Source organism: Pseudomonas schmalbachii (genome assembly GCF_017589465.1).
Lineage (GTDB): Bacteria > Pseudomonadota > Gammaproteobacteria > Pseudomonadales > Pseudomonadaceae > Pseudomonas > Pseudomonas schmalbachii.
Genome location: NZ_JAELYA010000008.1, coordinates 115,344 through 173,014, shown reverse-complemented (window position 1 = coordinate 173,014; position 57,671 = coordinate 115,344). Strand labels below are relative to the sequence as shown.

The 57,671-nt window shown below is 59.8% G+C and carries 38 protein-coding genes and 3 pseudogenes (1 of these 41 only partly in view); 18 read left to right on the top strand and 23 right to left on the bottom strand.

Annotated features, from left to right (window positions below; translation table 11 throughout):
- Positions 1 to 85: 85 nt before the first annotated feature.
- Positions 86 to 1,615 (top strand): Fic family protein, encoded by a 1,530-nt coding sequence (locus JFY56_RS19695; RefSeq protein WP_208315746.1) that lies wholly within the window; start codon positions 86 to 88, stop codon positions 1,613 to 1,615.
- 170 nt (positions 1,616 to 1,785) lie between these two features.
- On the opposite strand, the gene JFY56_RS19690 is transcribed toward JFY56_RS19695, so the two are convergent.
- The 11 genes from JFY56_RS19690 to JFY56_RS19640 form a co-directional block, all read right to left on the bottom strand.
- Positions 1,786 to 8,121, bottom strand: coding sequence for a DEAD/DEAH box helicase (locus JFY56_RS19690; protein ID WP_208315745.1), 6,336 nt, complete (start codon positions 8,119 to 8,121; stop codon positions 1,786 to 1,788).
- Positions 8,114 to 11,449: an STY4851/ECs_5259 family protein gene (locus tag JFY56_RS19685; RefSeq protein WP_208315744.1), complete on the bottom strand. Its 3,336-nt coding sequence runs from the start codon at positions 11,447 to 11,449 to the stop codon at positions 8,114 to 8,116. The genes JFY56_RS19690 and JFY56_RS19685 overlap by 8 nt, the downstream gene beginning before the upstream one ends.
- Before the next feature lie 51 nt (positions 11,450 to 11,500).
- On the bottom strand, positions 11,501 to 11,836 hold the full coding sequence (locus JFY56_RS19680) for a hypothetical protein (RefSeq protein ID WP_208315743.1): 336 nt from the start codon (positions 11,834 to 11,836) through the stop codon (positions 11,501 to 11,503).
- Positions 11,837 to 11,844: 8 nt separating this feature from the next.
- Positions 11,845 to 12,801, bottom strand: a complete 957-nt coding sequence (locus tag JFY56_RS19675; protein ID WP_236032894.1) for a 5'-nucleotidase — start codon at positions 12,799 to 12,801, stop codon at positions 11,845 to 11,847.
- A gap of 56 nt (positions 12,802 to 12,857) precedes the next feature.
- Positions 12,858 to 13,796: a hypothetical protein gene (locus JFY56_RS19670; protein WP_208315741.1), complete on the bottom strand. Its 939-nt coding sequence runs from the start codon at positions 13,794 to 13,796 to the stop codon at positions 12,858 to 12,860.
- Positions 13,793 to 14,551, bottom strand: coding sequence for a hypothetical protein (locus tag JFY56_RS19665; protein ID WP_208315740.1), 759 nt, complete (start codon positions 14,549 to 14,551; stop codon positions 13,793 to 13,795). Before JFY56_RS19665 ends, JFY56_RS19670 begins: the two co-directional genes overlap by 4 nt.
- Positions 14,552 to 14,735: 184 nt before the next feature.
- Positions 14,736 to 15,872, bottom strand: a complete 1,137-nt coding sequence (locus tag JFY56_RS19660; protein WP_208315739.1) for a restriction endonuclease subunit S — start codon at positions 15,870 to 15,872, stop codon at positions 14,736 to 14,738.
- Entirely contained in the window at positions 15,869 to 17,452 is a 1,584-nt protein-coding gene (locus JFY56_RS19655; protein ID WP_208315738.1) for a type I restriction-modification system subunit M, read from the bottom strand. Before JFY56_RS19655 ends, JFY56_RS19660 begins: the two co-directional genes overlap by 4 nt.
- A gap of 32 nt (positions 17,453 to 17,484) precedes the next feature.
- Positions 17,485 to 19,614: a DNA recombination protein RmuC gene (rmuC, locus tag JFY56_RS19650; protein WP_236032886.1), complete on the bottom strand. Its 2,130-nt coding sequence runs from the start codon at positions 19,612 to 19,614 to the stop codon at positions 17,485 to 17,487.
- Between the two features lie 8 nt (positions 19,615 to 19,622).
- Positions 19,623 to 23,003, bottom strand: coding sequence for a type I restriction endonuclease subunit R (locus tag JFY56_RS19645; RefSeq protein ID WP_208315737.1), 3,381 nt, complete (start codon positions 23,001 to 23,003; stop codon positions 19,623 to 19,625).
- Between the two features lie 50 nt (positions 23,004 to 23,053).
- The gene (locus JFY56_RS19640; protein WP_208315736.1) at positions 23,054 to 24,535 is read right to left on the bottom strand and encodes a sigma 54-interacting transcriptional regulator; all 1,482 of its coding nucleotides are present in this window, start codon (positions 24,533 to 24,535) and stop codon (positions 23,054 to 23,056) included.
- A 505-nt stretch (positions 24,536 to 25,040) separates the two neighbouring features.
- Between JFY56_RS19640 and JFY56_RS19635 the strand changes: the two genes are divergently transcribed.
- Genes JFY56_RS19635 through JFY56_RS19625 form a run of 3 tightly spaced genes read left to right on the top strand, consistent with a single transcriptional unit; the run spans position 25,041 to position 31,487 of the window.
- Positions 25,041 to 26,081 carry a restriction endonuclease-related protein gene (locus tag JFY56_RS19635; RefSeq protein WP_208315735.1) on the top strand — a complete coding sequence of 347 codons (1,041 nt, stop codon included), beginning with the start codon at positions 25,041 to 25,043 and terminating at the stop codon, positions 26,079 to 26,081.
- Positions 26,065 to 29,139: a hypothetical protein gene (locus JFY56_RS19630; RefSeq protein WP_208315734.1), complete on the top strand. Its 3,075-nt coding sequence runs from the start codon at positions 26,065 to 26,067 to the stop codon at positions 29,137 to 29,139. Before JFY56_RS19635 ends, JFY56_RS19630 begins: the two co-directional genes overlap by 17 nt.
- A complete protein-coding gene (locus JFY56_RS19625; RefSeq protein ID WP_208315733.1) occupies positions 29,136 to 31,487 on the top strand; it encodes an RNaseH domain-containing protein in 2,352 nt (783 codons plus the stop codon). Before JFY56_RS19630 ends, JFY56_RS19625 begins: the two co-directional genes overlap by 4 nt.
- A gap of 230 nt (positions 31,488 to 31,717) precedes the next feature.
- On the opposite strand, the gene JFY56_RS19620 is transcribed toward JFY56_RS19625, so the two are convergent.
- The 4 genes from JFY56_RS19620 to JFY56_RS19605 are packed head-to-tail and all read right to left on the bottom strand — an operon-like array spanning position 31,718 to position 38,448.
- Positions 31,718 to 32,944, bottom strand: coding sequence for a Wadjet anti-phage system protein JetD domain-containing protein (locus JFY56_RS19620; protein ID WP_236032884.1), 1,227 nt, complete (start codon positions 32,942 to 32,944; stop codon positions 31,718 to 31,720).
- Positions 32,895 to 36,200 carry an ATP-binding protein gene (locus JFY56_RS19615; RefSeq protein WP_208315732.1) on the bottom strand — a complete coding sequence of 1,102 codons (3,306 nt, stop codon included), beginning with the start codon at positions 36,198 to 36,200 and terminating at the stop codon, positions 32,895 to 32,897. Before JFY56_RS19615 ends, JFY56_RS19620 begins: the two co-directional genes overlap by 50 nt.
- Positions 36,197 to 36,946, bottom strand: a complete 750-nt coding sequence (locus JFY56_RS19610) for a DUF4194 domain-containing protein (protein ID WP_176450455.1) — start codon at positions 36,944 to 36,946, stop codon at positions 36,197 to 36,199. The genes JFY56_RS19615 and JFY56_RS19610 overlap by 4 nt, the downstream gene beginning before the upstream one ends.
- 2 nt (positions 36,947 to 36,948) lie before the next feature.
- Positions 36,949 to 38,448, bottom strand: a complete 1,500-nt coding sequence (locus tag JFY56_RS19605; protein ID WP_208315731.1) for a DUF3375 domain-containing protein — start codon at positions 38,446 to 38,448, stop codon at positions 36,949 to 36,951.
- Positions 38,449 to 39,095: 647 nt separating this feature from the next.
- On the opposite strand from JFY56_RS19605, the gene JFY56_RS19600 reads away from it, so the two are divergent.
- The 4 genes from JFY56_RS19600 to JFY56_RS19585 all read left to right on the top strand — a co-directional run bounded on the left by JFY56_RS19600 (position 39,096) and on the right by JFY56_RS19585 (position 41,919).
- Positions 39,096 to 39,341 carry an AbrB/MazE/SpoVT family DNA-binding domain-containing protein gene (locus tag JFY56_RS19600; RefSeq protein WP_208315730.1) on the top strand — a complete coding sequence of 82 codons (246 nt, stop codon included), beginning with the start codon at positions 39,096 to 39,098 and terminating at the stop codon, positions 39,339 to 39,341.
- 895 nt (positions 39,342 to 40,236) lie between these two features.
- Positions 40,237 to 41,175, top strand: a complete 939-nt coding sequence (locus JFY56_RS19595; protein WP_208315729.1) for an SDH family Clp fold serine proteinase — start codon at positions 40,237 to 40,239, stop codon at positions 41,173 to 41,175.
- 24 nt (positions 41,176 to 41,199) lie between these two features.
- Positions 41,200 to 41,394 (top strand): hypothetical protein, encoded by a 195-nt coding sequence (locus JFY56_RS19590; RefSeq protein WP_208315728.1) that lies wholly within the window; start codon positions 41,200 to 41,202, stop codon positions 41,392 to 41,394.
- A gap of 102 nt (positions 41,395 to 41,496) precedes the next feature.
- Entirely contained in the window at positions 41,497 to 41,919 is a 423-nt protein-coding gene (locus JFY56_RS19585) for a hypothetical protein (RefSeq protein WP_208315727.1), read from the top strand.
- A gap of 25 nt (positions 41,920 to 41,944) precedes the next feature.
- Here JFY56_RS19585 and JFY56_RS24455 read toward each other — a convergent pair.
- Positions 41,945 to 42,445, bottom strand: a pseudogene (locus JFY56_RS24455) (ATP-binding protein); the annotation flags it as partial.
- 8 nt (positions 42,446 to 42,453) lie between these two features.
- Between JFY56_RS24455 and JFY56_RS24545 the strand changes: the two are divergent.
- The 3 genes and pseudogenes from JFY56_RS24545 to JFY56_RS19575 all read left to right on the top strand — a co-directional run bounded on the left by JFY56_RS24545 (position 42,454) and on the right by JFY56_RS19575 (position 43,202).
- Positions 42,454 to 42,582 carry a hypothetical protein gene (locus tag JFY56_RS24545; RefSeq protein ID WP_268968883.1) on the top strand — a complete coding sequence of 43 codons (129 nt, stop codon included), beginning with the start codon at positions 42,454 to 42,456 and terminating at the stop codon, positions 42,580 to 42,582.
- Positions 42,579 to 42,894, top strand: a pseudogene (locus JFY56_RS19580) (type II toxin-antitoxin system RelE/ParE family toxin). Before JFY56_RS24545 ends, JFY56_RS19580 begins: the two are co-directional and overlap by 4 nt.
- A gap of 2 nt (positions 42,895 to 42,896) precedes the next feature.
- Positions 42,897 to 43,202 (top strand): helix-turn-helix domain-containing protein, encoded by a 306-nt coding sequence (locus JFY56_RS19575; protein WP_208315924.1) that lies wholly within the window; start codon positions 42,897 to 42,899, stop codon positions 43,200 to 43,202.
- Positions 43,203 to 43,262: 60 nt separating this feature from the next.
- Here JFY56_RS19575 and JFY56_RS19570 read toward each other — a convergent pair whose 3' ends face one another.
- The 6 genes and pseudogenes from JFY56_RS19570 to JFY56_RS19545 all read right to left on the bottom strand — a co-directional run bounded on the left by JFY56_RS19570 (position 43,263) and on the right by JFY56_RS19545 (position 49,985).
- Complete coding sequence (locus JFY56_RS19570; RefSeq protein ID WP_208315726.1) at positions 43,263 to 44,462, bottom strand: 3-oxoadipyl-CoA thiolase; 1,200 nt, start codon at positions 44,460 to 44,462, stop codon at positions 43,263 to 43,265.
- A gap of 4 nt (positions 44,463 to 44,466) precedes the next feature.
- Positions 44,467 to 45,981 (bottom strand): 3-hydroxyacyl-CoA dehydrogenase, encoded by a 1,515-nt coding sequence (locus JFY56_RS19565; protein WP_208315725.1) that lies wholly within the window; start codon positions 45,979 to 45,981, stop codon positions 44,467 to 44,469.
- Positions 45,982 to 45,994: 13 nt separating this feature from the next.
- A complete protein-coding gene (locus tag JFY56_RS19560) occupies positions 45,995 to 47,137 on the bottom strand; it encodes an acyl-CoA dehydrogenase family protein (protein ID WP_208315724.1) in 1,143 nt (380 codons plus the stop codon).
- A gap of 10 nt (positions 47,138 to 47,147) precedes the next feature.
- Positions 47,148 to 48,344, bottom strand: coding sequence for an acyl-CoA dehydrogenase family protein (locus JFY56_RS19555; RefSeq protein WP_208315723.1), 1,197 nt, complete (start codon positions 48,342 to 48,344; stop codon positions 47,148 to 47,150).
- Positions 48,345 to 48,375: 31 nt separating this feature from the next.
- Positions 48,376 to 49,212, bottom strand: a pseudogene (locus JFY56_RS19550) (enoyl-CoA hydratase/isomerase family protein); the annotation flags it as partial.
- The gene (locus JFY56_RS19545; RefSeq protein WP_208315721.1) at positions 49,209 to 49,985 is read right to left on the bottom strand and encodes an enoyl-CoA hydratase; all 777 of its coding nucleotides are present in this window, start codon (positions 49,983 to 49,985) and stop codon (positions 49,209 to 49,211) included. The pseudogene JFY56_RS19550 and the gene JFY56_RS19545, both read right to left, overlap by 4 nt.
- Positions 49,986 to 50,226: 241 nt before the next feature.
- On the opposite strand from JFY56_RS19545, the gene JFY56_RS19540 reads away from it, so the two are divergent.
- The 6 genes from JFY56_RS19540 (at position 50,227) to JFY56_RS19515 (ending at position 57,058) form a co-directional block, all read left to right on the top strand.
- Entirely contained in the window at positions 50,227 to 51,816 is a 1,590-nt protein-coding gene (locus JFY56_RS19540; protein WP_208315720.1) for an AMP-binding protein, read from the top strand.
- A 31-nt stretch (positions 51,817 to 51,847) separates the two neighbouring features.
- Positions 51,848 to 52,615: an SDR family NAD(P)-dependent oxidoreductase gene (locus JFY56_RS19535; RefSeq protein WP_208315719.1), complete on the top strand. Its 768-nt coding sequence runs from the start codon at positions 51,848 to 51,850 to the stop codon at positions 52,613 to 52,615.
- Between the two features lie 15 nt (positions 52,616 to 52,630).
- Positions 52,631 to 53,413, top strand: a complete 783-nt coding sequence (badI, locus tag JFY56_RS19530; protein ID WP_208315718.1) for a 2-ketocyclohexanecarboxyl-CoA hydrolase — start codon at positions 52,631 to 52,633, stop codon at positions 53,411 to 53,413.
- A gap of 54 nt (positions 53,414 to 53,467) precedes the next feature.
- A complete protein-coding gene (aliB, locus tag JFY56_RS19525) occupies positions 53,468 to 54,607 on the top strand; it encodes a cyclohexanecarboxyl-CoA dehydrogenase (protein ID WP_208315717.1) in 1,140 nt (379 codons plus the stop codon).
- Between the two features lie 68 nt (positions 54,608 to 54,675).
- On the top strand, positions 54,676 to 55,158 hold the full coding sequence (locus tag JFY56_RS19520; RefSeq protein WP_208315716.1) for a MarR family winged helix-turn-helix transcriptional regulator: 483 nt from the start codon (positions 54,676 to 54,678) through the stop codon (positions 55,156 to 55,158).
- A gap of 622 nt (positions 55,159 to 55,780) precedes the next feature.
- Positions 55,781 to 57,058, top strand: a complete 1,278-nt coding sequence (locus JFY56_RS19515) for an OprD family porin (RefSeq protein ID WP_208315715.1) — start codon at positions 55,781 to 55,783, stop codon at positions 57,056 to 57,058.
- Positions 57,059 to 57,108: 50 nt separating this feature from the next.
- Here the strand turns inward: JFY56_RS19515 and JFY56_RS19510 are convergent, their stop codons facing one another.
- Positions 57,109 to 57,309: an ATP-binding protein gene (locus JFY56_RS19510; RefSeq protein ID WP_208315714.1), complete on the bottom strand. Its 201-nt coding sequence runs from the start codon at positions 57,307 to 57,309 to the stop codon at positions 57,109 to 57,111.
- A gap of 244 nt (positions 57,310 to 57,553) precedes the next feature.
- On the opposite strand from JFY56_RS19510, the gene JFY56_RS19505 reads away from it, so the two are divergent.
- Positions 57,554 to 57,671 carry the start of a CBS domain-containing protein gene (locus tag JFY56_RS19505; protein ID WP_208315713.1) on the top strand. Its footprint extends 317 nt past the window's final position, so only the first 118 of its 435 coding nucleotides appear in the window; the start codon lies at positions 57,554 to 57,556; the stop codon falls past the right edge of the window.

Sequence of the window (57,671 nt, the reverse complement as noted above, 5' to 3'; positions counted from 1 at the left end):
ATGACGGTAAAATTTTGTCTATCCACATCCAGATTTTTCAAATAATGTTTGTCCGGTTCAAAAAATCTTTAGCCAGGAGCACAGAATGGAGAGCCCATTTGTCGGCTATGCCTTTCTGGTCAAAACCCTAAAGCTGAAAGTCTTCCCGATTCAGCGTCCTGCAGTGATCAGGCCCGTTACACGGATTGAGCCGTTGGGCCGCGAACTCGCCGTACCCCAGCGTCTCGCCCCACCACCAGGCGACTGTTGTGCTCATGTCCTGTTCGCCCTGAAACATGAGGGGGTCAACCTGGGCGTGCTGGCCCAGGCATTGCCACAGATCCCTGCCGCCACCATGCTGGCAGAGCTTCGCAAGGCTCCAAGCGGCGCCTATATCCGCAAGGCCTGCTTCCTCTGGGAGGCCTTCAGCGGAACCCGGCTGCCCCATGATGAGAGTCCAAAAGGCGCAGCAACCCTGCTGTTCGACCCGGACCGCTACATCACTGGCCCTGCGCGGCGCGATACCCGCTGGCGGGTGGATTTCAACGGCCTGGGCACACTCCATTACTGCGCTACGGTCGAACGGACACCCGAGATCGAGGCGCTGCTGGCACTGGACATTCTCGGCAAGTCACGTGAGTTCATCGGCTCGCTGCCCGCGGGAATGATGGACAGGGCCCTGAGCTGGGCCTACCTCCACGAAACCCACAACTCCTTCGCCATCGAACGTGAAGCCCCCAGCGCTGACAAGGCCGAGCGCTTCGTCCAGTTGCTGCGGCAGGCCCATGAGCGCCAGCCGCTGACCGAGGACTACCTGGTCTCGCTGCAGAACAGCACGATCAGCAATCCCTTCGATCGGGCTGTCGCCTTCCGCCACGAACAGAATCACCTGAACAACGGCCTGCGCGGCGCTGCGGGCGTGACCTATGTTCCTCCACCTCCCGAGCTATGCCGAGACCTGATGGAAGAACTGATGCAGTTCGCCAACGAAGCGCCCATGCAGATCGATCCGCTGGTCGCCGCCGGTATCATCTCGTTCGGTTTCGTCTTCCTGCACCCGTTCATGGATGGCAACGGCCGCCTGTCCCGGTTCCTGATTCATCAAGCGCTATGCCGAAGCGGTGCCATGAGCCATGGCCTGCTGCTGCCCGTCTCTGTAGCGATGAAGCGCGAGGAACAGCGCTATCTCGAAGCACTGCAAAGCTTCTCGCGCCCTGCTCGCGAGTTCTGGCGGGTATTGTGGCTCGATGCGAACAACCTGAGCTTCGAATTCACTGGGAATGAGGGGATCTATCGCTACTGGGATGCTACGGCGTGCGCGGCTTTCACCCTGGAGATGGCCAGGCAGGCGCTGGAAGTCGAACTGCATGAAGAAACCGAGTTTCTCCAAGCCTACGACCAGATATTCAAGGCCGTCGACGTACGCTACGACGTCCGCGGCAGTGACCTGGCGCAACTGGTGATGATGTGCCTGAGTAACAACGGCATCGTCTCGCGCAATCGCCGCAAACAGTTCCAGTACAGCGTCCCCAAAGAGGTGTTCGACTTCATTGAGGAGCGCGCACGGGAAGTATTGACTGAGCAGGCAGCTAAGAAGACACCTTCTGAAAACTCCCCCCACTTGAACTCAGGCTAATGTCCAAGATATCGATTAGAGATGGCTCGACCGCCCAAGACACAGAGCTCTCTTCGTTCAGCAACCATCTGGCCAGTTCCTACCAGACGTGGCTGTTCAGGCGAATAAATCTAGGCAGCAAGCCTACCTCCTCACCGTAAACTAGCTGCCATCCTAAAATAATATTTTTATCAGGCCTTTAGCTCCACCAGCACGTCCGTCGCCCACTTCTGCTCAGAGTTCTGTATCCGTGCGGTTTCAACCACTCTGGCCATGTGCATGAGTTGATCCTGAGCAGCCAGATCAAAGTCAAACCACATGTCGCTATGCGAGCTAAAGCGAACCTGCCAATAGGCCACCCCCTGGTCGAACCGGACCTTCAGCGTCCTGCCGTCTTCAAACTCAAGCTCCAACCTACGGTGATGAGGGATTTCGCGATTCGACGACTCCACAATCAGTTCAACTTGATGCCCAACCATTGCCGACAGCCAATTGCGTGAAAAGAACTCGAAATCGTCCTGATTGGCCCAGTCATCGAAGGCTTTACGACCTTGCAGCCGACCTGATTTGAATAGCGTCTTCACCTGCGCAACCGCATCCGCAGAAATGCGGCTCTTCAGATCTCTTAGAACTGCACCCAGAATCGTAACTACCGCGGGGTTCTGAATGTAACGATCTGAGTAAGTCAGCCTGTTGATCTTCGCAGTCGAAATCACGTCAGCAACTTGCTGATCTCTAGCGCCAAGCAGCTCCCAGAAACGCTCACCGAATTGCAGCAGCGACCCATTGAGTTCCTCGTGGATTGATATGTCGGCGATCGCTACCTTGCCGAAGGAGTCGCTCGTTGCACTGGAAAGATCCATTGCCTGCCAGCCAAGCTCCGGCTGACTTTTCGAGAGTACGACTAGCTCATCGCTTTGATGCCAGCTGCTGCCTGGAACAGTTGCCACGAGGCTGCGCGAGGCCAACGTCACAACCTCGTCCCCTATAAAGGCTTGGGCAACGAGATGCTCACCCGGCTTAGTAATCGCATTCCCGACGTTTACTCCAAGGTCCGACAGGCGCTGGAGATCCTGCACAAGAACCCCATCAGTGATACCTGCCGGGACGAGCAGATCAACAATCAGCTCATCGGCTAGAACATAGGTCTGGATAGCCTTACGGAACTGTGGAGCAAGAAGATCCCACTCCGCCATATCACCAGAGGTCACCAGAGTAATTCTCTCGGCCCCCTCATTGATCAACCGGCGCAGAACGCTCTCAATGCTGCCAGGCGCATACTGGCCATCGGCAAAGGAGAGTTTGTTTTCGGCGGTCAAACCCACGTGATGAATGAAGTCTGGGCCCAGCCAGTCGAGCGCTGCCTTACGATCCAGCTTGTCGTGGTCATGCCGTGTTTGGGAGTCCAACAGGCACTCACTACAGCCAGTTTCACAATGCTTGCAATCGAGCTTCTTCACCATCCCCCGCAGCAGCTCCTCGACATGCAGCGGCGCGCTAGTGGCAAAACCTGCGCCACCGCTGATTACATCGAAAAGCTGAAGGACGCGAATGGACTGTCCACTTGGCAGTTTGCTTGGCCGAGTTGCATAACCCAATTCGGAAGCAGATACGCCCAGTATCTCGGCCAGCGCAGCCCGCAAAGCCACTGCTAGCGTCATGGCAATTGCACTTCCCTGCGCTGAGTCTGCAATGAACTCCCCGCGCACGGGATGGTGCAAGGTGAGTTCAAACACATCAGTAGTAGCTACAGCACCAAGGCTCACACTAGGAAGAATGCTCCCGCTACCCTGGCAGGGAAGGCGCTTGTTGTTCTGATCTTTGTCCTCTTTGGTCGGGCGCGGCGGATAGTGCTCGCCAGACGGTGACAGGTCTCGCGGGAACCCGCTATCCGGCTGCATGGACTCAGCTCGACCACAACTCATGCACAAGGCATAACCTGTTCCGTGCTCACCCGAGCTGTGGTGGAAGACCTTTCCATCCGCACCATAAGCCATTGCCCCAACCGCCGGGTTTGGCAATGGAGTCTTGTTGACGTTGACGAAAACCCAGGCGGTTTCAACTGGGATGAATTTCTGATGCTGGATGTCATTGGAGGCCGACTCATAAGCATCGGTGACAAAACCAGAGGGCTGCAGGACCTTGCGAAGGTTTTGGGGCTTGATGAGTGACTGGCAATCGACATTGCTGCAAGTCAGCTCATCGGTCTTTATCAACCCTTCCTCATAGTCCAGAGCGCCACAGACATCGCAACGCCACGCAATGTCCATTTTCTGCGCTTCTTTGCTATCAGCATTGAGGTTATGCCAGTGCAGGGAAACGCCGGCAGACCTGAACACCCGGCCATCCAGAACGATTTCTGCACCAGGAGCGTACTCGCGAATGGCAATCGACAGATTGCGTGAAGGCAGCCCCTTGTAGCGGGATACGTTGTCCTCGCGATCGTGCTTCAGCTTTTTCCCTGCGTCCTGCTCGCGGATGTAATCCTCAATCGTGAAGTTATCGAAGTTCACCACGTCGGTAGGGAAGCCATAACCAGGCAAGAAGGTACGCGCAGCAAGATCCCGCAACAGGTACTCATTGCAGTGGCGAGCCTTTTCAATCTGGAGACGCTTCAGATAGGGGCTGTTGGCTTTCGCGTGCTTCTCCTCAGAAAGTAAGAAGCGATAGCTCTTCAGCCAACGACTCTGCAGCGGCTTGATCGAGTCGATTGAACGACGGCGCAGCTGGGCCGGGTCCACACCGACCAAAGCTGTGCCTTTCACCAAGTCTTTGAGCGCGTCATCCAAATCGGAGACAACTTGCCCCAGCCGCTCAATGAATCGGTCACATTGTGAGAGACCGTGCTTATCGTCGTAGAACCACTGTGTATTCAGACTGGTTTTCTCAGTCTGAGTGGGCCCGACTACATTGCAGAGAAAGTCCGCCAACAGTAACGAGTTGATGTGCCGTTGTACGAGTCGCTCGGAGTTCAACGCCACCACTGGCGCAGGGATCCTGGTCTCGAACGGCCAACTCGGATTGGCGAAAACCTGTTGATCATGCGGGTTGTTCTTACAAAGCGTGTAGGTAATCGCCCTGGATTCTTTGCTTCGCCCCGCTCGACCGGCACGCTGCAGGTAGTTGGCCGGGTGCGGTGGCACATTGTTCATGACCACAGCGGAAATACCGCCAATATCTACGCCCATCTCCATGGTGGTGGAGCAGTTCAGAACGTTGAGCTGTCCCTTCTTGAACATCTCTTCATAGGAGCCAAGGCGTTCAGAAGACTGCTGGGCCGAGTGCTCCGCCGTACGGTAATAGAAGCCACCCTCCACTGCCCGATCATTGATGTCCGTCCACAGGTTCCGTGCTCTCAGATCACTAACAAGAGGATCATTCGCCACCAGGTTTCTAATTCGCGCCAGTCCCAGCGCATAGTCGTCCTGCGAACGATCAAACTCCCACAGGTTGGGTAGCCCAACCGGGCCTGCCTGATACCCCTTGCGTCGCTCTTCAGTCAACTGAGAGAAATCCAGGTGAGCAGGTAGGTAGGGCGTAAAGCCTTTGAAGGTGGTATCCAACAGCTTGTTGGTAACCGGACAGATGTAAGCCCGATCAACCAACGAGAACAGCATGTGCTCTCTGGGTAGGAAGTATCGGTTTTCGTCAGCCTTCAGCGCCGAGCCCGGTCTGGCCAACTGCAACCAGGCAGCCCTTAGCCAAGCATTGACCAGATCAACGTCGGCCGTGCTGGCCGGGTTCAGGCCAGCACCAAGCAACAACAGTTTGATCAGGCGTTGGGAATGGTTGCCATTGCGGATCTGAGGCCAGCGCTTGACCCGAATCTCATCTGCTTCTTTCGACTCGGGATTACGCAGACTCTTGGCGGAAAAGCGGCTGCCAATCCAACTCAACCACCCTTCATCGACCTGGATATAGCTGTTCTCCCTAACATGAAAGTCCAGCGCCACCTTTAGGAAGTCACGCCAATCATCGAGCGTCAGACCTTTCTGCTCCCAGTACGCCGGCACTTCCTGGACCTTATCCATACCAACGTATCCGACCTTCACCAGCCCTTGGGTTTCCAGGCTGTTCTGCCGTTTTGGGCGACGCATAAACTCGCGGAACAGCAACATCTCCGCCAGCTTGTAGGGGCCATCATTGTCCCTGAAGATCTCGGGCTTCTGATACTTGTTGTAAAGCAGCATCGAGCCTTTCAGGTCCGCCTTCTGCTTGAGCTCATTGGTGAGCTCCGGCCAGGCTAGAGAAACTAGCGTCGGCCTAACTTTCGTTCCAGTAGCTGAAGCTAGCATGGCCGTGAGCCGTGTAACTTTTTCCTCCGCGGCCCTGACTTCGTCCTTGATACCAGCGCTGCGGTATAGCTCTACTTCCGCTTTCGCTTTGGCGATGAATTGTTGCAAGACCGACGGATCGATGCTGCTGGAATCTGCCTGAGAGCTGGCCTGGCTCCGCTGGTGCCAGCTCAAAATCTCCACGACAAGTCCGCGCAACCTGCTGCGCTCCGCCTCCTGTTGCATACGTACAGCCATGCGCGCCGTGCCCTGACGGCTGTCCGTGAAGGTAATTAGCCGACGGCCTCTACCAGGCAGAGACTGCGGACCGTGTTCCGGCGTCTGATCTTCCTCTTGATAGTCTTGACAGTATTCAAGGACTGTCGGCACGGCATTGGCTACATAGAAGGGGCCGCCCAGCATTGCGCGGCGGAAAGGAGAATTCCCATGCAGTCCACTCGATCCACAGCTGTTACGGCTGCACTTGGCATCAAGATCTCTAACCCCAAGCCGTACCCGTTCAGCTGAAACAGATGCGAAGGAACCAGCGAACTTATCGACCTCAACGGGGATGTATGCGCTGCCGGCATTGTCGAACGAGCAAAGCACCAGCGGTGTCTTGGCTGAAAGTATCCCTGAGCCACCAGCCCCCGCATCCTCCTCAACAGGTGTTTCAGTCTGCAGGGAAAATTCATCGCCACCAGAGCTTTCCCACTGGACCAGCTTTCCGTTCTTATCCCGCGCCAGCAGATGCGGCTCATTGCAGTCATTGCAGAACGCCAACTCGAATACCGGGCTGCCACAGCTGCAGGTTTGCCTCTGATTGGCGTAGACATAACCAAAGGGCCAGTTTTGTTGCAGCGCCGTTCCGGACTTTGCTGAGCAGCACTTGTCGAAGCAGGCCCATAACCCGTGAGTAGTGCGCTGGAAGAAGTGCGCCCGCAGCTTCAGAAACGCTGGCTCACTGGCTGAAGGACGAGTGCCTGAACAGACATCCAACCAACGTAGTATTTCGTCCTGCGACAGTGACCACTCACCTTCCTGACGCATCTGGCTGACCATCTCGGTTAGCTTCAACGGCTTGGGGGTGGCCACCAGCAGATTTCTCAGTGCTCGGGCTTGCGGAGAATGGACCAGGGCCTCGTATCGATCCGGATGAACCTCTGGATCGTCCGCAATTACAGGCGGCATGGATTCGAGCGCTTCCAGAGGAACCAGCGTTTGTTGGCAAGGTGCAAGAGGAGGAATGACCCGGTTACCCCCCCAAACATCGATCTGCGTAACCGGCACCCCCGACAGATCCGAGAGAAACTGCTTCAACTGTCCTGCAGCGTCCTCGCCGGCAATGGTCGCCGAGGTCGCCACAAAGCGGACATCCTTAGGCGTCACGCCGAAGGCTGTCATCACCCGTCGCAGCTGCAGTGCCAATTCAGCCGCCTGGGACCCCACGTAAGTGTGAGCCTCGTCCAGAACAATCCAGCGCAGCGATTTCTGCTCTCTGGAGATTCTTACGATGGGCGCATCGACCTGGCGCACCATTATGTATTCGAGCATGGTGCCGTTGGTGACCAGAATGGGCGCCGGTTGCGTACGCATCAGCTCGCGCGACAGAATTTCGTTAGGCTTTTGGCTCTGCTCGCTGCGCACCTTCGCCTGCAACTCCGGTGTGTTGCCGTTGTACAGGCAATAGCGAATGCCGCCTCCAAAGCTCTGAGTCCAGGCACTCAAACGTTCGCGCTGCGAGTTGATCAGAGCGTTAAGTGGATACAGGAACAGCGCCCGAACTCCGACCAGCGGCTGACGACCTGCATCACGGTACTCGCGATAAAGATCCTCCAGCACCGCCACCATAAAGCATTCGGTCTTTCCCGAGCCGGTACCACTGGTGACGACCACTGAATACTTCTTCTCTAGCAACGAGCGCCAGCTGGCCAACTGGTGTGTGAAGGGTTTCCAGCTCGCGCCAAAGCGGTAACGCCCATTCGCCTTACCATCGAGAGAGGCCACGATCTCCTTGCTCAGCAACTGCTCCTTGTTCGTCAGTTGCTCCATGGTGAACGCCGACTCTTCCCAACCAAAGGTCTGCTCGAACAAGGGTGGCGCCAGGAATGCACCCTCTTTCCCGCACTCTGCGCGCATCAGACTTCCCAGGTGCTCACGCAAGCCCGGATCGGTAATGCTCAAGATACTCAAAGTGGACTCAGTGGTACGGGAAAGCGCCTGCTCGACTAGCCCAGAGAAATACTTATCCATTAACCGACTCTGCCTTCTGCATATCCATAACGCTGTTCAACAAGCAATATTGATAGATCGAGTTGAACCACTTCGAATCGAAATCGCGGACCTGGCGTAGGAAGAAAATCGCCTCGACGTCATCCTCAAATACATCCGCAAGCTGGGCTTTCCCACAGGCGACTGCAGCCGCGAACACTGGCAGATAGAGCACCGCCTTGCGGTAATCCATATCCGACGTGAAAGCAATGACCGAGGCACTCTGGTTGCTATACCAACGCTCCAGTCGCTTGCCGCCGAACTCTGGCCACTTGGCCTCACTGCGCTCACGGATCAACTCAAGGTACCAACCCTGCAGAACTCCCTTGAAGACTCCTAGGGGAACCTTGATCTCCGGGCCAACTGGCCGGCCTGCAAGGAACCGCTGCACACTCTGACCGTAGGCCGGAAAGGTCTCCCCCAAGCGCACAAGCATCCGCCCTATCAAAGCATCAACGGCGTCCTCAGCAACGCCCTTCACCTTGAGGAATGCGCTAAAGCGCTTGGTCGCCAGATGGATTTCGGCAACCGGCAGAAACTCCCAAAACAACGGAAACTCAGCCTCCAACCGGTCAAGAAACTTCGCCTCCATCTCAAACTTGAAAAGCGCCATTGCCAACGCGCGAGTGTGTCCTACCAGAGCCTTCCAGACCTCGAAGGTCGCCAGGGGCAAATAGCCGTAGGCCTCATACAAGGCCCGCAGAAACTGCCAGCCACTGTGCATTGGGTTGATCGCCATGGCATCCAGCACGGAGGTGAAGGAGCTGACCGGCGAAGCGTGATCGAAGGTCAACACTGCCTTTTGCAGGCTCTGAATCCCATCGATCTGCATCACAGGCTCCCAGCCTCCGGCAATAAACAGCGGCCGGAATGACACGGACGATCCCAATTTTGGCAACACCAGCCAGGGACCGTCCTTCTCAACCTGTTTCGGCAACTCGAAGTCGCCAGTGGGGACACCTTCACTGGTGCGTGAGTGCAAAACGATGGGGCTGCGCATGGGATCATGCAACAGCATCAACACCGGCTCGGGCATAGCAGCGGCAACATCGCGCAGGTTGGTCGCGTGTAGTATCTGGCGGTCGCAATCCAGTTCCATTTCCGTCACATACTTGCGGATGAGGTAAGAGGCATCCGGACCAACACCGAACACCCGCAACTCGACGACCTGATCAATACCCGACTGCAGCGAAAGCAAGTCGACAATTTGATCCCGAATACTGAAAAGACTGATTTCTAACGGTTTATCTGCAGCGATATAAGTCCAGCTGTAACAGGCGTTCTTGGCCGTATCGCCCCTAAGAGTCAGTTCAAGACCAAAGCGGGAGGGTGCGCCAGCCCGACCAAACAAATACAAGCGCGCTCCCAATAGATCGTCGACGCTGAGGTCGCGCTTCAGCCGTTTGCAACTGTCATCGAAGGCCAGACAACCCGAATGGGGAAACGGTAGATCAATCTCCACCGGATCAGCCAGCAAGCTGGGGGTAACAGAAAGGCGAACCTTGATCGGAGGAAAGGCTTTTGCCGAAAGCCTAAGCTCGGTATGCCCCTCATGCTTGACCTGCTGTACCTGCAGACAGTCGTCATCCACCTGAAGTAAACAACGCTGCCGGGTATACACCAGAATGCTGCCCTGTCCAGGCTTATCACCACTGCGCAGCTCCAGACGGAAATCTGCCGGCAAAATACCCAGCCTACGGCGCAGCAGGGTATCGCCAATGCGATTGCGCACCGATACATACTGCGCGCCGAGCATCTCCTGCAACAGACCGCTTCCCGGCTGCTTGCCGGCAACGTACAGATCACCACCCTGTTGTTGTAGCTCCCCAGCAGCGGTCGGCCACTGCACACGAGGCAAACCGACAAAGGTTAGAGCAGGCTTGGTCGGCCAGCCGATCTGGGCGCCAGCCAGTTCCAGCCCCAAGCCCATGCCAGCCGCATGTCCCGTGCGTATCCGGTAGAGTTCACCACTCTCAATCTGGACCTGCGCCTTGCCCTGAACCTTTACCGTATGCAGCGAAAAAGCTGGTGCCATATCGCTGAAGACGGCTTCCTCGCCCTCTGCAGCTATGCTCAACTTGCCACCGTCGGGCAGCACCAGCAGCAGCTCTTCACCAGCCGTATTGAATGAAGCCTGACCGCACAGCTGCCAGCGATCATTCACTGGCTCGAAACCCAACGGTACTTCGCCAAGGGCCACTGCACTGCCCTCTATCGGCTGGGTGGCGATCAGCATGCCACCAGCCATAGCCACCAGGCTCAGTTGGGCACTGCAATCCCGCCGCTTGCCGATCACCTCACGTAGACGCAGCCGGATATGGGCAACACCGTTGTCGACCACTGCGTAGCCGGGACCAAGCTCAGCAATCACCTGCCCATCTTCGACAATAGCCAGTTCAAAACGGGTAGTAGATGGCTGCGTAGTCAGACGAAACACTACCTCCCCTGGCATCGAGACCTGAACCTTGAGCACATCCGGCTGAGCTTCATGCCAAAAGTGTCGGCATGACCATCCAGTCGCATTCGGGCGTCGCTTTTTGCCCTCGATGGTCGCGCTCTTCAACAGACCATTGAGGAGTTCGCTGCCAGTCTCGTTATCCAATGGCAGAGGGAACAATTCACGCCACTTGGGGTTCAGCGCATCCAGGCGGGCGACAGGCTCATCCACCTGGGACAACCCATAATTCCGTACCAGAGCTACAAGCTCATCGACCATAAGCGCAATCAGTTCGACCGACGTACGCGAGGCAAACACCTGAGGAAGGCTTGCCTTCTCCAGTTGTTGCTCCACCTGCTGAAGGGTGTTGAACCCCAGCAAATGCCACTGGTCGTACTGCTTTAGCAAACGATCAAACAGCGACTGGAAGCGGCTACCTCCCTCTCGCAATACCTGAAAGGGCAAGCCGCCCTCGCTAAACAGAGACCCCAGAAAATCCCGATGACCTGCGTCGTAGAAATGAAGAGGACGCTTCCAGTATCCCTCCAGCCCTTTCGGAATGGCCTTGCTCAGTTCTCCGGGCGACAGGTTGAACCCCAGAGCTTTCCAGATCGGGTCCCAGGTCCAGGCATACTCACTGCGGTACTCGCGGCGATACCACTCCGAACCAAAAAGTACCAAACAGGCACAGGCTGCCGGGTCCTTTAACGCCGCATCAAAGCCCCCCAACTCACGGAGCAAATGCTGCAGCTCTCCGTACTCTTCGAGACTGCAGTGGTACGCATAGAGTCCGCGTTGATCAGGCGCTGAAAGCCCACGGCGCTGGAGAAAGCGACCCAGCCAGGACGAGTACTTGATTACGGAGTACGACATGAAAACCCTCCCTGATGGAATTACCCTTCCCAATCTCTATGAACACACACCTCAGGTCAGCGGAACCCAATCCCCCTCTCCGCAACCGGTGCGGATAGAGCTGATCATCCGCTCGACCGCCGCGCGCTCAACGTACTGTGGATTCCCGCCCCGGTAGCGGTCTTGAAAATAGCCCTGCCCACTGCAGGTCAGTCTGTAGCCTTCGGGCACTCGCTCGATTCGCCCTGCATTCAGGTGAGTCTGAAAGTTTTTCAGAAATCGCTTCAATGGAAACGGCTTGCCTTTATCCATTTCCGTGACCTCAAGAATGGCTGCCATGTATGTCCACAGCCGGCGTCCTGAAGGGGTCCTCGCCAGTTTGTAGAGCTGAGTAGTGTGATCAACCATGAAAGCTTTCACTCCACTGCACTGCTAATAGCTAAGCCAGACTTGGTTAGATATGGCACTTTGCCAGATGGCACTAAATTGGCTGCGGCCTCCAAGTGCACATCTTGGTCATCGAAAAAGATGTGCGGAGTGAAGGCGCTGAGCACTTTGGCTTTGCCGACGCCGCCCAGGAAAAAGGCCTCATCGACGCAGACGCCCCAGGCGCGCAGGGTATTGATGACTCGCATTTCAGAGGGCGAATTGCGGGCGGTGACAATAGCAATTCTGATCGGTGAGTCCTTGCCGCCAGTAGGCAGGCGCTCCTGCAAGCGGGCCAGTTTTATCAGCAGACTGGCGTAAGGGCCCTCCTCCATCGGCGTGTGCTGCAGCGCATCTTCCTGGGCCTTGAAGGCGTCCAGCCCCTGGGTTTTGTAAACCAGTTCACTGGCGTCGGAGAACAGCACCGCGTCACCGTCGAAGGCGATGCGCACCTGGCCCTCGGGGATTTGCGGGGCGTTGGCCGGTGGAGCTTTGAGGATAGCAGCGGCACATTGCCGGGAGTCGATGACCTTTTGTGCATCCTCCACATTGGTGGTCAGGAACAGGTCGACGTCGAAGGCATCCATGTAGTCGGCCACCGACTCGCCGCCAGTAAAGGCCGAGCGGGTAATCGCCAACAGGTCACGGCGAATAGTCTTGAGCACGCGGATGCCAGTGTCCGGGCTATTGCGCGACATCACCACCACCTCGACCAGTGGGGAGGTCTCGCCACCTTTCATATGCTGGTTGAGATCGAGCAACGCCTTAACCAGGTGATAACCGGTGCCCGGTGCCAGAGGCTCGTCCTCACGCTCCTGCATATATCGGCGGTAGTTGTCGATCACGCTTTCCGGATCGTCCTCCAAAGCGGCCTTGAACATCTGATCGGACTCGCTCATGTCGTACAGGGCCGTCGCGGAAATGCCCACCACCAGGGTTTTGCTCAAATCCAACGCCATCGCAAACGCTTCCCTTTATCCTCTGTATCGTCAGAACGGCTATTTCATGCCGCCAGAAAACGAATCTCCGAGACCTCTTCATTGAGCAACTCGGCCGCTTCTGGATGACTCGCGGCATACTCCAACAAGCCAAGCTGATAGTCGATGGCAGGGGCAGTTTGCTTGCGGAACTCCAGGAAGGACACGACGTTATCGCCCGCGTCCTGGGTCAATTGTTCGACCCACTCCTGATTGGCAGCAATGGCCTCGACAACCACGGTACTGATCTGCAGCCAGTCCGCCTGCAATTCTTGCAGCACCTTGATGGCGTACTTCTCACCCGCAGTGCGCTGCTGAACGTATGCCTGCATGAAGCCGAGATACATCATGCGTTGCTGCAGGTTTTTCAGCACATCGAGGGACTCAACGAAGCCTTTGTCAGTGGCTCCTGCCGCCGCCCGGTTCAACGTCAGCTTGGTGACCTCATACTGCTCGCGCAGATTGCCAACCTGATTTCTGAGCCCCTGCAGGTCACCCTGCTCGGCAGACTGGCGGACCGTCCAGAGCACGGAGCTGAAGCGTGCGCTGTCACGCAGCTCTTCCCGGACCTTGGCATCACGGGCCATTTCGATCAACACATCGAGCTTTTCCGACTGTTGATGCAGCTGCTCGGAAATGCCATTGAGCTTCCTGCAAACAATGGCAAAGCCGGCAACCGAAACAGCCAGATTCAGCCCTGACAGCACCAAGTTCGCATACTGCAGGTTTTGCAACACACCCAGGGACTCCTGCGCACCACTCAGCGCCTGCTGAAGCTTGGCAAGTTGCTCTGACGCCTGGCCTGCATCACCGGGGAATTGCAGATGGCCAACGATCTGCCCGCCCTGTGGGTTGCCTGCGGAATACCTGACGACACCACCCCAGACGGTATAAAGCCCAGACCGAATACCCTCAACGATCTCCGGTGCAGAGCTAAGCACTCTTGCAAGAATTTCAGCGCTCATAAACACGCCCTCAAACGGTTAGCAAAATCCTCGTGATCCGCAGCGACAAGGCCAGCGCGGATCCGCGCAATATGGACGACAATCGTGGTCAGCCCTTGCAGTTCTGGCCGCTTCTTGTTGCCGAATGCCCAAACACCTGCGCTGACAGCGCCAACCGCCGTCAGCGGCAGCGCCGCCAACATGCCCGCCGCAGCAACTGAGCCGACAGCCGCCACTGAACCCAACGCACCACTCAGCAGGCTGTCCCCGGCAGCCCCTAAACCCGACTTGCCCAGCGCCCCAAGCAAAGCAGTGAACGAGCTATTGAACCGCGCCCGGCCAAACCACGAATCACTGCTCGCCTGGCTTTCCGGCTCAGCCTGCTCAGCCAGTTTCTCAACCAGCTTTGCCAGCACCTTCTCCTCGATGGCGGAGGTGCTATCTGCCTTGCTGAACTCAACCTTCAGCTCACTGGCAACATCCCGCACAACCTCGTCGTAACTGACCGGCTCGCCTCGACGCAACAAGCTGGCAAGACTGACACTACCCAGCGCGCGAATCTCGAAAGCGATTTCATTGACCACCTTGTACAGCTCACCTTCCGCGTAGCTGTGGACGAGCCTCTGCCTCGCAGTGTCATCACCAAGTAAACGATCGTTCGCCTTATCCAGCAGAATGTCGGTGATGGCGACCAACTCATCCGGCGTCGCCAGCTGCAGCACTTCTTCCAGCGCTATATGCCTTCTGATTAGCGGCCGATTTTCACTATTGCTCATACATAGATCCCTTTCTGTTATGCATGATCTAAAAAGGTTGCAGTCCGCAGCGAAACAGCCTAGCCGACTCCCGGCAGAGCCAACTAGCCGGTCATGGCTTCGTCGATGGGAATGACGGTGGCGGCGCGGTAGCCTCGGAAATGGGTGAGCTTGGCGGACTTGAGGCACAAGGGGATTTCCTTATCTACAACTGACCAGCAAAGGCTTTTTGGCTCAATGAATTAAAGAAATCGCTAGACTCTTGAGTGGCAACCGCACTTCTTCCTCTGAGAATACCAACTGACTCGTAGAGCCTTACAAAATCCATTTGCTCAACCTCACTAGGGAGCGGAACAGGAAAACTCTTAACGATAGAGAGATTTAGATTAGGCTGCCCAGCCCCCTGCCCCAAGGATCGCAACGCCTCATATGACACCTGTAAATAAAAATACAGATAGCCCATCATTATCTTTGAAGACGGCCTTACTACTGCACAAGCTTGGTTGGTTGCAGCCTCCACCCCCAAAACACCAACCTTCCCCCGCGTTTTACCTTGCCCATACATTGCCATAACAATAGAACCAACAGGATTCAGCTTACAATTAGAGCTATGCAAGCCCTTATCCGTAATACACTCCTCTGTTTCACAGATAACATGGCCGTCCACTTCTGTTGTCTTAACCCAGGGAATATCCCCCTCGTAGTATTCGTCAACACCTCTAGATGGAGTTGCACCTGTCACAACCTCACAGAGCTCACCGATAGAAGTGATAACCAACCCCTTCGGATTGGTCACCGGGTCGCCGAACATGTCCAGAAACACGGCGCGGAGGAAGTCGTCGGCGAGCTGGATGGCTTGCTGGCGTTTGCGGCGGATGGTGTCGACCTTGCCGAGGATGGATGCAATGCGCTTTTGTTCTGGTAAGGGTGGGAGAGGAATTTCTAAGCGCTCAATCATTTCTTTACTGATGACAGTTTGCGCAGCCCCTTGAGACATAGCTCGAAGTCGCCCCGTCCAGCTCGACAGAAAATAATACATATAATCTTTATCGAGCTTTTCTTTATTCGCCCTTATAGCCGCCACAGATCGCCCTATAGCACAATCGGCGCCCTTATTGATTTTCCCACAGGTCGCCCCTACTACACATAGCAACACATCACTGGCCTTGGCGAACTTTAGGGGATTTGTCGTCCACTCACGTATAATTGGCCTTTCAACTCCGAACTCACCAGCTTTAACAAATGGGGTTCCCACTCCACTCTTATTGCAGTCTTCGCCAGGTGGAGCTTGTCCCATTATTGCTTCGGACAAATCCCCTAAATTTACGATAGGCCAATTCACAGCATTCCCTCCAGCTCATCCAGATCCGCCAGAATCTCCTGCTCCAGCCCTTTGAGCCTTTGCAAAATCATTTTCGGGTCTTCGTACTGTTCTTGCTGGTACATCACTTCCCTGTAGCGGTTGATGGAGAGGTCGTACTTATTGGCAGCGATATCTTCGGCTGGTACGACAAAGCTCTTTTTGCTCTTGTCGCCGAACACGGTATTGATGGTGCTGCCGCTGAGATTGCTCTCGACCATCTGCCGGTACTTATGCCATTGGGCGATTGCATCGGGCAGGTCGTTGCTGCCCTCGCCTTTTAATTCGGTGCGTTTGTCGTCCAGCGAGTAGCCGTCCGCCTGCAGGTCGTAGAACCACACACGCTCGGTGGTGCCACCCTTGGTGAAGATAAGGATGGCGGTGCTGACGCCGGCGTAGGGTTTGAATACGCCACTGGGCAGGCTGACGATGCCTTCCAGCTGGTTGTTGTCGAGCAGCTCCTGCCGCAGTTGCTGGTGGGCCTTGCTGGAGCCGAACAGCACGCCGTCCGGCACGATCACCGCTGCGCGGCCGCCGAGTTTGAGCGAGCGGAGGATATGGGCGACGAACAGCAGCTCGGTCTTCTTGGTTTTCACCAGACCGAGCACGTCGGGATTGGTGTTGGTCTCATCTAGGCTGCCTTTGAACGGCGGGTTGGCCAGCACTACGTCGAAGAAGTTCTGCTCCTGGCGCGGGTAGTGCTCCTTGATGGATTTGCTCAGGGAGTCCTGGTACCGGATGTTCGCGCCGTTCACGCCGTGCAGCATCATGTTCATGCTGGAGACGCGCAGCATGGTGGTGTCGAAGTCGAAGCCCCAGAACATCTGGGTACTGATGTGCTGGCGGTAGGGCTCCAGCAGGTCGCCGGTGAAATGCTGATTGCCGTCTTCATCGGTGAAGATGCCAGCCTCACTGGAATGCACGCGGTTGAGGTATTCCATGGTGCGGGCGAGAAAGCCCGCTGTGCCGCAAGCCGGGTCACAAATTACGTCCGTAGGCTGCGGTGCTATCAGCTCGATCATCGCATCGATGATGTGGCGCGGTGTGCGGAACTGGCCGTTGATGCCGGCGGTGGTGAGCTTGCTCAGCAGGTATTCGTAGATATCGCCCTTCACGTCGCTCTGGGTCAGCGGCAGGTCGTTGACCATTTCCACGGCAGAGGCCAGCACCGACTCGTTCTTGATCTCCAGGTCGGCGTCCTGCATGTATTCGCTGATGTGGCCGAGCCCTTCACGCTCGCCGCCTTCGCCTTCAGCACTACCGAGCTTGGCGAAGAAGGGGTAGACGTTTTGCTTGAGGTGCTTGTGCAGCTCCTTGCCGCTCATGTTGCGGAAGTTCTTCCAGCGCAGCAGTTGGCCTTCCGGTGTGTTGGGGAACAGGCGGTCGAAGGCCTTGCCGGTGCGGTTGGCTTTGCGCTCGGCCACGTCTTCCTGCATGTCGAGCATACGGGCAAACATCAGGTAGCTGATCTGCTCGATCACGGTCAGTGGATTGGTGATACCGCCAGTCCAGAATTTTTCCCAGAGCTTGTCGATATCGTTGCGGATTTTGCCGGTGAGCATTCGGGGTACTTCTCTCGTTCAAAAATGGGTTGTCAGGCCTGCGGTAGCAGCTCGCCTTCGTGACTGTTCTGGATCAGTTGCGGCAGATCGTCGGCTGGCTCCGACGCTTCCTCGAGCGCCTCTACGATCAGCGCGAGCCGCTCGTTCTCGAAGTCCATGTGGGTGGGCTCCAGCGCTGGCAGGGTCTTGCTGACCTTGGCCGAGAGCTTGTTGAAGCGCTCCACCTTTCCGTAGAGGCCTTGCTTGCCAGCCAGCGCCTTGACGGTGTCGTTGTAGTGGTTGCTGACGGTGTTGAGAGTGCCGCCCAGCTTGCCGAGGCGTTCTGCCACAGTGCAGACCTGGTTGTAGATCTCGCCCGCCTTCTCGCTGATTTCCCGCGCTTCGGCGTTGCTGCGCTCGATCATCCAGAGGTTGGAGACGGTACGCAGAATGGGAATCAGGGTGGTGTGCGAGACCAGCACGATGCCTTTCTTGTAGCCGTACTCGAACAGGTCCTTGTTGTGCTTCATGGCCTCGATGTAAGCCGGCTCGATGGGCATGAACATCAGCACGAAGCTGGGGCTGCGCATACCGACGAGGTTGGTGTAGTCCTTGGAGGCAAGGTCGTCGATGTGCTTGCGTACGGCTTTGACGTGCTCAGCCATCGCCAGTTGGCATTCTTCCGTAGACTCGGCGGCCACGGCGCGGTCGTATGCAACCAGAGAAACCTTGCTGTCGATGATGATGTGTTTGCCGTCGGGCAGCTTGATCAGGTAGTCGGTCTGCCTGGAACGGCCTTCGGCATCCTTGAAGGCGCTCTGCACTTCGTAGTGCGCCTCTTCGATCAGGCCGCTCATTTCCAGCGTGCGACGCAGTTGTGCCTCACCCCAGGCGCCGCGCTGCTGGGAGTCACCCTTGAGGGCCGAGGTCAGATTATTGGCCTCTTTGCTCATCTGCAGGCCGATTTCCAGCACCTTCCTGATTTCGGCATTAAGGCTGGTGTTGCCTTGCAGCGAGGCATCATGAACTTCGTTGATGCGCTTCTGGAAGCCTTCTATCTGCTCGCGGAAAGGCTTGAGCATCCCATCGATACTGGTCTGGCTGGCCTGGGTGAAGGTCTTGCCCTTCTCCTCGAAAATCTTGTTGGCCAGGTTTTCAAATTCCTGGGTCAGCGACTTGCGGGTGTCGGCCAACTGCGCCATCTGTTCCTGGAAATGCTCCTCGCGCTTCTGTAAGGTGGTCTTGAGTTCGATGTGCTCAGACGAAAGTACGTTCAGGCGCTCCTGCAGCTCGTTGAACGATCGTACTTGCTGAGAAAGCGCTTCCTTGGTTTCAAGAAGTTGGTTTCGCACATCGCGCTCGGCAGTTTCCAGGGCCTTGGCCCGTTTGCCTTCATCCGCCAGTCCGTCTTTCAGACGGTCACGATCCGTGTGTAGCTGTTCATTTGTGGCTTGAGCCTGAGCCAGGCGCTCTCGTAGCTCGGCCACTTGCTTCTCGCTCTTGTCCAGAGCGGTCCCCAGCTCTGCATGCTCATTGCTCGTCGACTGATAACGCGCCTGCAAAGCGTCGAATGCCTGTGCATGCTCGACCAGCTTTTGCTTGATCTCGTTGAGCTGTTCGCGAGCTTCACGCTCGGCGGTTTCCGCCACCTTCGCGCGAGTTTCCTCAGTCGCCAAGGCATCCTTGAGGGAGTCACGCTCCTCTTGCAACGCAGCATTTGTCGTTGTCGAGGTGTCGAGGCGCTGGCGCAATTCGGTCACCTGATCCTGGAGCCCCCGGGCGCCAGCCTGTACAGCCTCCAGACGCCTGGCGGCCTCGTGATGTTGCCGGGTAGCTTCGTCCAGTTTCACCTGCAAGTCTGATCCGGCCGCTTTACGCTCATGCAGCTCCGTAGAAAAACGTGCCGCGGTATCGGCCGATGCTTGCAACTGCGCCTTCAGCTTGCCCTCTTCGATCTGCAGCTCATGGCTGCGTGCTTCTACTGCCTTGAGCTGAATCTGCAGAGATTGCTGCTGAGTCTCAGTCGAAGCCTTGGCCTGCTCTGCTTGCTCAAGCTGCATGCTGAGCTGGCCGATCTGCCTCCCCTGGCGCAGGGCGGCGATCACGTAGCTGATAACCGCGGCTGCGATAGCGAGCCCCCCGCAGATCACGATGATTTCTGTCGTCCATTGGCTGGCTTGCATGATCACTCCTAGTGACTGCTTGGCGGGACATCCCCGCGCAGGAAGGGCTTGAGCACGGCAACCAACTCGCCGACATCCTCGGGGGCGAAGACGCCGTCGATACCCTCGTGGGAAATACTGTCGAACGGCGGCTCATAGAGTTTCTCCACGACAATGCTGCCGTGTTGCGCGATGTAGTTCTTCAGCAGATTCATGAAGCGAACCTGCTGGGCAGTGAGGCTGGGGTGGGCATGGAGGAAGCTCTTGAAATGCTCCTCGATGGCTTGTGCATCCAGGCCAATGATCTCGCGCACGGTAAGGTGCAGCTGATCCGCGGTACGGCCGTAGAACTCGTTGAGCACTTCCAGGCTGACGCCCGGGTGGCTGGTGAGGATGGTAGAGGTGAGCGTCTTCAGTTCTGGCTCGGCAATCGGCTCGCCCTTGTGGATTTTCTGCAGGGTTGGATTGGCGGCCAGCATGCCGTCAAGAATGTCCTTGAGGCGGCGGCGGTAGATCATCGCTTCGTTGGCGCCAGCGATATACACCACACGCTCTTCGCCCTGGACGTTACCATCCGCGGTTCGCGTGGTGTCTACGCCATAGCCAGGCCCGGTGTCGGTCTGCCGGTACTTCATGATGCCACGCAGCTCCTGGCGGGCATGTTCCAGCTTGCCGATGCTGGGCTGTTGCCAGAACTCGGCGCTGCGCACCTCAGCGATCACGGCATCCTTCTGGCGCACGGCCTGAATGTTAACGGCGAGCTTGTCCACTTCGGCCAGTAGGGTGATCTTGCCATCCTCAAAGCAACTGGCCTGCTCGACCAGGCAGCGTTGGATGCCTGCGATCAGCTTGTCCAGCGCGGTGGCATGTTTGTCGCGCAGCACCCGGGCCGACATCAGCGGGGCGATACTGTCCGTCAGCAGGTGCTGGGTTTTGGCATCGAACTGTTTCAGCAGCGCGGTTTGCTGCAACTGATGCACGACTCGCAGCTCGCGTTTCACGGCCACGCTGGTGTCCGGCAGGTCATTGATGTCCGCCCGCAGTAGCTCGATGGCGGTATCGAAGGCGGCTGCATGGTTATGCTTGAGCGCCGCCTGGGCCAGCTCCACGCGTGCCTCGAAGGTGGTTTGCAGGAGGGATTTTCCGCCAGTGTCCTCCGGCTCCTGATACTCCTGCTCGAAGTAGTCGAAGTTGCCGTAGTGGTCGAAGATCAGGAATTCACTCTTGTCCTTGCCTGGGCCGAACAGGTTGGGGCGCAGGCGCGTGCCACGGCCGATCATCTGCCAGAACTTGACCCAGGACTTGACCGGCTTGGCGAATACCAGGTTGACCACTTCGGGCACATCGATGCCGGTGTCGAGCATGTCCACCGAGATGGCGATGCGGAAGTCGTTATCCGGCTTCTTGAACTCCTTGATCAGGGTGTCCACGTGCGGAATGGCATTGTGGATAACCTTGCAGACCTTGGTGCCATACTGCGGATAGAGCTTGCAGAAGAGCTTTTCCAGGTGCTCGGCATGATCCTGGCGCTGGGCAAAAATGATGGTCTTGCCGACCAGCGAGCCGGTTTCGTCCTTGATGCCGTTGTTGATCAGGTTTTCCAGGATGATGCGGTCGGTGTCTTCACTAAAGATCTTGCGGCCGATGTCCTTGCCAGCGATGGTGGTGCGCTTGGCCTCCTCTTCACCGAGATCTTCTTCGAGCTGGCGCTTCTGCTCATCGCTCAGGTCGTTGTAGTGGATGCCATCACGTAGAAAATCGGTGGTGAGGTCGCGTACGCGGAACGGCACCAGGTAGGGCGGCTCGTTGTTGATGGCCGCATCCAGCCCGAACTCAAAGGTGGGGTCGGTGGTTTCACAGTCGAACATGTCGAAGGTGTTGCGGCTGATGAACTTCACCGGGGTGGCGGTCAGGCCCACCTGCAACGCATCGAAGTAATCGAACAGGTCGCGGTACTTGTTGTAGATGCTGCGGTGGCTTTCGTCGGCAATGATCAGATCGAAGAAGCCTACGTCGAGCTGGGCGAAGCGGTTCATCATGCCCGGGTAGGTGGCGATATAGATGCGCGCGGTCTGATCGACCTTGTTTGTTTCACCAATCACGCAGCGCGGCTCGCTGGGCAGGTTCTGCTTGAAGGCATCATCCGCCTGCACCCGCAGTTCCTTACGATCACATAGGAACAATACGCGCTTGGCCCAACTGGTACGCAGAAGCAGCTCGGCCAGAGCAATGGCCACACGGGTTTTGCCGGTGCCGGTGGCCTGGATGATAAGGGCCTTGCGTCTCTGCTTTTGGAAGTGCGCGGCGACGGTCTTGATCGCTTCAATCTGGTAGGGTCGATCAGCGATGCTCAGCTCGGGGTTGTACTTTTCAACCTCGGCAATACGGTACTGCCGCTGGTAGATCAGGTATTCGAGGCTGTCCTTGCTGTAGAGGCCGTAGACGGGGCGGTAGGTGTTGTACTGCTGGTCGTCCCAGATGAAGGTTTCGTAGCCGTTGCTGTAGAAGATCACCGGGCGTTGCATGCCCATGCGTTCGAAGCCGTCGGCGTACATGCGGGCCTGTTCGCGCCCGGCCTGCAGGCTGACATTGCCGGATTTCTTGGCTTCGATTACGGCCAGCGGCTGGCCGTTGTCCCCCCATAGCACGTAATCCGCACGCCCCTTGCCAGAGGTGTTATCCGGGAAGTCGACCTCCACCTCCTGACCAACCTGAGCGGGGTTGCTGACATCCCAGCCGGCCTGCAGAAGCATGGCATCGATCAGCAGGGTACGAGTCTTGGCCTCGTTCCATTGCAGGCTATCGGCAACCTTCTGGCTCTGTTGCTGGCGCTTTTGTTGATCAGGCTTGGCCGGCGGTTCGAGTTTGTCGAGGTTGCGGGTACGCTCCTGCTCCAGCTTGTCCATGACGCGCTGAAGCTCTTCCTGCTGCTGGTTGAGCTCCTTCTCGTAGCTGGAAACTGTCTTCTGCAGGCTGGCCAGCGCTGCCGTCGGGTCCTGCACCTCGGCAAAGGGCGGAATATCAGCCTGCGCAGTGCCATAGTACTTGATGCCCATGTACATGGCCAGTTGGTGAGCAGTCTTCAGCGCCAACTGTGCGTTGCGCAGATCACCTTCGGCACCATGGGCGGTGTCGTTGCCCTGAATACGCAGAAAGTTGATCTGATGAACCAGAGGCTTGCTGACGCAATCGACAAACACCGGGTTTTTCACCAGATCGTAGAAGGTCGACTGCGGCATGCGCGGCAGCAGTTCTTCCTTGTAGATGGCTTTGGTCAGCTCTTCGGCAAAGCTGCGCAGACGAGTCAGCGCGCTGCCCGGGTCGATAAACAATACGGCTTCGGCCAGGCCCGCGAGGTTTGCCAGCAACTCATTGCCGGAGCGGAGGAATTCGAAGTTGGCTGATTTCATATAGGCGATTCTGTCCATGCCAGTCCTACAGCGAGGACCGTGCCAAGTTTTTATTCGATGCCGTATTTGTCCATCCAATTGCTCAGCGTTTGCTGGCTTTTAAGGCCCAGCAGGCTGGCGGCGCGAGTCTTGTTGTGCCCGGTAAGAGTGAGTGCCCTGTGCAGGTAATGCCCTGCGACCTCAGAAACTACCCCTTGCAAATCAATACCTTGTGCAACATCCCGCGCCATGATGTCGGCTTGTTCCTGCGGAAGTTGAAACAGCGCCTGCTCAATATCCGCCGAACCAATGGCACTGCCCTGGCACCACAGCGCAGATCGAAGCAATGTGGACTGAAGCTCCCGGACATTGCCACGCCAGGGGTGCCTTAAAATAAGTTTTTTTGCTTCAGCGGAAATTTTCTTACCAGCTAGCGAGGAGTCTTGCTCAGCGAGGTTTTCAAGCAGCGCATCTGCCAGCAGGAGCAGATCCCCTTCACGCTCTCGCAGGGGTGGCAAATGGAGAACCCCGACAGCGATCCGGTAGAACAAGTCCTCGCGGAAACGCCCCTGAGCCACTTCCTGCATCAGATTTCGGTGGGTAGCCGTAATCAGCCGCACATCGACCTTTATTTCCTGGCTGCCTCCAACCGGCGTGAGCGTGCCTCCCTGGAGGACTCGCAATAGGCGAACCTGCACGTCCGGCTTCAGCTCACCAAATTCATCCAGAAACAGCGTGCCGCTATGCGCTTGCTGGAACACCCCATCTCGACTCTCCGCCGCACCGGTGAAAGCACCTTTTCTATGGCCAAACAGAGTGGAGTCGATGAGTTCAGGCGCAATCGCCCCGCAGTTGACCGCAATGAAGGGGCCAGCAGAACGTGGACCGGCGTTGTGGATAGCCCTGGCAAATAGCTCTTTGCCAGTACCAGTTTCACCGTAGATCAGCACCGGTACTTGTTTCTGTGCCAGGACCTGCGCTTGAGCTTTAAGCGTCAACATACGCTCGCTCTGCGTGACAATGCTGTCGAAGGCTGCGTTGACGGGAACATCCTGCCCTGCCAGCTCCAGTAGCTTGTCGCTGGTGATGCCATTGGCAGCAGGCACATACTCGGCGGCTATCTCGAATGGCACCTCAACCTGCTGTACGCCCTGCTCGAGGGAGGATTGGTAGAAAGTGGCCGGATAACGAGTCTTGCCGAGAAGAATCCACACGGCCTGCATCGCAGGCGTGCCAGGGCTGAGCAGAATCGAAAGATCGGCACGGGAAGCGGACAAGCGCTCCAGATGCTTGTTGGCGGTCTGGTAGATTTCCCCGAAGTGGACTGGGGAGCTCAGAGATTCGTAATGAGCCTCGACCGGTATATCGACACGCTCGCGCAACCATGCCAGATAGGGCTCAACCCGCTCGACAGGGTAAGAACAAAGCAGCTCGACACGATCAAAGGACGCAGCCCGCAGGGTCGACAAAATCGGCCCGACCTCGCTGTCGTTAACAGCTTTGAGATCGTTCCCGCCCACCCAGCAAGTCAATGCGCGCTGCCTCTTCAACACTGTCCCTGTACTCCCCACTCATGCCCCTGGCCGGTACCAGACAGGAGTAAATTGTGCTGCGATTCGCGTCTCGAATAGTAAACCATCGACCCTGTGGGGTCGTTGTACGCCGTCGGCTGAGCAGAGCCACAGCGTCGGCTTCTGGTGAAGCTCATCCAGCTCCTCGGTAGCAGGCAAGTACGTCAATGCAGCGGAGGGCGCCGCCGAAGGCGCACGATTAGCCAACACGCGGCCCTCACTACTGGCAGTTTGCCCACCCCACTGGCATGCTCGCAACAAGCTGGCAGCAAGCTATGCCGCTTCAAGGAGCCCGCCATAGAGTGCAAACGTTGGATTTGAAAGGGCGGCGCAAGTCCAGAGCACGTCGTAGAGTCATCTGGCAGGCGCGGAGGTTTTCGCCTTTTTTCCAATCGCCCATGGAGACTGGCCCCCAATAAAGCCTTCTGGCAGGACGCTTAAGTAAGGCCAAGCCCCCTCTTATAGACAACGACAGAGGCTGAGTGAAATGGATAACACCCAATACGCCCAACGTTTGCTGAGCCTGCTCGCGCAAGGAGCCACCTTATGCGCCACCGACAGAAAAAAGGCATTCCCGCTTCTGCAACGGGCATCGGCTCTGCTGTGGAGGCTTGAGCCTGAGCGCTCTCCGGTGACGACAATGGCACTGGAGCGCAAACTGAACTTGCCGATAGAGCAATGGCTCCCGGAGGCCATACGGGCGGACTATTCCGGTCCCCTGCTCTGCTCCAACATGGCTTCGCAAACCTGTAACGAAATGATGCTGGAGCTCAACGCTCGGCAGCTTTGGGAAACCATCCAGGCTCGCGTAAACCGAGTCAAGCAAGCGTGCCGGCTGCGATCCGATGGTGACACGCTCTATCGCAACTTTCGCCTGTTCCTCATTGAGCACGGCGTCATCACCCCCTCCCAGGCCCGCGACGCATTCGTCCCACTGAACCTCTCTCTCAGTGACTTCTACGAACCCATCCCGCTTCACCTGCGGCATAACGGGTTGCTGTACCTGTGCCCGGAATGCCACTGGCCCCTGAACACCCAACGGCATGAGGTGAGCTGCGACTCTGCCTGGTGCCGTGACAAGAAAAGCCTCTTTCTCAGAGACGGTACGAGGCTCGTGAACCGCGTGAATAACAGCCACCTTGAGGGTCAGGAAGCCCAGGAAAGGCTCATGCTGAATCCAGCCTTATGGAAATTCACGCTGCAGCCGGGATTGCTGGAACTGTCCCTGGCACACGCCCTGACCGAGAGAGGTTACGAAGTAGAACTTTGGCCTAACGTTGATCGAACAGACCTTCGTATCCGTATAGGCCAAAGCACTCAGGATATCGACGCAAAGGTGTGGGTATCAGCCCATGAACTCGCCAAACACATCGAACAGATCCCGTCCCACTTGCCTCGCTGGATCGTGATCCCCGACTACCAGAAGCAGAACATATCTCTACTCCGAGAGCACTGTCCTTTGGGTGTGCGCGTGTTCACCCAGAGCCAATGCGTGCAGGAGGTGCAGAAGCATGCGTCCCCTTTCTGATATCGCGACCACACTGTTCCTGGCTATCGCCGTACGCTACGTCACCGACGAACCTACGCTGGCCGATGCTGCGGCAATCATTGCAGGCAGGACACGCAAGTGGAGCACCTGGGGCTCCCTGGCGGAGGCGCAGCAAACGCTAATCGCCCAGAGTTTGCGGCTCAGACCTTCCTTGTTGGCTCAGCCAAAACGCTTCATGTTGAGCGCCGAGGGCATCCTGAAGGGCAAGTTGAGCTCTTTTGAGCTGGTGGACAGCTCCAAGCTGAGCAGTGAACTCCATGAGCAGGATCGGTATCGCCTGTCGCCCCATCTGGATATTGACCAGGTCATCAGGGAAAACTTCGAGGCGCTCAAGAATGGTCGTACGGCGCCGGCTCATGGACAGCTACCCAATGAGGGAGACGTCGTACTCAAGCACGTCACTGGAGATCGCGTCAGGGTCTTCGCCATTCCAGAAAACGAACGTCATGTCCTGAACGCGCTCGACCAACACGTCCTCATTCCACCATCAACGGCGTTACCCGAGATCAGCTGGGAGCACGCCAGGCTGATGAAGCTTGCGAAACAAATGGATGCCTCTCCTGACCTGCATAGCCAGCACGAAGCGTCATTGGTGAACATCTGGGGCGATGAACCCGTTCGCAAAGCCGACTCGGGGAATTTTTACAGAGTCAATGCGCCGACTGGTTCCGGCAAGAGCGTCGCGATGGTAATGATGGCCATCGACGCGGCCGAGCGTGGGCACAGGATTGTTATCGCAGTCCCTACGCTAGTCGAGGTCGAGAACACCGTACGCATCATCAAGCAATCGGCGGCGGCAGTAGGCAAAGAACTGAAGATCGCACCGCTGCATTCCGCATCTCGAATATACGAGCGTGCAGAGATGCAGTTCGAGCAGGGCAAGACCGATCACCCCTACGATTATGCCTGCCTGCTCGACGCTTACTCAGCCGACTTGATGGCTGTGGAACCAGGCAACGAGCCATGCTTCAACATACGCATATCGGCATGTGGGGATGATGGAGAGGAGTCGTCGAAGCGACTCAAACATTGCCCCTTCCTCTTCAGGTGCGGCCAAACCCGGATGCTGTCACAGGCGATGGAGGCTGACATCGTGGTGATCAACCACCACGCCCTGTTGTCTGGAACAACCCGCATCCCGCTGTCAGACGTGGAGCAATTTCCAGGCCCACGAAGCTTGGTTGAAATCCTTTTGCGAACGACACCTGTATTTCTGGTGGACGAAATCGATGGCCTCCTGAAGTCGGCTATCGACAGCAGCGTGATCGAGCTGAGGCTGGGCAACGTAGGTGATAGCAGCCCTTTACTGCGTCTGTTCAACCACGTTGTTGGAAAGTCCCACATCCCCGGAATCGATCGAAGCAGCCTTTACCGGGTCAACTGGGCATTGATGTACTGCACGCTGAGCGTCAGCCAGCTCATGAACCTTCAGCAAGAACGCTATTTCGAATGGCCAATCAAGGAAACCACCTGGTCGGACGCTGATGACACCTTCATCACACAGGCTCTTGGCATTACCCGAGAAACACTTGAGCACCTGTTCAACAACGATATCAATCAGCTTCCACACCACCTGCAATCATTGAGTCGCAACCTTGCCAATTGGCGTTCTAACGATGGGGAACACAGGCTCGAAACGCTGGCCATCACCCTGGGAAACCTGATCGCTGACTTATCCGAGAGCGGCAGGCTGCCTGAGCGCTTGAAGGAGCATGATCGGATACGCCTGAAAGCATCTCTGATCTTGCGCGGTACCCTGCTGGTCATCGAGACCCACCTGCGAAATCTGCAGGTCGAGCTACCTGCCTTCGTCAACGCAGAGATCCCTTATGCGTATGAGGTCAGGCGGAGCATCGCCGGCCCAGAACCTCTGAGCCCAAGCCCCAACGGGCCACTGCAAAGAGCTGTCTTTGGATTCAAACGCAAAGACAGTAGCGAGCAAGACTCGACGCTACACGTCGTCGCCATGCGGGGCGACCCTCACAGCACCCTGCTCTCCCTCCCTGACATCAGTGCGTTGGGCTATGCCGGAGTGAAGAGGCTGTTCATCGGTTTCTCCGCAACAGCCTATTTTCCCGGCGCCAGTGCATTCGATCTGAAAGCCCAGGACTTCATTGATGTGCCGGACGCCAAGGGCCAGGTGACGTTCGAGAACATCAATCAAACCACGGCGATCTCTGGGGGACCATTTGCCCAACGCAAATTCCTGGTTACCAAGCTCGCCAAGGAACTCTGGCCATGGCTAAAGACCCGGCTGGAAAAGCTTGCAAACGATCCCGAGACCCGGGACAGGGCCCGCCTGCTGCTGGTCACCAACAGCGATGCGGACGCTGAAGCACTAGCCATGACCTTGGCGAAAATGCCGGACGGCCCGGGCGAGTCCGTCGGATGGGTGCGTGGTCGCCAAAGCGAATATAAACCCTCCTCACTGGAGGCCCGGCAAATGCTTATCTATGACGACCTTGCCGAGTTCACCAGCGGCAAGCACAAGCATAAGACGCTGTTGGTCAGCGCACTTGGGCCTATGGCCAGAGGACACAATATCGTCAACGCAGACGGACTCTCCGCTATTGGTGGAGTTGTGATCTGTGTCCGTCCCTTACCGGCGTCCGACAGCCCCAACAACAACCTGGCCCACATCTGCTACGAAACCGGGAACACAGTGCTGCCACGCTCCAGTCCGGGAGAGGTCATGACGCAAGAACGCAAGCTCTCCAATGCGCTGCTGCAGACGATCCGTACCGCACGCCCGGCGTTTAGCCAGCAACCCGCCAACATCCGTCACTACACCATCATGAACATTCTGGTGAGCCTGACCCAACTCATTGGGCGAGGCCGCCGAGGGGGCACCCCCGTCACGTGCTACTTCGCAGATGCAGCGTTCCTCAAAGGTCTGAAGCCCTGGTCAGAGATGCTCAATGAAAGTGTCAACCGGCTCAAGGAAGACGGCGACTGGGAACAGTTCGAGCGTCACCATGCAGGCATCGCATCGGCGGTTCAGCAATACATTCTTCGATCAAGAAAGGAGTCCGTATGAAAACGCTTGAGCTGCGCACCAGCCTTTTCAGATTCGACCCGACACAACTGGGGCGGGCCTACCGAGTGGTGATTGGAGAGCATTACCTCGATGCTTGGCAAGCTCTCCAAGGGCTGGCCAAAAAGCCACATCCTGGCTTGCCTATCATCGCTCTGGAGGAAATGCTGACCGTCCTCTCTGGTGGCCCAGTGAAGGTCGATCTTTCCCCCCAAAAGGACGGTGGCGTATCGGCTATTCTTCTACTCAAACCTCTTCCGATCGACACCATCAACGAGACGCTGCGGCTATGGTCGATGGATGTATTGAGGATCTGGAACGAGCAGCTCGTGGACTTTGAGGGCAAGCTCACCGTCACCGACCTCGTACCCCTTGAGACCCACCTCCTCGTGACGCCAGGTGATATTTCGTCACTGGCATACACCGTCATTCCGTGGCTAGTTGGCCAGGCGCTGATCCGTAACCCCATGCAGGCCGGCAAACCAATCACGCTTTATCAGGCATCGGACGCAACGCTTTTGGCATGGGACGATCCCGTTGTTTCGGAGAACGATATCCGCTACGCCAGCGCCATGCATGCCATAGAGCCCAAGCTGGTTTTGTTGCGCGGACGAGCCGAGCCTTACCTTCAGTTACGTGTGAAGCTAAGCCCGGTCATGCCAAATCTTGTTGGGACGAAAAAGCATGCCTGGGTAAAAGTTGGCGATCAGATCGTGAAGGCAAAGCTCAAGACCCGACCACATGAAGGTGGATGGAAAACCACGTACGAGCACCCGATCGAAGGCTTACTGGGATTTATGGGCGTTTCGTCTTTTCCATCTATTCAGGAAGGCGACATCCCCATCGACAGCGACTTCAGACCCATCTATGCCATCCCTCCGTCCAACCCGCTGATAGCGTCAGGGCCAGGGCCATTGTTCCTGGATCAGGCCGGCTTTCACCTGCTGGACAACCTACCCGGGACATCGCCGTTGTTAGTCAGGAAGGCCGTAGGTCGCTTGCGAGAGGAAAAAACACAGGCCACCGGCGAGGTGGTGACGTTGCCGGTGATGGTGCTTGCAGCCCATTCTGAGGTAATGCTGCGGCTTCATGCGGCCAGTGGAACACTCAGTGAGGACAGTCAGTTCTTCAAGGACGTGATGCCCCCACTGGTAACACTGACTCGGCTGGATGTACCTGATGCAGAGCGCATGCTCGCGGGACAACACGACCTGCCGGCCCTCAGGGCCTGGCTATCTAATCATGTATTGCCCGCAGCTTCGCAAGCCTACAGCGGTGGGCCCAAGGTGATGATCGTAGAAACCTGCACTTCTGCAGCGAAATTGGAAGGAGCCCAAGACCCCAAGCATCTGATCCGGCAAGTTCTGGCAGAGCACGGTATTGCGACGCAGTTCATCATGCACGTCGATCCCGATGCGCCACTGAAGAAAAAGCGCAAGGGCGAAGAGGACGACCGCGACTTCAAGGCCACCAACACAATTATCGAGGCGATCCGCCTGAGCGGCTACCTTCCCGCTCCGATACCAAAATCCAAAGCTTCGCCGGAGAAGACCACTGTAGTTTCCGTCCTGCTTGATCGCATCCAGGAAAAAGGCCCGGCAGTGCTTCTTCCTGTCATCACCCGCACGGTGCTGGGGGAGCGCAGCACCGAGATTTTCTGGTTCGAGTCAGGCCCGGACTCAGGGGGCAAGTGGTTTAGCTATAACGAGGGTGTCTCGGCCATACATGCATTCGCCACGCTGCTCAGATCTGACCAGCTCACCAAACTGGTGACTCAAGCCCTGTTGGTACCCACCAAAGTTGCTGACGCCCCACTGATCGTATGCCTCGACAGTGGCCTTCGCACGTTCTACAAGGGCCTCAAGGACAGCCCAGACGCGGGCCTTCCCCCGGTACCGGAAGGTGCCGCAATCGTGCGAATCCGTGCAGATCCGGACGTTGCCCAAATGAGTGGGAATCAGTCGCTGTCACCTGATATACCCCACTACATAGGCACCAAGGTTGGCGTATTCCAGTCCAATGAGAGCTCGGACGTCTATTATTTCGTCTCTCCGTCCAAACAGTACGACTCCGTCCGGTCACAACGCCACAACACCCGCTATGAGGTCTCCGAGAGAGACTTGCGAGATCCGTGGCAGCAGCTCGGTGTCACAGAAATCACGATTATACGTGCTGGATCGTTCGCTCACCCGACAGCTACTGCCGAGCAAGTTGCACTGCTCTGCCGCAACGCTCCGCTGTGGGCCGGGTATCTTCGCTTGCCCGGTCCTATGCACTTGGGCAAGCAGGTCGCCGCAGATCATCCCATTCTGGAGCGGTTGCGCAAGGCTGAGGCTAACCGCTCGGATTGAGAGGGGCTGCTGTACACGTTTGCTGCAGAGTTCCCGGCATTGGCATCGGGTGGGCAAGGAGGTATCTGCTGTCAATGCCGGCTACTAGCACTTCATTAACGTCCTGCTCTGTCCACTAGATGTGACGGGGGATTTTTCAGCCGCTCGGTGGAATTACGAGGTTTCTTGTAGGAGCGTTGCATGCAACATGCCCACGCGCTCGCCAAGTTGCTGCACCTCGCCGTCATCTGTCAGTCATGCAGCCAAGCCGTTCGCTCAGGATGAGCCGGCACTACCGACTCTCCGAACCATTTACTAATGGCCAGTTCGACCTGCATGCGTGGCAGATACTCCTGCTCAAGGCGTCCCCGTTCCTGCGTAAGGAGATACCGATAGAAATCAGCCTCGTCAGTCATCAATCCTTGGGGAGCCAATTCCTGAGCTTTAGTTGGCTCGACGACCGCGCTTCCCACTGAGTGCTGGTCAAACAGCTCCCGTTCCATTAGCAGTGCTTCGACTGCAGGTTGATGGAGTCTCGCTCGCGCCAGCATCAGTAAGCCCCAAGTATCCATGTCGCCCCAGTAAGCGATCTGTTTCCCGGCTAGATGCGCAGACGCCAACCACTGCAAATCGAGCCCTGCGCCCAGAACAGCGAGGGTGTCCGGCAGCGTTTCGGGTAGCAAGTGAACACATTGCTCATTTTCCACCACGAGCAATCGCGAACCGGGAAGTGGGGTTTCGGCCAGTTCCGAAGTCGTGAGCCTGATCCGCTTGAAGGGCAGCAGCTCAGGCTGAAGAGGAACGACTAGAACCCAATGACTGGTTTCTTCAAAGGCATCCAGAAAAGTCGTCAGACCTTGTTCGGACGCCGCGCCTTCGAAGCGCTCATCGAGGAGTTTCGTCAGCAAGATAGCGTTTCGCTCGAAAAACTTGGTGTCGACTCCGTGCTCTGCAAGCAGGCGCAATGGGCGGCCTTGAGCACAGCCCGGAGATAATTGAGTGGCGAGCTGCGCCGTGGCGACGACTTCTTCAGATGGCTTCGTCAGCCACAAGCTCCGTTGCGCCACCAGCAGAGCATGAAAGGAACTATCTACCTGCTCGACCAGATACTCGAGTTGAGCGTATTCCTGGCTGACCGCTGGATCATCGGTTGCGGCAATCCATTCGGAGGGACTGCGCAAGTGCCAGCGCATTGGCAAGGAAATTGGGGCCAACCCTGCTCGGTAGCTGACGGGTTCCCAGTCGACCTTACCCACTTTCACGCTCCGCCAGTTTTCCACATGCCGGAGCACCGCCTGGATGTTGTCAGTGAATAGTCGTGCCGAAGGCTTACCGATGTTGAGGCGTTGCGGCCAGCTAGCGGGATTGAGCAAGCGGTCCAAGCGAACACTGGAACGCTGCCATTGCCTAGCCAAGCTGCAACCTATGTCAGTGGGCGATTTCATGCATGGCCTTGATGCGCTGTTGATGATGCTCATCCAAAGCTTCCCAGCTCAGGGAAACCAGACTGGATTCCAGGCCGCGCCGATGAACGACGACTGCCGAACGCGTGTGGTGGCGTAACAGGCGCATTTCCTTGTTGGGCGTGATGAAGACAGCGTGCAGGCCGAATTCCCTCAACGCCGCGATGATCCGACCGGCAACCGCATGGGAGCTGCGCGAAAACGCCTCGTCGAGAACGATGGTGCCGAACAACGGCCGGCTGCTGCCGTCGGGACAGAGCGCATAGCTGAGGGAAGCGGTCAGCACGTAGGAGGCGATGATCTCCTTCTCGCCACCGCTACCGCCCTGAGAGCCTGTTCGGGTCTCGATGACATTCCTGCTTTCTCGATCGATCACCGATACCGCGAACTCCAGGCGGAAGCGCGGATCCAGAAGCGCCTTGGCCCCCTGATTCCTGCTGTGTTCGCAGGCGTCCTTGAGCAGCCCAACGAGCTCCTGCAATGCCTTGTAATGGCTCTCGCCTTCATCATCGATGAAACGCGCCGAGTTCAGTTGGCGCTGGGCGCGCTGCAGGGTGCGCAGGCTTTCATGGATGACCTTGCCTGCAACCAGGCGTAGATAGCGTCCGGGCTGAAAGTCGACACGCTGCATCGTACTGTTCAGGTCATCCAGGCGCTCCTCGATCATCGAGACTTCATGGTCGATATAGCTGAGCAGTTGGGTGACGCCGTCATCCGAGGAGCGATTGAGGTATTCCAGGAAGCGCTTGAGTTTCTCGGGCAGGGCTTCCTCGGTCAGCACACGGAGACGCTCCAGATACCTGGGTACATCCACCAGTTCTCGCCCGACCTCTGCAAGCGCACCGGTGTCTGCTTTCAGGGCGTCGGACATACGTTTGGCAAGCTCTGTTTTCTGGTCGCCCAGTTTCTCGCCGAGCGTTTTGAGTTGCCCTTGAAGCTCACGCGTATGCTTGCGCTCCAGCTCGTCAATATCGCCGAGGTCATCCGCGGTCAGGGTCGGGAAATGCGCTTGCGCCAGTTCACGCTGTGTATCGCTCAGCCCCTTTTCGGCGCCGCGATAGGCCTTACGGGTAGCGGATGCGGCCTGGTCAAACTGAGTTTTCAACTGCACACACTGCTCGATCAGTCGTTGCAGCTGTTGGTCCAGAGACTCCCGCAGGGCCTCGGCTTGATCCAGCTCGGCCTTGATCACAGCAAGGTCAGAATCGGGACGGGTCAGGGTGTCCAGCTGAGTACGCAGCGACTGCAGCTGACGCTCGGCGCCCGGCCGATCAATCTCCTCGAACTGTAGTTCTTCGACGCGTTGCAGCAGCGAAGCTTGACTCTCCAACTGACCGACATCGCCCTGGGCAGCATCCAGGGCCAGCTTGGCGGGCACGAGCTGTTCATTGACCTCGCGAATATGCTCAGTCAGGAAGGCCAGACGATCGCGGTTGTCGAAGCCGGTCAGCCAGTCTTCATCCAGGCGCTTCTGATCCTGCTTGTCGAAGAAGCGTTCTTTGCCCGACATCAGCCCCTGAGCTGTCATGGCGTAAGGGGTATGACGCAATTGCTCCGGGCTTTCGACGCAGTGGCGGTCATTATCCGCCAGTAGAGCCTTCACAGCTTCTCGGTACGGATGCTCCTTGAAGGTCAGTTTGCGGGTAAAACCATCGTCGAAGAACACAGGGCGCGACGACGGCTCCTTGACCTCCAACAAGCGCACATGCAAGCGGTTGTGCCGTTGGTTCACCCAACGCAGTGCGGCCTGGGATGAACCCTGCGGCACTAGGATACGCAGCCGGTGGCTACCGATTGCCCGTTCGATGGCACCCCGCCAGGCCAGCTCCTCGGGCTTGACCTGCACCAGTTCGGCAACGAAAGGCAGGGCCGACTCATCGACACCAAGCGCCTGTGCCAGATCGCTTCGAAAAGCATGAAAATTCCCGGGCAGGTTCGAGCCTGGCCGTCTCTCAACCTCAGCACGCTCCTGCTGTAAGCTCTGCAGGCGGCCATTGAGCTCTTGCTGGACGAGACCTGCGTCGAACGCTTTCTGGCGCGCGTCTGTAGTTTGCTGTGCCAGTATTTCCAGGCGTGCCGCGATCTGCTGCTGATTTTCTTCGAGCGCAGCGGCCGATAACTCATCCGCGAGTCCAAGCCCCTTGGCCAAGCGTTGGTATTGCTCGGCTTTCAGGCGCCGCCTATCGCACTCCCTGACCCAATCAGCGATGCGCCCGCGTAATTGGTCTATCCCTGCGCCCCCTACTCGCAGGTAGCGCTGACGATGTTGATCGACCACGCCCTTCTGGATCTCAAGCTGACTCCTGCATTGCGCCTGATCCAGTTCGGCCTGTTTGTGCTCCTTCTCAAGCCTGTTGGTTTCAGCCAACCACAGGCGATACCCCTGCTCGGCGAACCAGACCGGGAGGATGCCTTCGAGCGTTTGTTTATCCTGCAACTGTTCTTGCAAGGCCCTATAACGTTCCCAGCCATCGGCGACAGGTTGCAACGAGCGCTGCTGCTTTCTAGCGGTTTCCAGTTCTCGGTGGATGTCGGTTAGATCATCGAAGCTGCTGGCGACCTCGGCAGCCCGCTCGAAGGTGGAGCGGTCATCCAGCACCAACTCACGAAAGATCTCGTCAATGCTATTGAGCTGCTTCAGGCCGGCAGCGCGGTTGAGCAAGGTGAAAGCGTTTTCACCGACCTCGAAGTAATCCCTCAGCCTGGCCAGGAAGGCTTTCTTGCTGGGATACGGCCAGATCCCCGTACCATCCTTCTCCATCTGACGCAGAGCCCGCATGCCGCCTGCGTGATGCTGGCTGAGCCAATGCTCCAGCCTCTGCTCAGGGGACTCGCTTAACAGCCAAAGTTTTTTCAGATCGGACGCCGAGGAGCTGGTGCCCTCGAACCAGAGCACGGCGCCCAGTCGAACCTGCGCACCGTCACGCTCGAGCGTGGCGGCAATGGCGGTGACCGTCTTACCCTGGCGCGCGATATGAGATTGCTCTACACCTCCGTCCCCGGGGCCGGTGACGCCGCGTACATAGGACACCAGATCGCGGTCGCTTTCGTGCCCGCCCGTGGATGCCAGGTTGTAGCGCGGATTGGCGCACAGCAAGGTCATCAGAGCGTCCACCAGCGTCGTTTTACCGCTCCCCGTCGGGCCGATCACGGCGGTACCGGAGGGGTCGATCTCGGCACGGTGATAGCCCTGAAAGCCGCCCCAGTTATAGAGCTCGATGCTGGTGAGAATGAAGGTCTCGCTGTCACGCCAGAGGAGTGCCTGCTTCATGCCATATCCTCCTCGCCATCGGCAGCCGGCGTCGCCGCGCCCTCCACCTGCTCTCGCAGCCATGCCACGAGTGCCTGCAGGTTCTCCGGGTTAGCCAAGTGGGTAATGATGGGACGGATGATGACGCGATCATGGGCGTCCAGAGCCGACACCAGGCCATGCCCCTTGAGCTGATCCAGCAGCGTGATGATGCGATTGCGCTCCTTCGCCTCACTGCCCAGCTCGCCTAGGTAAACCTGCAATTGGGGAATCAGCTCATCGACCGCTACCGATGCCTGACTGGCGCCCGTACCGCTTTCCTGTTCGTAGGCGATGAACTGCTGGCGCAGGATGGCTATCAGGAGAGACTGCTCCAGATTCAGCCTTTGCCGACGCACGAGGGGGTGCGACCAGTCATCCTGCTCGGCCACCTCGCCCTGGCGAACGGTAACAAACACCAGCCCCCGAACCTCGTCGACCCCCATGGCAAGGTCGAGCGGCTCCAGGATTCTGTCGACCGCCTCGATATTGGAAAGCGCTGAGCGATACAGGTTGGGCTTGTGACTCTCTTCCAGCAGCCCGTACTTGAGCATTTCCTGTACGGTCTCACGTACCCGTTGCGGCGTCCGTCGCTCATCGACCTGTACAGCGGCGCTCATGACAGGTTGTTCGTCATCCATGCCGTCATCCAACGCCATGGGCTCTGCTGTCAGCTCCGTTTCGTCGGCACCAGAGGCGCCTGCAATGCGATCGAAGATCCCCGCCATGCTCACAACTCCCAATCGATGTCCTTGAGTGCCTCGTGGTCGAGTCCGACATAAGGCAAGTTGAAGCGCCAGCGTTGCTCATCCTCGTCAAACAGATCCACGATCTGACGCTCCTCTGTCAGCACCTCAATACCTGCCTCGCGCGCCATAGCTAACCAGAGCGCAAAGGTTTCCAGGTCGTGAGCAGGTGGAAGCAAAGACGCAAGCTCCCCGAGACTCACAGGTCGCCCCTGCTCCAGCAGCACCGCCAGAGTGTCATGAATCAACGCTTCACGGTCCAACCCGTCGAAAGCATCCCAGAAGTCATCATCTATATGTTCCAACCCCGCAGGCTTCAAACTCAGATCCAGCTCGCCCGTGTCATCGTCATCCAGAGTCTTGAAACGCAGACGCTCGATTGCCGGGACTCCGGTAATGGCTACGCCAACCGGCGGCAAACGGACAGCGCTACGCCGCACGGCCTGGCGTTGCCAGTCGACGCTGAGCGCTAGGGTGAAGAAATCGTTGAGTAACTGTCCGACTCGATGATGCTCGGCGGCCAGGCCCGTCTTCATGAAGCCACGTACATCACGCTCGCTTCGGGCACGTGCCTGAAGTACAGCCTGCGACTCCCGAACCAGGCGTAATGCCAACCAACGCAGCTCACGTTGCTGGGGACGATTCAACGCCTTTGGAACCGCAGGATGACGAAGGATGGTGCGCAAGCGCTCACGCATGACCTCCAGCTCAGCGGACTGCCTCAGTTGCTGCTGGAAGCTTTCAAACACACGCCCCTCCGGTGTGTTGAGTAGAGCATCTTGACCGTCCAGCAATCGATCAACGACTTCTCCACGGTGAGACTGCTCGCTGATGATGGAGTGTCGAAGGGCGCGATCCGCCTCGCGCCAAGAGTCTTCAACTCGTCGAAAGTCTGCGCGCAGGCTGGTGGCCAGATTATATACCTCGCGTATGCCCTCTATCGCCTGAGCTTCGTCCAGCACGACGACGTGGCCAGCCTCTACCTGCTCAAGCTCATGTTCCAAATCCCGGATTCGGCGGCGCAGGCTGGCAATACGACCAGTTGGGCTGGGGTTCAGCCCCGTTTCCAGGTTTTCGATCTCGCGCTGGACCACCGAAAGGCGAGATGCCGTGGAGGTCATGATCCGACTATCCAGCGAGTCGACGAACTGGATGGCGGACTCCAACGCGTCGGTTGCGTAGATGCGGCCCTCTCGCTCTACGACCAGACGCCGCTTGATCCATTCACGAAGTTCACGCCCGGCCTGGAGATGCGTTGTATCCGGGTCGATCTCGTAAAGCTCCTGGCTGGCATAAGCAGCCAGCATTTCGGACAGCGCTTGCAGCGCATCCTCCATGGGGATCCCATCGTGCGCCCGCTCGAACAGCGCTTGCAGGCAACCCAGTACAAGGGGAGCACGACGTGAGGCGAGCAAAAGCCACGCGGGGTGCTGGCTGCGGGTGGATACATAGCGTTCTGAACGCTGTTGCGCGCTTTCTTCCATGACGGCCACTTTTCCAAAGGTAGTCCGAGCACGAGATTACCGAAGTAAGTCGTGGCCCCATGATACGTATTTGTTTTGGCGGATGGGCCCATTTGATAGCCAGCAGAGCTCGCGTCTTGCCCGAATAGAGCTGGTGCGAAAAGCCAGGCCAGTCGAGGTTTGGCGGCTTATTCCAGGTTCGCGCACTGGATATTGGCGATTTGGCGGAGGGATCTACCGTCACGAGGGTGTATTTGGCTAATTCGGCGAAGGCGTCCCAGTGAGCGCATGTGGCGGCTCAGTGGTTTTTGCAGGACTGCCACTGACATTCTGCGGTAATCCAGTGCAGCCATGGTGGCTACAGAGCGAAGTCTCGATGACCTATCGATGACCTGCCGGTGGATTAGCTGAATGTGGCATGGGGATATTAATTTCCCCCGGTGGTATTGCGGGATTTTCTGCCCATTAAGGGCGATGGTAGCTGGCAGGCCCGGAGCGAGTTCAAATGTCAGAAGCTGCGGCTGGAGGTGAGGGGTGTCATCGTTACAACGCTCTAAGCCCGAGAGCTTTTTGCTATTCTGTCGACCTGCGCCGCGGGACTTCGTTGGCATCGGCTCGCCGTTGCCTCCCTCTGCGGACACTTCATTCAGCCGCTGCCTGGGGTCACGATGCGGAATCATGTAGTGATTGAGGACTGGGACGGCGACGGTGCTATTCGCCTACCCGACGACGTTCTGCAGGAGATGGGCGTCGACATTGGGGACACGCTCTATCTGCTTGAAGAGTACGTAGGCACTACCCGTTGCCTGGTGCTCAGCAAATCTCCGCGCATCCCCGATCGCGTAGATGAGCTGGTTGGCCACTGGGAGTCGTTTGACAAGGTCTCCGCCGAGGTGAACGCCAAGGACGACTGAGCTGACTGCCCAGCCTCCTGCCCACGAATCTCGGCGCTTGCCGCTCTGCCATGGTCTCCTGCGAGGGCAGAGCCTGGCACCAGAAAAGCTTCACTAACTTTTTCGGTCCGCGCATTCCTAGGTTGTACGTTTGTAACGACACAGCCCAGAGAAGCAAAACGGAGTTGGCTGAACTCAGGCGCAGCGCCGCTTGCAGTCGTCATTCCAAGCTCCTATGGAACCGGAGCAGCGCAAGGTCTTATCGATCTGTTAATTTCCACGGCCCACCAGTGAGCGTACTGGGTGAGGGTGATCATCTGTAGGTCGATAGTCGAAATTCAGGTTCAGTCAGACGGCGGCAGGGCGAGCCTGGGTTTGGCTAGTAGTCAAAAACCGGCATCCCAGATTTCGTTTTTTGTGCCACGAATAACCACCCTCAGGTGTCGCTATAGGCCTTAAACTGCAGGGAGCGGCACAAGACGAAACCCTTGCAGGATGGCACTTAGCGGCATTTTTGATCTCTGCATGGCAACTGAGATTCCTGTACCGCATTGCCCTCCGAAGGGGGGTCGTGGGTTCGAATCCCGCCGGATGCGCCAGTAAAATCAAGCACTTAGCTGAATTACTCGTGACAGGCGAAATCGCCGTGACAGCAGGGTGACAGCAAGAGCAAAGAGAAAGCCCCGCACTGAATCACTCAGGCGGGGCTTTTTTGTTTCCAGTGCATGAACGGACTGCCCCTTCTCGGGCGGTTAAGTTGGCGGGGATGCGGCAGTGGATGAACGCTGACTGGGTGAGTATCTACCGAACCAGGCCAGAGCCACGACGACTTGCCCATGGATGAGAGCTGGGCTTAGCTCTGGTGGAGAGAGCACGGCGATTTACCATCCACCCACAATTCCAATAAGGAGCAGAAGTGCCGAGTCTCGACAATCACATCCTTATGGCGCTTACCCACTACCGCCAACAGATTTCTTCTCATTTCCAATGCCCTGTGCTGGCTTATAGCGGCCCCATCCACCCAGCGGTGCTCAGCTCCTACGTGGCCGCGATCGAATCAGTGGCGGATCAGCGGTCAGCTGTAAAAGCCAACCGCGCCGTCTTGCTTTCACAGCAAGCAGCTAACCCATCCCTTCAGATTGAGATACCGCCTGAGCAGATGGATGGCAGGATCTGTATTGTCCTTGCCACCCCTGGCGGGGTAGTCGAAGCGGTCGAGAAGATGGTCGAAGTTACTCGCCATCATTTCAGCGAAGTGTTCTTCGTCGTTCCAACAGCAGCCATGTCCGCTGGGACTATTTTTTGCATGTCCGGCGATAAGATATTCATGGACTACACCTCGTCGCTCGGCCCTATCGATCCTCAGGTCCCCCTTTCCGATGGCCAACTGGTGCCAGCCTTGGGATACATCGACAAGGTGAATGAACTAATTGAGAAGTCAGCGCAGGGGAAGCTGACAGACGCTGAGTTCATGATGCTTCAGCGATTAGACCTGGCCACGTTGCGCCGCTATGAACAGGCGAGGGACCTGTCGGTAAGCCTGCTAAAACAATGGCTTGTGAAGTACAAGTTTAAGGACTGGACTGCTCACCGCACCAACAACCCAGGGCAACCAGTCACCCTCCAGGAGAAAGAAGCCCGAGCTGAACAAATTGCCAAGGACCTCAGTGACAACAATCGGTGGCATTCTCACGGTCGAATGATAGGCATCAATACGCTTACCACTGGTCTTAAGCTAGAAATCGAGGACTATTCGCAGGACGACCAGCTAAGGCAAAATCTGCGGATTTATTCTGAACTGCTTGCCGAGCACACTGAACGACAGCAAGCAGTATTCATGCTTCACTACACCTAGGCTTTAGCGCCAAGGAGAAACACGATGTCGCTTGAAAAGCGAACGGCTGATGCTCTAGCTAGAGAGGCTGCTGCGCGCTCCGGTGAGCGAGCACAACGCCTCGATGAGATAAACGAGAGATTTGAACGACTGGTTAAGTCCGGCGTTGTCCAACCGGAGCGCTACAACATAGCCCCGATCAACCCTTCCTCGCTGACCAGTCAATTCAATTTCAAGTAACGATTTTGTTGCTAGCCCCGCATCCTCGGGGCTTCTCATTTCTGGCTCCCCTTCCCTTACTCCATCAGATAGCATTCAGCCATCAACGCATGGAGCATCCACATGGCACGACGCCAACCCCGCACGTTCAAGGAACTCGCCATCGGTATGGTCGGCGCGATCCTCTCCTCGGTCATCCTGTACACCGGCGCCACGCATGCGCTTAAGCGCATGGAGCAGCAGACCCTGGCCAACCTTGCAAATATCCAGCAGAGCGCTCAGAGCAAGCCTCAGAATCCAACGCCTGCCACGCCACAGCCAGCCCAAAGGCAAACGGATGCATACGACTCCCATGTGATGAAGGCAGCCGCTGAGTCTCAGCGCCGGCACGATGCGGCCTGGGAGCGCTACTACCAATCACCCCGCGGCTGCGATAACTGGAAAACGGACCAGCAGATGGTCGAGTGCGTGAACCACAGGATGCGTGCCAAGGATGAGTTCGAGCGGAAATGGGCGGCCGGCGAGATCGATACGCAACAAGGCTAAGGGCTGCGCGGGGCGATTGAAGCGAACGCTCCCAGCCATCGGCGACAGGTTGCAACGAGCGCTGCTGCTTTCTAGCGGTTTCCAGTTCTCGGTGAATGTCAGTTAGATCATCGAAGCTGCTGGCGACCTCGGCAGCCCGCTCGAAGGCGGAGCGGTCATCCAGCACCAACTCTCGAAAGATCTCATCAATACTGTTGAGCTGCTTCAGGCCGGCAGCGCGGTTGAGCAAAGTGAAAGCGTTTTCACCGACCTCGAAGTAATCCCTCAGCCTGGCCAAGAAAGCTTTCTTGCTGGGATAAGGCCAGATACCCGTCCCATCCTTCTCCATCTGACGCAGAGCCCGCATGCCGCCTGCGTGATGCTGGCTTAGCCAATGCTCCAGAGTCTGCTCGGGGGACTCGCTTAAAAGCCAAAGTTTTTTCAGATCGGACGCCGAGGAGCTTGCTCCCTCGAACCAGAGTACAGCGCCCAGTCGAACCTGCGTACCGTCACGCTCGAGCGTGGCAGCGCTGCTCAACCGAAACATCCGATGCCATGAAGCTGCATCTGGAGACGCTGGTCGAGAACGACGACTTCATCGCCGAGGCGCTAGCAGTACTTGTCCGCTACTGGGTCTTCACCTACCATTCAACTACGCCAATGACGCACGACGAGTCAGGATGATTTTCATTGAAACGCCGGTCTTCACTCGCCAGATCAACGAGCTGGTCGATGATGAGACGTACCGGGAACTCCAGCAGCAACTCATTGCCAATCCTGAGGCTGGAGACCTGATCCAAGGCACTGGCGGCCTGCGCAAGATCAGGATCGCGGCAAAAGGACACGGGAAACGAGGCGGCGCCCGGGTCATCTACTACCACTTCGTATCCACCTCACAAATTGCATTCCTGCTGGCCTATCCGAAGGGCGAGCAGGAAGACCTGACCAGCGACCAGAAAAAAAGCGCTGCGCCAGGTTGTCGAGAAATGGAGGTAACCATGGACAAGCATCTCTTCGACGAACTGCTGGAAAGCGTCACGCAGATGGACGAGATCGTCCGCGGCGAGCGTCAGCCCTCGCGCGAGTTCCACGTCGATGCGGTGAAGGTACGTGAGATTCGCCGCGCCACCGGACTCTCCCAGGCGAAATTCGCCCAGAAGATCGATGTCGCCGTCGGCACGTTGCGCAATTGGGAGCAAGGTCGCCGCGACCCGGAAGGACCTGCTCGCGCCCTGCTCCGCGCCATCCATAACGACCCCGTACACGTCCTGGCTGCGCTGAATGGCGGACCAGCAGAAAGCTGACCAGCAGATGGTCGAGCGCGTGAACCACTGAACGCGCGCCAAGGATGAGCTCGATCCGCCTCACTCGACCCGCTCGATCACGCAGGCGATGCCCTGCCCCAACCCGATGCACAGGCTGACCAGCGCATAGCGGCCGCCGCTGTGTTCCAGTTGGCGAACTGCAGTCAGCACCAGCCTTGCACCGGAAGCCCCAAGTGGATGGCCGACGGCAATCGCGCCGCCGTTGGGATTCAGCCGCGAGTCGTCGAACGCCAGCCCGAGCTGCCGGGCGCAGCCGAGGACCTGGGCGGCGAAGGCTTCGTTGATTTCGATAAGGTCCATGTCCGCCAGGCCCAGCCCTGCGCGTTGCAGCACCTTGGTGCAGGCCGGCACCGGACCGAGCCCCATCAGCCGGGGTTCGACGCCGGCCACGGCGCTGGCGAGGATGCGTGCCCTTGGCTTCACACCGTATCTCTCGCCGATTTCCGCCGAGCCGATCAGCAGTGCGGCGGCGCCGTCGTTGACGCCGGAGGCGTTGCCGGCAGTGACTACGCCGCCGTCGAACAGCGGCTTGAGCCGCGCCAGCGATTCTTGCGTCGTCTCCGGACGCGGATGCTCGTCTTCCGCAACACGTAAAAGTTGCCGACGCCCCTGCGGCACCTCGATAGGCAGGATTTCCCCGGCGAAGAAGCCATCCCGTCGCGCCGCCTCGTACAGCGTCTGGCTGCGCAGTGCATAGGCGTCGGCCTGTTCGCGGCTGATGCCGAGTTCGCGGGCGACGTTGTCGGCGGTCTGCGGCATGGAGTCGGCGCCGTACTGCGCCTCCACTCGCGGATTGGGGAAGCGCGCGCCGATGGTGCTGTCGAAGGCGCGGAAGTCCCGCGACCAGGCGCTCTCCGCCTTGGCGATGACGAACGGCGCGCGGCTCATGCTTTCCGCACCGCCGGCGATCAGCAGTTCGCCCTCGCCGGCACGCACCGCGCGGGCAGCGTCCAGCATGGCGGCGAGGCCGGAGCCGCACAGGCGGTTGACGGTGATCCCTGCCACCGATGCCGGCAGGCCAGAGAGCAGTGCGACGTGGCGCGCCAGATTGCGTGCGTCCTCGCCGGCCTGGTTGCTGCAGCCGGCGATCAGGTCCTCGTAGTCCGCCGGGGCGAACGGGTTGCGCGCCACCAGTGCGCGCACCACCTCGGCCAGCAGGTCATCCGAGCGCACGCTGGCCAGCGCGCCGCCGTGGCGGCCGAACGGGGAGCGCAGGCCGTCGTAGATATAGGCAGTCATGCATTCATTCCTCGGGCATGGTCAGCGGCAGGCCGAGCTGGTTGCGCCGGCGCAGCCAGGGGCTGATGCGGTAGCGCGGTTCCTGGTAGAGCGCGTGCAGGTTGCGCAGGATCTGTTCGATACGCGCCGCGCCGTAGCGGTCGCCGAAGCCCAGCGGACCGTGTGGATAACCGAGGGCGAGCTGTACCGCGCGGTCCAGCGTGGCCGGATCGGCGATGCGCCGCTGGGCGATTTCGCAGCCCAGGTTGACGATGCCGGCCAGTACGCGCTGGGCGATGAAGCCGGGCGAATCGTGGATCACTTCCACCGGCACGCCGTCCGCGCCCAGCGCCTGTCGCGCCTGCGCCAGCAGTTGCGGGCCCAGCGCCGGCTGGCGCATCAGCACGCGGCGTTTGTCGAAACCGGCGAAGGTTTCCAGCGCCAGCGTATGCTCGGCCGGCAGCCCCTTGCGGGCGATGACGCTGCTGCAGTCCTCGCCCAGCGGGGTGACCAGGCAGATGGCCTGCGCACTCGGCTGCGCGCCGCTTTCCAGCACGACACTGGCAGCGTTCAGCACGCGGGCAACCTGTTCGCGAATCGCCGGGTCGTCATTGTCCAGCCAGAACGGCCGGTCGATGCTCACCCGCTCCGGCGCGGGCTCGTCCTCAATCACCGGCTTGCCGTCCTCGTAGCGATAGAAGCCGCGCCCGCTCTTGCGGCCGAGCAATCCTGCGGCCAGACGCGGCGGCAGCAGCGCCGACGGGGTATAGCGCGGGTCCTGGTAGAACTGCTCGTGGATCGACTCCATCACCGTGTGGCCGACGTCCAGCCCCACCAGGTCGAACAGCTCGAACGGCCCCATGCGAAAGCCCAGGCTGTCGCGCAGGATGCGGTCGATCTGCCGGGGCGTGGCGATGCCCTCGGCGAGGATGCGCAGCGCTTCCGGGCCGTAGGCGCGACCGGCATGGTTGACCAGGAAGCCGGGGGAATCCGGGGTGATCGCCGCGAAGTGCCCGGCCTGTTCCGCCAGCGCCACCAACCGTTCGATCACCTGCGGATCGGTCAGCTCGCCGCTCACCACCTCGACGATTTTCATCAGCGGCACCGGGTTGAAGAAGTGGAACCCGGCCACGCGCTGCGGATGCCGGCAGGCGCTGGCGATCTGGCTGACCGACAGCGACGAGGTGTTGCTCGCCAACACCGCGTCGTCGGCCACCAGCTCTTCCAACTGGCGGAACAGCCCCTGCTTGGCCGCGAGATTCTCAACGATGGCCTCGATCAGCAGATCGCAGCCGGCCAGCTCTTCCAGCGCCACCGCCGGACGCATGCGCGCCAGCGTCGCCTGCAATGCGTCTGCACTCAGCTTGCCCTTGGCGGCGGCGCGCTCCAGCTGATCGCGGTTGAACGCCAGCGCCTGCTCGATGGCCTCGGCGCGGCTGTCGTGCAGCAGCACTTCGCAGCCGGCGCTGGCGAACAGTTGGGCGATGCCCCGGCCCATGGCGCCGCTGCCGACGACGCCGATGCGCGTGAATCCACTCATGTGCGTTTCCTCCTCAGGCGCTCTGCAGCAGGTCGGCATAGGCGCGCAGGTGATGGTCGTCGTCGCCCAACTGGTGGCTGAGCATCACCAGCCGCTTGGCGTAGTGCGCGAGGTTGTATTCCCAGGTCATGCCGATGCCGCCGTGCAACTGGATCGACTGCTCGGCGATGAAGCGTGCGGCGCGGGTGACGATGAACTTGGCCGCGCTCAGGCGCCGGCTGCGTTCGTCGCTGTCCGGCTGGTCGGCGACGCAGGCGGCGAGGATCGCCATCGAACTGGCCAGCTCCAGCTCACCGCGCATGTCCGCCATGCGGTGCTGCAGGACCTGGAACTTGCCGATGGGCGCGCCGAACTGCTGGCGTGTCTTCAGGTAATCGAGGGTGATACGGAAAGCTTCCTGCATCGCGCCGATGGCTTCGGCGCACTGCGCGGCAATGGCGCGGCCCTGCTGGTAGCGCAACGCCGCGAGCGCTTCGCCGGGTGCGCCGAGCAATGCGTCATGCGGGACGACCACATCGTCGAGGAACAGGTCGCAGCCGCGCGGACCGTCGATGCAGGGATATTCGCGACGACGCACGCCATTGCTCGATGGATCGACCAGGAACAGGCTGATGCCCTGCTCGTCCAGCCCCTCGCCAGCGGTGCGTGCCGAAACCAGCAGCAGGCCGGCGCTGTGCCCGCCGATGACTGAGCATTTCCGCCCACTTATAAGCCAGCCTCCCTCCACCGCTTCGGCGCGAGTCTGTACGTCGTGCAGCTGGTAATGGCTCTGGCTTTCCTCCAGCGCCACAGCCAGTTGCAGTTCGCCGCTGGCCACCTGCGGCAGCAGCCGTTCGCGCTGGCGGTCGTCGCCGAGCTGCTGCAGCAGGCCGGCGCCGTGGATCTGCGATTGCAGGTAGGGCTCCAGGCACAATCCGCGCCCCAGTTCGGTCATCACCAGCATGCAGTCCACGCCGCTGCCACCGAAGCCGCCGTACACCTCGGCGATGGGCACGCCGCTCAGGCCCAGCTCGCCGAGGGTCGCCCAGAATTCGCGGCTGAAGCCGGCGTCGCTGCGGTAATGCCGCTCGCGCTGTTCGAAGTCGTAGTGGTCGCGGACCAGACGGGCCACGGTGTCCTGCAGCATCTGTTGTTCTTCGTTCAGGTTGAAGTCCATGGCTTGGCCCTCACAGCTCGAGAATCATCTTGGCGATGATGTTCTTCTGGATTTCGTTGGAGCCGCCGTAGATGGACAGCTTGCGCAGGTTGAAGTACTGGGCGGCGGGCGCGGCGCTGTAGCCGGCGTGCAGCGGGGCGCCGGCGAAGTCGAAGTCCAGCTCCTCTTCGAGGAACGGCAGGGCGTGCACGCCGAGCACCTTGCGCTGCAGATGGCTGATCGCCTGGCGGATCTCCGAGCCCTTGATCTTCAGGATCGAGCTTTCCGCCCCCGGCACACCGCCGGCCTGGGCGGCGGCGAGGATGCGCAGGGTGCTCATCTCCACGGCCAGCAGCTGCATTTCCACCTCCGCCAGTTGCAGGCGGAACAGCGGGTCGTCCAGCAGCGCTCGGCCATTGCGCAGCTCGCGGGCGGCGACCTGCTTGAGATGCGTCAGCGCCGCCTTCGACAGGCCGATGCCCGCCTGCCCGGTGCGTTCATGAGTGAGCAGGTACTTGGCGCAGGTCCAGCCCTTGTTCTCCTCGCCGACCAGATTCGCGACGGGGACGCGCACGTTGTCGAAGAACACCTCGTTGACTTCGTGATCGCCGTCGAGGGTGATGATCGGCCGCACGCTGATGCCCGGCGTGCTCATGTCGATCAGCAGGAAGGAAATGCCGCGCTGCTGCTGCGCCTCGGGGTCGGTGCGCACCAGGCAGAAGATCATGTTGGCGTGCTGGCCGAGGGTGGTCCAGGTCTTCTGGCCGTTGACGATGTAGTGGTCGCCATCGCGCACCGCGCGAGTCTTCAGCGAGGCCAGGTCGGAGCCGGCGCCGGGCTCGGAATAGCCCTGGCACCACCAGTCCTCGCCGGAGAGGATGCGCGGCAGGTAACGGGCCTTCTGCGCCGCGCTGCCGAACTTGATGATCACCGGCGCGACCATGTTGACGCCGAAGGAGATCAGCCGCGGCGCGCCGTGGGCCGCGCACTCCTCCTCGAAGATATGCCGCTGCACCACGCTCCAGCCGGTGCCGCCGTGTTCCACCGGCCAGTTCGCCGCGTACCAGCCGCGGCCGGCGAGGATGCGCTGCCAGCGCTGGTGGTCGTCCTTCGACAGGTGCTTGCCGAGGCGCACCTTGGCGGCGATGTCCGCCGGCACGGCGTCGGCCAGGAAGGCGCGGACCTCGTCGCGGAAGGCCAGTTCGTCCGGGGTGTAGTCGATATCCATGTAGAAACCCTCAATCGGTAGTGCGGTTGGCACGGGCCGCCTCGCGTTCGGCGAAGAACCGGCGCACCAGTTCCTCGCGCTGCGGGGATTGCATGCATTCGAGGAACAGCGCGCGCTCGCGGCGCAGGCCGTCGGCCAGCGGCAGGCAGGCGGCCGCTTCGACGGCAGCGATGCAGCGCAGCGGTGCGAAGGCGTCCGGCTGCTCGCGACGGATGCGTTCGCGCCAGGTGTCGAACAGCCCGGCATCGGCCGGTGGCGGCGCGAGCTGCCCGGTGCGACGCGAACCGGCACCGCCGGCCAGCAGGCGTGCGGCGAAGGCCAGCCCGGCGTCCAGCGGATCGCCGTCGAACAGGCCATCGACGATCCCGCAGCGCTGCGCCTCGGCGGCATCGATAGGCACGCCGGAGACGATCATCTCCAGCGCCTTTTCCACACCGGTCAGGCGCGGCAGGCGTTGCGTGCCACCGGCGCCGGGCAGCAGCCCGAGCCTTACCTCCGGCAGGCCGACGCGGGCGTCACGGTGGGCAATGCGGTAGTGGCAGGCCAGCGCCACTTCCAGTCCGCCGCCGAGCGCGGTGCCATGCAGCACGGCCAGCGACGGCTTGGCGGAATCCTCGATGGCCAGGGTCAGCTCCGGCAGGATCGGCGCCTGGGGCGGCTGGCCGAACTCGCGGATATCGGCGCCAGCGATGAAGGTCTTGCCGGCGCAATACAGCATGACCAGTTCCACCGACGGATCGGCCTCGGCCTGGGCGAAGGCCTCCAGCAGACCGGAGCGCACGGCGTGGCCGAGGGCGTTGACCGGCGGGTTGTCGACGAGGATCAGGGCGACGCGGCCCTCGCGAGACAGCTGCATGGGTGAAGTCATCGATGGGTCCACTCGGGTTTGCGCTTCTGGATGAAGGCCTGCATGCCTTCCTTCTGGTCCGCGCTGGCGAAGCTGGCATGCAGCAGCCGACGCTCGAAGCGCACGCCCTCGGCGAGGCTGGTCTCGAAGGCGCGATTGACCGCCTCCTTGTTCAGCTTCACGGCGACAGCCGAATAACCGGCGATCTGCGCCGCCACGGCCATGGTTTCGTCGAGCAGCCGTTCCAGCGGCACCACGCGGCTGACCAGCCCGCAGCGCTCGGCTTCGTCGACCTCCATCAGGCGGCCGGTCAGGCACAGGTCCATGGCCTTGGCCTTGCCCACCGCGCGGGTCAGGCGCTGGGTTCCACCGGCACCGGGCAGCGTGCCGACCTTCACTTCCGGCTGGCCGAAGCGGGCGTTGTCGGCGGCGACGATCAGGTCGCACATCATCGCCAGCTCGCAGCCGCCGCCCAGCGCCAGCCCGGCGACCGCCGCGATCACCGGCTTGCGACAGCGCGTCACCTCCTCCCAGCTGGCGGTCACGAAATCCTCCAGATAGACATCGGCGAAGCCCTTGAACTGCAGCTCGGAAATGTCCGCACCGGCGGCGAAGGCCTTGTCGTTGCCGGTGATCACCAGCGCACGAATCTGCGCGTCGCGCTCCAGGTCGCGCAGGGCGCTGCCCAGCTCGTCCATCAGTTCGGCGTTGAGGGCGTTGTACACCTCCGGCCGGTCGAGGCGGATCAGGCCGACCGGCCCGTGCCGTTCGACGACGATGCTGTTGTAGGTCATGACCTTTCCTCTTCTTGTAGTTGGGCGCGCCCCTGGGGCTTGCTTTGAAGATATCCCCACGACAGGATAAAGACAACATGTTGACATATTAAAAATCGAAGGCGTATCTTCAACCCCATCGTGAAAGCAGCCGCACCCGTCACAAGAACAACAGATCACGAAGGGCAGACTCATGAAGATCAGCACCAACCTGCAGCCGCAGCGACGTTCAACCATGCTTGCCTCTGGCGCATGGAATGACATGATCATTACAGATTATCTGGATCGCGCCGTGGCTGCGGGCGCCGAGCGCACGGCGCTGGTCGCCTATCGCGCCGGGTCCGACGAACGCATCGAACTGAGCTATGCGGAACTCGACCGCCGCGCCACGCGAATGGCCTGCGGCCTGGCCGCGCTGGGGGTGGAACCGGGCGACGTGGTGTCCTGCCAGTTGCCCAACTGGTGGCAGATGGTGGCGCTGCACCTGGCCTGCGTACGCATCGGCGCGGTGCTCAACCCGCTGATGCCGATCTTCCGCGAGCGCGAACTGCGCTTCATGCTCGCCCACGCCCAGAGCCGGGTGATGGTGATCCCGCACAGCTACCGCGGCTTCGACTACAGCGCCATGCTCGACGGCCTGCGCGGCGACCTGCCGGACCTGCGCCACGTGCTGGTGATCGGCGGCGAGGACACCTTCGAGCAACTGCTGGTGCGCCGCGCCTGGGAAGAGGAAACCGACGTCGCAGCGCTGTTCGCCGCACGCCGTCCGCACGCCGACGACGTGGTGCAGCTGCTCTACACCTCCGGCACCACCGGCGAGCCGAAGGGGGTGCTGCACACCTCCAACACCCTGTTCGCCAACGTGCGCCCCTACGCCGAGCGCCTGCACCTGGGCCGCGACGACGTGGTCTTCATGGCCTCGCCGATGGCGCACCAGACCGGCTTCCTCTACGGCCTGATGATGCCGATCTACCTGCAATGCCGCGCCGTGCTGCAGGACGTCTGGGACCCGCAGTTCGCCGCGCGCATCGCCGCCGCCGAACGGCCGACCTTCACCATGGCCTCGACGCCATTCCTCGCCGACCTGATCGAGATCGCCCCGCAGCATCCCGAGGCGCTGGCCTCGCTGCGCACCTTCCTCGCCGCCGGCGCGCCGATCCCCAGCGCCCTGGTGGAAAAGGCCGGCTCGGTGGTGGACACGCAGATCGTTTCCGCCTGGGGCATGACCGAGAACGGCGCGGTGACCACCACCCTTCCGGAAGACCCGGCCGAGCGCGCCATCCACAGCGACGGCAAGGCCCTGCCTTATATGGAAGTGCGCGTGCTCGACGACCACGGCCGGCCCCTTCCCGCCGGCGGCGAGGGCCATCTGCAGGTGCGTGGCGCCAGCCTGTTCGTCGGCTATCTGAAGCGCCCGGAACTCTATGGCGTCGATGCCGACGGCTGGTTCGAAACCGGCGACCTCGCGCGCATGGATGCCGCTGGCTACATCCGCATCACCGGACGCACCAAGGACGTGGTGATCCGCGGCGGCGAGAACATCCCGGTGGTCGAGGTGGAAAACCTCATCTACAAGCACCCCGCCGTTTCCGCCGTGGCGCTGGTCGGCTGCCCGGACGAGCGTCTGGGCGAGCGCGTCTGCGCCTATCTCACCCTGCACGACGGCCATCCGGCGCCGACGCTCGACGAACTGAACGCCTTCCTGCTCGACCAGCGGCTGAGCAAGACCTACCTGCCGGAATACCTGGAAGTGCTCGACGCCCTGCCGCGCACGCCGTCCGGAAAGATCCAGAAATTCAAGCTGCGCGAGCGCGCCCGGGACATCCGCCTCGGCCTGGCGAAACGCGCCTGACCGCCCCTACCCGATGAAAGAGGACAGCCCCATGAAAGGTCTCAGTGGAAAAACCGTGATCGTCACCGGCGGTGGCGGTGGCATCGGCCGCGCCGTGTGCCAGCGCTTCGCCGCCGAAGGCAGCCTGGTCGCCGTGCTGGACCGCGACGGCGCCGCCGCGCAGGTCACCGTCGACCTGATCCGCGAGGCCGGCGGCAAGGCCGTCGCCTATGCCGCTGACATCACCGACTACGCCGCCATCGTCGATACCGTCTCAGCCATCGAGAAGGACCTCGGCGTGCCGGGCGTGCTGGTCAACAACGCCGGCTTCGACCGCTTCATGCCGTTCCTCAAGACCGAGCCGCAGCAGTGGGAACAGCTGATCGCCATCAACCTCACCGGCGCGCTGAACATGCACCACGTGGTGCTGCCGAAGATGGTCGCGGCCGGCGGCGGCAAGGTCATCAACATCGCCTCCGACGCCGCCCGCGTCGGCTCCTCCGGCGAGGCGGTGTACGCCGCCTGCAAGGCCGGCCTGCTGGGCCTGTCGAAGACCCTGGCGCGGGAGCTGGCGACGAAGAACATCACCCTCAACGTGGTCTGCCCCGGCCCCACCGACACCGCCCTGCTGAAGAGCGTGGCGTCCACCTCGAACAACCCGGAGAAGCTGCTGGAAGCCTTCGCCAACGCCGTGCCGATGCGCCGCCTCGGCCAGCCGGAGGACTACCCGGGAATCATCGCCCTGCTCGCCAGCGACGACGCCAACTTCATCACCGGACAGGTCATCAGCGTGTCCGGCGGCCTGACCATGGCCGGCTAAGCCCAGGAGAAGATCATGAACTACGAAGACATCCTCTACAGCGAAGACGACGGCATCGCCACCATCACCATCAACCGTCCCGAGCGCTACAACGCCTTCCGCGGCCAGACCTGCCTGGAGCTGATCGACGCCTTCAACCGCGCCGGCTGGAACAAGGCGATCGGCGTGATCGTGCTGACCGGCGCCGGCGACAAGGCGTTCTGCACCGGCGGCGACCAGGGCGCCCACGAAGGCCAGTACGACGGCCGCGGCATCATCGGCCTGCCGGTGGAAGAACTGCAGAGCCTGATCCGCGCCGTACCCAAGCCGGTGATCGCCCGCGTCAACGGCTTCGCCATCGGCGGCGGCCATGTGCTGCACGTGGTCTGCGACCTGTCCATCGCTTCCGACAAGGCGATCTTCGGCCAGGTCGGCCCCAAGGTCGGCTCGGTCGATCCGGGCTTCGGCACCGCCTACCTGGCGCGGGTGATCGGCGAGAAGCGCGCCCGCGAGATCTGGTACATGTGCCGCAAGTACAGCGCCCGGCAGGCGCTGGAATGGGGCCTGGTCAACGCGGTCGTTCCGCACGAGGAACTGGATGCGGAAGTGCAGAAGTGGTGCGACGAGATCCTCGAAAAAAGCCCCACCGCGCTCTCCATCGCCAAGCGCTCGTTCAACGCCGACAGCGAGAACATCGCCGGCATCGGCGGCCTCGGCATGCAGGCGCTGAGCCTGTACTACGACACCGAGGAATCCAAGGAAGGCGCCGCCGCCTTCCGCGAGAAGCGCAAGCCGGACTTCCGCAAGTTCTACAAGTGACCGCCGCGCCGGCAGCCACGGCGCTGCCGGCCTGAACCTGGCCTGGAGAGAATCATGAACTTCGCCTTCACCGAACAACAGAACGCCATCCGCGAAAGCGTCGCCCGCTTCAGCGCCGACGTGCTCGCTCCGGGCTACCGCCAGCGCGACCGCGACGGCCGCATCGAACGCTCGACCATCGCCCAGCTCGGCGAGATGGGCCTGCTCGGCGGCGAGCTGCCCGAGGAATACGGCGGCAGCGGGCTGGATTGCGTCACCGCCGGCATCATCATCGAGGAGATTTCCCGCGGCGACTTCAACGTCGGCTACATCCCGCTGCTGGCCTCGCTGAACGGCCAGATCATCGCCCGCTACGCCGCGCCGGACCTGGCCCGCGAGTGGCTGGGCGAAATCACCGCCGGCCGCAAGGTGGTGTGCATCGCCCTGACCGAACCCCACGGCGGATCGGACGCCGCCAGCCTGCGCCTGAAGGCCGAGCGCAAGGGTGACGTCTACGTGCTGAACGGCGAGAAGACCTCGATCTCCATGGCCGACCAGGCCGACGTCGCGGTGGTCTTCGCCCGCACCGGCACCACCGAGGAGCGCGCCAGCGGCATCAGCGCCTTCCTCGTGCCGATGAACCTGAAGGGCATCACCACCACCCGCTTCGACGACGCCGGCGAACGCGCCATCGGCCGCGGCTCGATCTTCTTCGACAACGTGGAAGTGCCTGCCAGCCATCGTCTCGGCGACGAGGGCAAGGGCTTCAGGCAGGTGATGCAGGGCTTCGACTACAGCCGCGCGCTGATCGGCCTGCAGTGCCTGGCGCTGGCGCAGCAGTCGCTGGACGAAACCTGGCAGTGGCTGACCGAGCGCCAGGCCTTCGGCCAGAACCTCTCGGCCTTCCAGGGCCTGACCCATCCGCTGGCCGAGCTGCAGACCTACGTGCACGCCGCGCGCCTGCAGTGCTACTACTCGCTGTGGCTGAAGGACAGCGGCCTGCCGCACAATGCCGAGGCGGCGATGAACAAGTGGTGGGCGCCGAAGCTGGCGTTCGACGTGGTCAAGCAGTGCCTGCTGGCCCACGGGCACACCGGCTACGGCGAGGACCTGCCGTTCGCCCAGCGCCTGCGCGACGTGCTCGGCCTGCAAATCGGTGACGGCACGGCGCAGATCATGAAAAATATCATCGCCCGGGAACTCACCCCCCGGTAACGCCTTGCCCCGCCGACGGGCCAGGCGAACCCAATCGACGCGGCCCGTCGGCTCGACAAGGAAACCCAATGAGCGCCAACGAAACCCGAGGAATCGCCAACCGGCTGTTCTTCCGGCTGTTCCAGACCGGCAACATCCTGCAGCGCCAGGTGCAGAACGAGATGGGCATCAGCACCGTGCAATGGGCGGTGCTCGGCGCCGTCTGCCGCGAGGGCTACGAACAGGGCGTGTCGTTCAACCAGCTCACCGAATACCTGGGCGTCAGCCGGCAAAGCCTGGATGGCGTGCTCAAGCGCATGGAACGGGAAAACCACGTCGTGCGCATCCCCCACCCCGACGACGGCCGCGCCCGCCTCGTCCAGGTCACCTCCACTGGCCGCGCGTACTGGGACAGCCTGCAGAACACCATCACCGCCTTCTACGAGCAGGGCATGAAGGGCGTGAGCTTCGATGACGGTGCCAGCCTGTTGCATCTGCTGGCCAAGCTGCAGAAGTCGCTGGGCGAGATTTCCCTCGGTGGCGCAGGCTCGGACGCGCAGGACGATTCGTAGGATAGGTTGAGCCTGCGATACCCATCATTGGCGACCACGCACCACAGCATGGGTATCGCTTCGCTCAACCCATCCTACGTGACTGAGCTGGGCGGGGACGATTCGTAGGGTGGACAACGCGGAGCTTGTCCACCTCATGGCAGCAGGATGAACTCTGTTCGTAGGATGGGTTGAGCCTGCGATACCCATCATTGGCGACCACGCACCACAGCATGGGTATCGCTTCGCTCAACCCATCCTACATGACTGAGCTGGGCGGGGACGACTCGTAGGGTGGACAACGCGAAGCTTGTCCACCTCGTGACCGCAGGATGAATGCCGTTGGCAGGATGGGTTGAGCCTGCGATACCCATGGTGCGTGAATGTCGAACACCTCTCCGGGGCGGCGCCAATAACGGAATGCACTTTACCTAAATCGATTTCAAACCTAGACCTTTATCGCATTGACAAGGCAACCCAGAGCCAAATAGACAGCCGCCCAGACGAACGACACTCTCAATTTATGTAAACATATTGCCATTCAACCCTGTCAGCCCTAGGATCATTTCCAGGCCCGCCGGCATGCCGGTGGCGCGCCGAGCCGTTGTGATACCGACCACAAGAACAATGACAGGTAAACGACATGCCGCTGTACCTCGCCTCACCGCGCAATACCCTCGGTCCGCTCATCGTTGGCGGATGCCTGCTGTCCCCGGCCGCACAGGCCGATTTCATCGACGACAGCCACCTGAATCTGGAACTCCGCAACTTCTACATGAACCGCGACTACCGCGACGCCGGCCTGCCGGATACGCCGCGCCATGACGGCAGCAGCGTGTCCAAGGCGGAAGAATGGGCGCAGGGCTTCATGCTGCGTTTCGAGTCGGGCTATACCGACGGCACCATCGGCGTCGGTCTCGATGCGCTGGGCCTGCTCGGCGTGAAGCTGGATTCCGGCGCCGGCACCAGCGGTACCGGCGCGCTGCGGCGCAATCCGCAGACGGGCGAGCCGGCCGACGAGTTTTCCTTCTTCGGCCCGACCCTGAAGCTGCGCGCAGCCAGCAGCGTGCTGACGGTCGGCACCCACGCGCCGCTATTGCCGGTCGCCTTCCGCAACGACACACGCCTGCTGCCGCAGACCTTCGAGGGCGCGCAGATCGTCTCGAAAGACCTCGACAAGCTGACGCTGACTGGAGGGCGTTTCACCGCCACGCGCCTGCGCGACTCGGCGGATTACGAGGACATGAAGATGTTCGCCGACGGCTCCCGCGGCGGCGTGGCCAGCGACCGTTTCGACTATGCCGGCGCGACCTGGACGCCGACAGCCAGCCTGGTCGCCACCTACTTCTTCGCCGAACTGCAGGACAACTACCGCCAGCACTACGGCAACCTGATCCACAGCCAGCCGCTGGGCGGCGGCGTGACGCTGAAATCGGAAGTCCGCTACTTCGACAGCAGCGACGAAGGCCGCACCAACGTCGACAACCGCAACCTCGGCGCCATGCTCACCCTGGCGTACAACGGCCACGCCCTGGGTTTCGCCTACCAGGACCAGAGCGGCGACACCGGCCAGCCGTTCATCGCCGGCGGCACCGATCCATGGACGCTGAACACCCTCACCTATCACCACTTCCTGCGGGCGCAGGAGGACTCCTGGCAGGTGCGCTACGACTACGACTTCGCCGCCGCCGGCATTCCCGGCCTGAGCCTGATGACCCGCTACGTGCAGGGCGACAATTTCGATATCGGCGGCCAGTCGGCGAAGGAATGGGAGCGCGACACCGACCTCGCCTACGTCATCCAGAGCGGCCCGCTGAGCGGCGTCAGCCTGCGCTGGCGCAACCTCAGCTATCGCGGCAGTCACACCACCGATATTGACGAGAACCGTCTGATCGTCGGCTACACCTTCAGGTTCTGGTAATCCCAGGCCTGAAAAAGCCATGAAAGACCGCGGCCCGCATCCGTCAGGGCTCAGCTCTCCAACGTTTCCCCGGCAGGCTCCAGCAGCAGATGCACGCTCACCGTCGCGCCCTGCTCCGGCGGGCTGACGGTGATCAGTTCGCCGCTCAGCGATTCCACCAGGCGGCGGGCGATGGTCAGGCCGACCGGGGTCAGGCGCTTCAGGTGGCTGGCGGCGGCCTCGGCCAGTTCGGCGAACGGCAGAAGATCCACCTGGAGGCGAACTACGCCAACGGCGACGAGATCGAGCAGCCGTGGTCGGTCAACGTGGGGTATCGGTATCTCTGGTGACCCGCGCACAGTCCGGTGCCTGTGCGCATCCGTCGGCGGCGCCAATGACGTTTTTGCATCGCCGCCATGCCGCATCCGGACATTGCCGAAACGGCGCCTCTCCACGATTCTGTAAGAACCCGCGACGGCCTCGGCCGCCCGCGCCTCAACCACTGGAGGGGTTCGCATGAAGACCGTTGCACAACTTTTGAGGGCCAAGCAGAGCAAGCATGTCCACACCATCGCACCGGATGAGATGGTGCTGGACTCCCTGCGGGTGATGGCGGATGCCAATGTCGGCGCGC

What these genes read in the sequence shown, in the direction of transcription:
- JFY56_RS19695 (WP_208315746.1), top strand. Translation starts at nt 86, where the DNA reads ATGGAGAGCCCATTTGTCGGCTATGCCTTTCTGGTCAAAACCCTAAAG.
- JFY56_RS19690 (WP_208315745.1), bottom strand. Translation starts at nt 8,121, where the DNA reads ATGGATAAGTATTTCTCTGGGCTAGTCGAGCAGGCGCTTTCCCGTACC.
- JFY56_RS19685 (WP_208315744.1), bottom strand. Translation starts at nt 11,449, where the DNA reads ATGTCGTACTCCGTAATCAAGTACTCGTCCTGGCTGGGTCGCTTTCTC.
- JFY56_RS19680 (WP_208315743.1), bottom strand. Translation starts at nt 11,836, where the DNA reads ATGGTTGATCACACTACTCAGCTCTACAAACTGGCGAGGACCCCTTCA.
- JFY56_RS19670 (WP_208315741.1), bottom strand. Translation starts at nt 13,796, where the DNA reads ATGAGCGCTGAAATTCTTGCAAGAGTGCTTAGCTCTGCACCGGAGATC.
- JFY56_RS19665 (WP_208315740.1), bottom strand. Translation starts at nt 14,551, where the DNA reads ATGAGCAATAGTGAAAATCGGCCGCTAATCAGAAGGCATATAGCGCTG.
- JFY56_RS19655 (WP_208315738.1), bottom strand. Translation starts at nt 17,452, where the DNA reads ATGCTCACCGGCAAAATCCGCAACGATATCGACAAGCTCTGGGAAAAA.
- rmuC (WP_236032886.1), bottom strand. Translation starts at nt 19,614, where the DNA reads ATGCAAGCCAGCCAATGGACGACAGAAATCATCGTGATCTGCGGGGGG.
- JFY56_RS19645 (WP_208315737.1), bottom strand. Translation starts at nt 23,003, where the DNA reads ATGAAATCAGCCAACTTCGAATTCCTCCGCTCCGGCAATGAGTTGCTG.
- JFY56_RS19635 (WP_208315735.1), top strand. Translation starts at nt 25,041, where the DNA reads ATGGATAACACCCAATACGCCCAACGTTTGCTGAGCCTGCTCGCGCAA.
- JFY56_RS19630 (WP_208315734.1), top strand. Translation starts at nt 26,065, where the DNA reads ATGCGTCCCCTTTCTGATATCGCGACCACACTGTTCCTGGCTATCGCC.
- JFY56_RS19625 (WP_208315733.1), top strand. Translation starts at nt 29,136, where the DNA reads ATGAAAACGCTTGAGCTGCGCACCAGCCTTTTCAGATTCGACCCGACA.
- JFY56_RS19620 (WP_236032884.1), bottom strand. Translation starts at nt 32,944, where the DNA reads ATGAGCATCATCAACAGCGCATCAAGGCCATGCATGAAATCGCCCACT.
- JFY56_RS19615 (WP_208315732.1), bottom strand. Translation starts at nt 36,200, where the DNA reads ATGAAGCAGGCACTCCTCTGGCGTGACAGCGAGACCTTCATTCTCACC.
- JFY56_RS19610 (WP_176450455.1), bottom strand. Translation starts at nt 36,946, where the DNA reads ATGGCGGGGATCTTCGATCGCATTGCAGGCGCCTCTGGTGCCGACGAA.
- JFY56_RS19605 (WP_208315731.1), bottom strand. Translation starts at nt 38,448, where the DNA reads ATGGAAGAAAGCGCGCAACAGCGTTCAGAACGCTATGTATCCACCCGC.
- JFY56_RS19600 (WP_208315730.1), top strand. Translation starts at nt 39,096, where the DNA reads ATGCGGAATCATGTAGTGATTGAGGACTGGGACGGCGACGGTGCTATT.
- JFY56_RS19590 (WP_208315728.1), top strand. Translation starts at nt 41,200, where the DNA reads ATGTCGCTTGAAAAGCGAACGGCTGATGCTCTAGCTAGAGAGGCTGCT.
- JFY56_RS19585 (WP_208315727.1), top strand. Translation starts at nt 41,497, where the DNA reads ATGGCACGACGCCAACCCCGCACGTTCAAGGAACTCGCCATCGGTATG.
- JFY56_RS24545 (WP_268968883.1), top strand. Translation starts at nt 42,454, where the DNA reads ATGAAGCTGCATCTGGAGACGCTGGTCGAGAACGACGACTTCATCGCC.
- JFY56_RS19575 (WP_208315924.1), top strand. Translation starts at nt 42,897, where the DNA reads ATGGACAAGCATCTCTTCGACGAACTGCTGGAAAGCGTCACGCAGATG.
- JFY56_RS19570 (WP_208315726.1), bottom strand. Translation starts at nt 44,462, where the DNA reads ATGACTGCCTATATCTACGACGGCCTGCGCTCCCCGTTCGGCCGCCAC.
- JFY56_RS19565 (WP_208315725.1), bottom strand. Translation starts at nt 45,981, where the DNA reads ATGAGTGGATTCACGCGCATCGGCGTCGTCGGCAGCGGCGCCATGGGC.
- JFY56_RS19560 (WP_208315724.1), bottom strand. Translation starts at nt 47,137, where the DNA reads ATGGACTTCAACCTGAACGAAGAACAACAGATGCTGCAGGACACCGTG.
- JFY56_RS19555 (WP_208315723.1), bottom strand. Translation starts at nt 48,344, where the DNA reads ATGGATATCGACTACACCCCGGACGAACTGGCCTTCCGCGACGAGGTC.
- JFY56_RS19545 (WP_208315721.1), bottom strand. Translation starts at nt 49,985, where the DNA reads ATGACCTACAACAGCATCGTCGTCGAACGGCACGGGCCGGTCGGCCTG.
- JFY56_RS19540 (WP_208315720.1), top strand. Translation starts at nt 50,227, where the DNA reads ATGATCATTACAGATTATCTGGATCGCGCCGTGGCTGCGGGCGCCGAG.
- JFY56_RS19535 (WP_208315719.1), top strand. Translation starts at nt 51,848, where the DNA reads ATGAAAGGTCTCAGTGGAAAAACCGTGATCGTCACCGGCGGTGGCGGT.
- badI (WP_208315718.1), top strand. Translation starts at nt 52,631, where the DNA reads ATGAACTACGAAGACATCCTCTACAGCGAAGACGACGGCATCGCCACC.
- aliB (WP_208315717.1), top strand. Translation starts at nt 53,468, where the DNA reads ATGAACTTCGCCTTCACCGAACAACAGAACGCCATCCGCGAAAGCGTC.
- JFY56_RS19520 (WP_208315716.1), top strand. Translation starts at nt 54,676, where the DNA reads ATGAGCGCCAACGAAACCCGAGGAATCGCCAACCGGCTGTTCTTCCGG.
- JFY56_RS19515 (WP_208315715.1), top strand. Translation starts at nt 55,781, where the DNA reads ATGCCGCTGTACCTCGCCTCACCGCGCAATACCCTCGGTCCGCTCATC.